General features: G+C 65.6%; 43 protein-coding genes and 1 riboswitch. Of the genes, 19 read left to right on the forward strand and 24 right to left on the reverse strand.

What is annotated here, in order from left to right; translation table 11 throughout:
* The 6 genes from VGK20_01395 to VGK20_01420 form a co-directional block, all read right to left on the reverse strand.
* Positions 1-244 (reverse strand): hypothetical protein (locus VGK20_01395; protein ID HEY2772683.1); only part of this gene is annotated, 244 nt, incomplete at its 3' end.
* Positions 245-336: 92 nt separating this feature from the next.
* The gene (locus tag VGK20_01400) at positions 337-723 is read right to left on the reverse strand and encodes a type II toxin-antitoxin system death-on-curing family toxin (GenBank protein ID HEY2772684.1); all 387 of its coding nucleotides are present in this window, start codon (positions 721-723) and stop codon (positions 337-339) included.
* Entirely contained in the window at positions 720-947 is a 228-nt protein-coding gene (locus tag VGK20_01405) for an AbrB/MazE/SpoVT family DNA-binding domain-containing protein (protein ID HEY2772685.1), read from the reverse strand. Before VGK20_01405 ends, VGK20_01400 begins: the two co-directional genes overlap by 4 nt.
* A gap of 193 nt (positions 948-1,140) precedes the next feature.
* A complete protein-coding gene (locus tag VGK20_01410; GenBank protein ID HEY2772686.1) occupies positions 1,141-1,458 on the reverse strand; it encodes an XRE family transcriptional regulator in 318 nt (105 codons plus the stop codon).
* An 8-nt stretch (positions 1,459-1,466) separates the two neighbouring features.
* Positions 1,467-1,742 carry a type II toxin-antitoxin system RelE/ParE family toxin gene (locus tag VGK20_01415; GenBank protein HEY2772687.1) on the reverse strand — a complete coding sequence of 92 codons (276 nt, stop codon included), beginning with the start codon at positions 1,740-1,742 and terminating at the stop codon, positions 1,467-1,469.
* 210 nt (positions 1,743-1,952) lie between these two features.
* Positions 1,953-2,666 carry a Crp/Fnr family transcriptional regulator gene (locus VGK20_01420; protein ID HEY2772688.1) on the reverse strand — a complete coding sequence of 238 codons (714 nt, stop codon included), beginning with the start codon at positions 2,664-2,666 and terminating at the stop codon, positions 1,953-1,955.
* A gap of 333 nt (positions 2,667-2,999) precedes the next feature.
* On the opposite strand from VGK20_01420, the gene VGK20_01425 reads away from it, so the two are divergent.
* The 6 genes from VGK20_01425 to VGK20_01450 are packed head-to-tail and all read left to right on the forward strand — an operon-like array spanning position 3,000 to position 8,973.
* Positions 3,000-4,226 (forward strand): acyl-CoA dehydrogenase, encoded by a 1,227-nt coding sequence (locus VGK20_01425; protein ID HEY2772689.1) that lies wholly within the window; start codon positions 3,000-3,002, stop codon positions 4,224-4,226.
* Between the two features lie 23 nt (positions 4,227-4,249).
* Positions 4,250-5,485, forward strand: a complete 1,236-nt coding sequence (locus VGK20_01430; protein HEY2772690.1) for a thiolase family protein — start codon at positions 4,250-4,252, stop codon at positions 5,483-5,485.
* Positions 5,486-5,498: 13 nt separating this feature from the next.
* Complete coding sequence (locus VGK20_01435) at positions 5,499-7,109, forward strand: AMP-binding protein (GenBank protein HEY2772691.1); 1,611 nt, start codon at positions 5,499-5,501, stop codon at positions 7,107-7,109.
* A gap of 2 nt (positions 7,110-7,111) precedes the next feature.
* On the forward strand, positions 7,112-7,819 hold the full coding sequence (locus VGK20_01440; protein ID HEY2772692.1) for a TetR/AcrR family transcriptional regulator: 708 nt from the start codon (positions 7,112-7,114) through the stop codon (positions 7,817-7,819).
* 2 nt (positions 7,820-7,821) lie between these two features.
* Entirely contained in the window at positions 7,822-8,613 is a 792-nt protein-coding gene (locus VGK20_01445; GenBank protein HEY2772693.1) for a nitroreductase family protein, read from the forward strand.
* Positions 8,614-8,631: 18 nt separating this feature from the next.
* A complete protein-coding gene (locus tag VGK20_01450; GenBank protein HEY2772694.1) occupies positions 8,632-8,973 on the forward strand; it encodes a 4Fe-4S dicluster domain-containing protein in 342 nt (113 codons plus the stop codon).
* A gap of 58 nt (positions 8,974-9,031) precedes the next feature.
* Here the strand turns inward: VGK20_01450 and arsB are convergent, their stop codons facing one another.
* Complete coding sequence (gene arsB, locus VGK20_01455; protein ID HEY2772695.1) at positions 9,032-10,144, reverse strand: ACR3 family arsenite efflux transporter; 1,113 nt, start codon at positions 10,142-10,144, stop codon at positions 9,032-9,034.
* Positions 10,145-10,291: 147 nt separating this feature from the next.
* A riboswitch (ZMP/ZTP riboswitch) is annotated at positions 10,292-10,376 on the forward strand.
* A gap of 32 nt (positions 10,377-10,408) precedes the next feature.
* Here arsB and glyA point away from each other — a divergent pair.
* Positions 10,409-11,671: a serine hydroxymethyltransferase gene (glyA, locus tag VGK20_01460; protein ID HEY2772696.1), complete on the forward strand. Its 1,263-nt coding sequence runs from the start codon at positions 10,409-10,411 to the stop codon at positions 11,669-11,671.
* A gap of 172 nt (positions 11,672-11,843) precedes the next feature.
* Positions 11,844-12,089 (forward strand): hypothetical protein, encoded by a 246-nt coding sequence (locus tag VGK20_01465; protein HEY2772697.1) that lies wholly within the window; start codon positions 11,844-11,846, stop codon positions 12,087-12,089.
* A gap of 311 nt (positions 12,090-12,400) precedes the next feature.
* Here VGK20_01465 and VGK20_01470 read toward each other — a convergent pair whose 3' ends face one another.
* The 7 genes from VGK20_01470 to VGK20_01500 all read right to left on the reverse strand — a co-directional run bounded on the left by VGK20_01470 (position 12,401) and on the right by VGK20_01500 (position 18,191).
* Positions 12,401-12,703 carry a HigA family addiction module antitoxin gene (locus VGK20_01470; protein HEY2772698.1) on the reverse strand — a complete coding sequence of 101 codons (303 nt, stop codon included), beginning with the start codon at positions 12,701-12,703 and terminating at the stop codon, positions 12,401-12,403.
* The gene (locus VGK20_01475; GenBank protein ID HEY2772699.1) at positions 12,703-12,993 is read right to left on the reverse strand and encodes a type II toxin-antitoxin system RelE/ParE family toxin; all 291 of its coding nucleotides are present in this window, start codon (positions 12,991-12,993) and stop codon (positions 12,703-12,705) included. The genes VGK20_01470 and VGK20_01475 overlap by 1 nt, the downstream gene beginning before the upstream one ends.
* Positions 12,994-13,138: 145 nt before the next feature.
* Complete coding sequence (locus VGK20_01480; protein ID HEY2772700.1) at positions 13,139-14,014, reverse strand: hypothetical protein; 876 nt, start codon at positions 14,012-14,014, stop codon at positions 13,139-13,141.
* Between the two features lie 286 nt (positions 14,015-14,300).
* Positions 14,301-15,356, reverse strand: a complete 1,056-nt coding sequence (locus VGK20_01485; protein HEY2772701.1) for a hypothetical protein — start codon at positions 15,354-15,356, stop codon at positions 14,301-14,303.
* A 127-nt stretch (positions 15,357-15,483) separates the two neighbouring features.
* Complete coding sequence (locus VGK20_01490) at positions 15,484-15,951, reverse strand: GFA family protein (protein HEY2772702.1); 468 nt, start codon at positions 15,949-15,951, stop codon at positions 15,484-15,486.
* 193 nt (positions 15,952-16,144) lie between these two features.
* Entirely contained in the window at positions 16,145-17,029 is an 885-nt protein-coding gene (locus tag VGK20_01495; GenBank protein ID HEY2772703.1) for a hypothetical protein, read from the reverse strand.
* Between the two features lie 37 nt (positions 17,030-17,066).
* Positions 17,067-18,191, reverse strand: coding sequence for an IPT/TIG domain-containing protein (locus tag VGK20_01500; protein ID HEY2772704.1), 1,125 nt, complete (start codon positions 18,189-18,191; stop codon positions 17,067-17,069).
* 487 nt (positions 18,192-18,678) lie between these two features.
* On the opposite strand from VGK20_01500, the gene VGK20_01505 reads away from it, so the two are divergent.
* From VGK20_01505 to VGK20_01525, 5 genes are all read left to right on the forward strand, one after another.
* A complete protein-coding gene (locus VGK20_01505; protein HEY2772705.1) occupies positions 18,679-19,797 on the forward strand; it encodes a DEAD/DEAH box helicase in 1,119 nt (372 codons plus the stop codon).
* Between the two features lie 119 nt (positions 19,798-19,916).
* Complete coding sequence (locus VGK20_01510) at positions 19,917-21,287, forward strand: FAD-binding oxidoreductase (GenBank protein HEY2772706.1); 1,371 nt, start codon at positions 19,917-19,919, stop codon at positions 21,285-21,287.
* Positions 21,288-21,339: 52 nt separating this feature from the next.
* Positions 21,340-22,422, forward strand: a complete 1,083-nt coding sequence (locus VGK20_01515; GenBank protein HEY2772707.1) for a hypothetical protein — start codon at positions 21,340-21,342, stop codon at positions 22,420-22,422.
* Complete coding sequence (locus VGK20_01520) at positions 22,416-23,186, forward strand: adenylate/guanylate cyclase domain-containing protein (GenBank protein HEY2772708.1); 771 nt, start codon at positions 22,416-22,418, stop codon at positions 23,184-23,186. Before VGK20_01515 ends, VGK20_01520 begins: the two co-directional genes overlap by 7 nt.
* A gap of 69 nt (positions 23,187-23,255) precedes the next feature.
* Positions 23,256-23,642: a cupin domain-containing protein gene (locus VGK20_01525; GenBank protein ID HEY2772709.1), complete on the forward strand. Its 387-nt coding sequence runs from the start codon at positions 23,256-23,258 to the stop codon at positions 23,640-23,642.
* A gap of 86 nt (positions 23,643-23,728) precedes the next feature.
* Here VGK20_01525 and VGK20_01530 read toward each other — a convergent pair whose 3' ends face one another.
* Positions 23,729-25,522, reverse strand: a complete 1,794-nt coding sequence (locus VGK20_01530) for a hypothetical protein (GenBank protein HEY2772710.1) — start codon at positions 25,520-25,522, stop codon at positions 23,729-23,731.
* A gap of 362 nt (positions 25,523-25,884) precedes the next feature.
* Here VGK20_01530 and VGK20_01535 point away from each other — a divergent pair, with 362 nt between their 5' ends.
* The 3 genes from VGK20_01535 to VGK20_01545 are packed head-to-tail and all read left to right on the forward strand — an operon-like array spanning position 25,885 to position 29,323.
* Positions 25,885-26,346, forward strand: a complete 462-nt coding sequence (locus tag VGK20_01535) for a Rieske (2Fe-2S) protein (GenBank protein ID HEY2772711.1) — start codon at positions 25,885-25,887, stop codon at positions 26,344-26,346.
* Positions 26,343-27,758 (forward strand): cytochrome bc complex cytochrome b subunit, encoded by a 1,416-nt coding sequence (locus VGK20_01540; protein ID HEY2772712.1) that lies wholly within the window; start codon positions 26,343-26,345, stop codon positions 27,756-27,758. Before VGK20_01535 ends, VGK20_01540 begins: the two co-directional genes overlap by 4 nt.
* Positions 27,755-29,323 (forward strand): cytochrome c3 family protein, encoded by a 1,569-nt coding sequence (locus VGK20_01545; protein HEY2772713.1) that lies wholly within the window; start codon positions 27,755-27,757, stop codon positions 29,321-29,323. Before VGK20_01540 ends, VGK20_01545 begins: the two co-directional genes overlap by 4 nt.
* 87 nt (positions 29,324-29,410) lie before the next feature.
* Here VGK20_01545 and VGK20_01550 read toward each other — a convergent pair whose 3' ends face one another.
* From VGK20_01550 to VGK20_01560, 3 genes are all read right to left on the reverse strand, one after another.
* Complete coding sequence (locus tag VGK20_01550; GenBank protein ID HEY2772714.1) at positions 29,411-29,902, reverse strand: cytochrome c; 492 nt, start codon at positions 29,900-29,902, stop codon at positions 29,411-29,413.
* Positions 29,899-31,626: a hypothetical protein gene (locus VGK20_01555; GenBank protein ID HEY2772715.1), complete on the reverse strand. Its 1,728-nt coding sequence runs from the start codon at positions 31,624-31,626 to the stop codon at positions 29,899-29,901. The genes VGK20_01550 and VGK20_01555 overlap by 4 nt, the downstream gene beginning before the upstream one ends.
* Before the next feature lie 179 nt (positions 31,627-31,805).
* Positions 31,806-33,791 carry a cytochrome b/b6 domain-containing protein gene (locus VGK20_01560; GenBank protein HEY2772716.1) on the reverse strand — a complete coding sequence of 662 codons (1,986 nt, stop codon included), beginning with the start codon at positions 33,789-33,791 and terminating at the stop codon, positions 31,806-31,808.
* A gap of 355 nt (positions 33,792-34,146) precedes the next feature.
* On the opposite strand from VGK20_01560, the gene VGK20_01565 reads away from it, so the two are divergent.
* Positions 34,147-35,013, forward strand: a complete 867-nt coding sequence (locus VGK20_01565) for a multiheme c-type cytochrome (protein HEY2772717.1) — start codon at positions 34,147-34,149, stop codon at positions 35,011-35,013.
* A gap of 12 nt (positions 35,014-35,025) precedes the next feature.
* On the opposite strand, the gene ald is transcribed toward VGK20_01565, so the two are convergent.
* From ald to VGK20_01590, 5 genes are all read right to left on the reverse strand, one after another.
* Positions 35,026-36,129 carry an alanine dehydrogenase gene (ald, locus tag VGK20_01570; protein HEY2772718.1) on the reverse strand — a complete coding sequence of 368 codons (1,104 nt, stop codon included), beginning with the start codon at positions 36,127-36,129 and terminating at the stop codon, positions 35,026-35,028.
* Positions 36,130-36,262: 133 nt separating this feature from the next.
* A complete protein-coding gene (locus VGK20_01575; GenBank protein HEY2772719.1) occupies positions 36,263-37,309 on the reverse strand; it encodes a hypothetical protein in 1,047 nt (348 codons plus the stop codon).
* Between the two features lie 358 nt (positions 37,310-37,667).
* Complete coding sequence (locus VGK20_01580; GenBank protein ID HEY2772720.1) at positions 37,668-38,012, reverse strand: hypothetical protein; 345 nt, start codon at positions 38,010-38,012, stop codon at positions 37,668-37,670.
* A gap of 293 nt (positions 38,013-38,305) precedes the next feature.
* Positions 38,306-39,814, reverse strand: a complete 1,509-nt coding sequence (locus tag VGK20_01585; GenBank protein HEY2772721.1) for a radical SAM protein — start codon at positions 39,812-39,814, stop codon at positions 38,306-38,308.
* Between the two features lie 123 nt (positions 39,815-39,937).
* A complete protein-coding gene (locus VGK20_01590; protein HEY2772722.1) occupies positions 39,938-40,531 on the reverse strand; it encodes a hypothetical protein in 594 nt (197 codons plus the stop codon).
* Positions 40,532-41,076: 545 nt separating this feature from the next.
* Here VGK20_01590 and VGK20_01595 point away from each other — a divergent pair.
* A complete protein-coding gene (locus tag VGK20_01595; protein ID HEY2772723.1) occupies positions 41,077-42,741 on the forward strand; it encodes a CAP domain-containing protein in 1,665 nt (554 codons plus the stop codon).
* Here VGK20_01595 and VGK20_01600 read toward each other — a convergent pair.
* Positions 42,735-44,789 (reverse strand): DUF3293 domain-containing protein, encoded by a 2,055-nt coding sequence (locus VGK20_01600; protein ID HEY2772724.1) that lies wholly within the window; start codon positions 44,787-44,789, stop codon positions 42,735-42,737. The genes VGK20_01595 and VGK20_01600 overlap by 7 nt on opposite strands.
* Before the next feature lie 81 nt (positions 44,790-44,870).
* Between VGK20_01600 and VGK20_01605 the strand changes: the two genes are divergently transcribed.
* Positions 44,871-45,497 (forward strand): hypothetical protein, encoded by a 627-nt coding sequence (locus tag VGK20_01605; GenBank protein ID HEY2772725.1) that lies wholly within the window; start codon positions 44,871-44,873, stop codon positions 45,495-45,497.
* The last annotated feature ends 65 nt before the right edge of the window (positions 45,498-45,562 follow it).

Below are 45,562 nucleotides of genomic sequence, written 5' to 3' on the forward strand. Positions count from 1 at the left end.
CATTCTGTGGGAAAAGGCTAAGTTCCCGACCTTTACCTGGGTTGTTGAGTAACGCGACAAATGACGTATCCAACTTGAGCCCACGCAGATTGATTCCTATTCGCCAAATACCTGGGACGAGGCGGTAGTCAGGGTTCCTTAGCATCGGATGGAGAGCCGTTTCGTTATTGTACGCATAGGCATCGGATTCATGGTTGAACTTAATGGCGATATCCAGGCGATGCGGTGCGCCGTTTGGAGCCAATGTGGGCAAAGTGGTAACTGTCGGGGCGTAAGCTTCCCCGTCCCGGACACATTCTATAAGTAGACTTTCCGCGGGCCGGAACTGAGATCCTCTCAGGCGACCCGCGAGTTGCCTTCGAGCCACGTCGCGAATTCCGCTTCGCTCATCTCCCCCGCGGCGAGCGCCAGGGTGCGGATGGTGGCATCGGCTTCGGAAGCAATGAAGTGCCTGCCGTTCAGTTCGAGAAACATGATCGCGGCCGCGAACCCCGACCGCTTGTTGCCGTCGACAAACGGGTGGTTCTTCACGATGCCGAACGCGTAGCTCGCGGCCAGCTCACAAAGCCTAGGAGCCTCGTAGGCATAGAGGTTCACCGGCCTGGCCAACGCGGACTCGAGCAGGCTGGTGTCGCGGATTCCTGCCGACCCGCCGAATCCGGCGAGCAGGCGTTCGTTGACGGCGAGCACGACCTCGTGAAGGAGCCAGACTGGCTCCTTCACTTCGCCAGTTCCCTCAGCGTATTCCGGTAACGACGGATAACGTCCTCTGCCACTTCCATTTGGCGGGTGAACTCGGCGCTCGCGGGGCTGACCCGAAGGCTGCCATCCGCAGCCTCGGAGACGCACACCGTGTCGCCTTCCTCCACCTTCAGATAGGAGAGAATTTCCTTGGGCAGAACGACGCCTACCGAGTTGCCGACCTTGCGGAGTTTAAGCTCGTGCAGCATAGGCCAAGTGTACCCACATTCGTTATAACGGACAAGAATGACATGCCCGTGCGTGCCTCCGGTGAGCCGGGGCAGATTGGCAAGGCGGCATGGGCTTCCCCGACGGAAGGGCCGGGGCAGCGTCGGGGACGAAACCCCGGCGAGCGCGCACACACGGGCGGACGCGTTGAACGCCACTTCCGAGTTTTCGTTACGCCGCTCGCCTGGATCGCGTCACCGTGAGCTTCACTCGCGAGCCAGCCGCGGCCAGTGCGCGGATGAGAGACTCGATGCTCGCCTGTGGATCGCCGCCTTCCATCTTGGCCACGCGCGCCTGACTCGACTGAATGAGCTTGGCGAGTTCCGCCTGCGTCATTCCCGCCTGAAGGCGGCGCTGCTTGACGGCCTTCGCAAGCGTGATTCGCGCTTCGATCACGGCCATGTCTTCCTCGCTGAGTCCGAGAAAGTCTTGAACAGTGGTCACGCGACCACCCATCTGTTTCAGTTTCCTTGTTTTCCTGGCATCCATGTTCGCCCTCATTCATCATCCCATCTTCGCAGCCGTTGCCTGCACGTGGAGATCACGTCCTTCGGCGTGGTGCGCGTGGTCTTCGAGAACAACTCCACGACGAGAATCTCGTCCTTGTCCAAGCGGTAGACGATGCGCCAGGTCTTGTTCGCGTCGTTGATGCGCAGCTCGTGACATCGCGGCCCGATGTTGGGCATCGGGCGAGAATGCGGCAAAGCCAACCGCTCACCTTGCTGCAACTGGCGGAGCAGGAAGCCCGCTTCGCGTCTTGCCTCGACGGACATGGGCGGCGTTTTGATTTCGCCGGAGAGAATGGCGAGCGATTTTTGGACGCCATCGCCCACGCTGCGTGTATGCCATATCCGGCATACACCGTCAACCGGGATGTTCAGCCGTCCGGTCTGCGGCTGCTGCGGCGTTCCTCACGTGCATTCGAAGAACGATTCGGTTGCCGCGCTTCGTGTACCGAAGCCTGTGCTGCCGCCGCTCCCGCCTCACCCTTCCACATCGCAATGATGCGCAATCCGCCTTAGCCGTTCCGGATCGTGAATCGTCAGCTCGCGAGCCTCGAGCGAGAGCAGGTGGCGATCGCGCAGCCCCCCGAACAGTCGTATCGCTGTCTCCGGCGACACCCCGATCATCTCGGCGATCTCGCGGCGCGAATACGCGAGCGTGAAATGCGCTGCGCCCTGTGACGCGCGAGTCGTTGCGCGCTCGGTCAGGCGCAGGACCAGCTCGGCAAGCCTTCCCTCGGCGCTCTTGAACGCGAAGTCGCGAGTCTTTCGGCGCGCGCCGGCCAGCGCTGCGCAGAGCGCCGTCACCAGACGCAGTCCCGCGCTCGGATGAAGCTGGAGGAAGCGCGCCAGGTGCTCGCGCGAAAGAAAGGTGGCCTGCGTCTCGACCGTGGCCTCGGCTGACGTGGAGCAGGTTGTTCCTTCTTCCGTGCCGATTTCGCCGAGCACGTCACCGGGGTGGGCGATGCCTGCGATGTAGTCGCGACCGAAACGGTCGGACTGGTAGACCTTCACTGCGCCGTGGCAGACGAGGTAGAGGCCGGTGGCCGGCGCGCCTTCGAAGAAGAGCGCCTGGCGAGGCTTGTAGATGGCCGTGGTCGTACAGGCGCGGAACTCATCGAGCAGCGACAGCGGCAGGCCGCCGCACACACTCGAACCGCGCACCGGGCATTGCTCGCAGGATATTCGGCGCATCGCCTTTTCCTCCTGAATCGCCTGAACCGCTCGAATCGCTCGAATCGCTCGACCTGCCGACCTCCCTGCAAGATCCGTGATGCGTGAGCACCGCGTCATTCTCTGGTCCGGAGCACATTTCTTCCCGCGTCTCGGAATACGAAGTCGCGCGCTTCGCGGGGCTGCGAATCCGGTCAGGGGCAGCTTTGCCATGACGGGTATCAGTATCCGGACTGACATCGGTCATACCCGAGCCATCCAAAATCGGTGATCAAGGCGTCATGGTTCTGGACGCCTGACCGCCCCGATGACCAGGAGGAACGCCCGGCGCGCCGAGTGCCGGAGGAGGCACACATGCAACTCATCGATCTGGACCTCGACCTCAGCGAAGAAGAACGATCCATCCGCGACACCGTCCACCGCTTCGCCGCCGCCGTCCTGCGACCCGCCGGCACTGCGCTGGACCGGCTGGCCGACCCCGCCGACGTGGTCACCCGTCGCTCGATCCTGTGGAACGTCTTCGAGCAGTACCGCGCGCTCGGCCTTCATGGCCTCGACAGTGACCTGGCGCTGGCCGGCACGGCACACCTCGCGCGCATCCACTACCTGATCCAGGAAGAGCTCGGCTGGGGCGACACGGGACTGGCGATCAGTCTCGGCGTCGCGGATTTTCCGGCGATGTTCGCGCGTCTCGTTGGCAGGGACGACCTCGTCGAGCGCTTCGCGAATCCGGCCAAGCCCGAGATCGGATGCTGGGCGGTCACCGAGCCGAACCACGGCAGCGACGAGCTCGCGTTCAACCAGCCGGTCTTCGACGACAGGAAAGTCCGCGCCGACTGCATCGCGACGCCCATGGGCGACGACTTCGTGATCAACGGCCAGAAGTCGGCGTGGGTCTCCAACGGAACGATCGCGACTACCGCGGCGCTGTTCTGCACGCTCGACAGCGGTCACGGACTGCGCGGCGGCGGCGTCGCGCTGGTGCCGCTCGACCTTCCGGGCGTTTCGCGCGGCACGCCGCTCGACAAGCTCGGGCAGCGCGCCCTCAACCAGGGCGAGATCTATTTCGACTCCGTGCGCATCCCTGCCGAGTGGATGATCATCGGCGAGGAGAACTACGCGATGGCCGTCGAGGCGGTGCTGACGATGGCCAACGCGCACATGGGCACGACGTTCGTCGGCCTGGCACGCGCAGCCTTCGAACATGCGATCGAGTACGCGCAGACGCGCGTTCAGGGCGGGCTGCCGATCGCACGCCACCAGAACGTGAAGCTGAAGCTCTTCGACATGTTCCGCAGGGTCGAAGCAGCGCGTGCGCTGGCTCGCCGCGTGTTCGTCTACAACGCGACGCAACAGCCCGCCCTGCTTCCCTACTCCATCGCGTCCAAGACGTTCTGTACCGACGCAGCCTACGAGTGCGCGCACCACGCCGTCCAGATCTTCGGCGGCAACGGGCTGAGCCGCGAATACCCGGTCGAAAAGCTGCTGCGCGATGCGCGCGCTGCGCTGATCGAAGACGGCTGCAACGACATGCTGAGCATCGTCGGCGCCGACCGGCTCGATGCCGCGATGTGCGCCTGACAGGCGAGCGAGGAGAGGACCCCATGAAGATGAACGCAGTCGTGGCCGGCGTCGGGATGACCCATTTCGGCAAGCACCTCGAGCAGGGTCTCAAGGCGATCGGCTCCGAGGCCGTCGAGCTCGCGCTGAAGGATGCGAACCTCACGTCCGAGGATCTCCAGGCAGCGTGGGTCGGAAACGCCGCCGCGGGCCTCGTGACGGGCCAGGAATGCATCCGCGGGGAAGTGGTCCTGCGCTCGATCGGAATCGGCAGGATTCCGGTCGTCAACGTCGAGAACGCGTGCGCGAGCGGCGCGACCGCCGTCAACCAGGCAGCCGCGATGGTCAGCGCCGGCCTCTACGACTGCGTGCTCGCCCTCGGAGTCGAGAAGCTCTACCACGAGGACAAGCGCAAGAGCTTCAGCGCGTTTTCGGGCGCGGTGGACGTCGAGCTCATGACGGTGCTGATGGCGGCGCTGCAGAAGAATGCCGAGGAAGGCGGCGCGCGGTCCGGATCCAGCGGCGCCGGCGAGAAGCGCTCGATGTTCATGGACATCTACGCGGCCGCGGCGCGGTCCCACATGCAGCGCTACGGCACCACTGCCGCGCAGCTCGCGATGGTCTCCGCCAAGAACTCCCTTCATGGCAGTCTCAATCCGCGCGCCCAGTTCCGCGAGCGCATGAGCGTCGAGGAGGTGCTGGCGGCTCCGATGATCGCCGAGCCGCTGACGCGCCCGATGTGCTCGCCGATCGGCGACGGCGCTGCCGCGGTGATCCTGGTCAGCGCGAGAAAGGCGCGCGAGCTCGGCATCACCAGGCCGGTTTCGATCGTCTCGAGCGTGCTGCGCTCGGGCTGGGACCACGATTACGACGATCCGTCCTCCGGCGACGTCTCCGCGAAGGAAGCCTACGAAGAGGCGTCGATCGGCCCCGACGACCTGAGTCTCGTCGAACTGCACGATGCATCTTCGTTCGGCGAGATCCTCGCCACCGAGTACCTCGGCCTGTGCCCGAAAGGCGGCGGTGGAAAGCTGGTCGCCGACGGTGTGACGACTCTTGGCGGGCGGCTTCCCGTCAATACCTCGGGCGGGCTGCTGCGAAAGGGACATCCGGTCGGCGCGACGGGCGCTGCCCAGATCGTCGAGATCACCGAACAGCTTCAGGGCCGCTCCGGAGCGCGGCAGGTGGCCGGAGCACGCATCGGCATGGCCCAGAACGGCGGCGGCAACATCGGTACCGACGTTGCCGCAATGTGCGTCACGATCCTTCAGGCTGCCTGACGGAGGAAGCGTCATGCGCGAACGGCATCCAGGAGTCCTCGTCGACTTGATCCATCGCAAGGCCGAGGAGCAGCCGGACCTTGCGGTTGTCACCTTCGAGCACCTGAGCCTCGACGGCTGCGCAACGCCCGATGAAATCCGCACCTACGCCGAGCTGCGCGAGCGTGCCAACAACGTCGCCGCGTGGCTGGTACGCGCAGGCGCGGAGCCCGGCACGCGTTTCGCGCTGATGATGCGCAACCATCCTGAGTTCGTCGAGACGATGATCGCGGCGTCGCAGACCGCGACCGTGTTCGTGCCGATCGATCCACGCACGCGCGGCGACAAGCTCGCCTTCATGCTGAAAAACGCCGGCTGCAAGGGCGTGGTCTGCGCCGACTACTGCCTGCCCGCGGTGCTCGAAGCGCGCTCGCGCGTGCCGCAAATCGCGTGGGTGCTCGCGCTCGACAGCAGGGAAGATGCGGCGGTCCAGGGGCTCGCGCCCGGCATTGCCTCCTTTGCCGAGGTTTTCGCGAGCCCCGCGCCGACCGTCGACGTGCGGCTCGAACGGCCGACCGACCCGCTGCAGATCATCTACACCTCCGGAACCACCGGCGATCCGAAAGGCGTCGTCTTTCCGAACGACAGATTCGGCGCGTACGCGATGCTCGGCATGATCGCCGGCTACGAGAGCGGCGACCGCCCGTATACGGGTTTATCGCTGACTCACGGCAACGCGCAGGCCGTCACGCTCGGGCCGTCGCTTTTCATGGGGCTCGGCGCGGTATTCAGCCGCCGCTTCACGAAGTCGAGGTTGTGGGACGTGTGCCGCCGCTACGGCTGCACCACCTTCTCGCTGCTCGGCGGGATGGCGATGGCGATCTACAGCGAGCCCGAACGCCCCGACGACGGCGACAACCCGGTGCGTCTCGTGACCAGCGCCGGCATGCCGGCGCCGATCTGGGAAGCCTTCGAGAAACGCTTCCACCTGAAGGTCCTCGAATGGTACGCCGCGATCGAAGGCGGCATGGCGTTCAAGCCGCCCGGAGTCGGACCGATCGGCACCTTCGGCAAACCGCCGGGCAATCTCGAGATGAAGATCCTCGACGACGACGACCGCGAGTGCCCGCCCGGAGTGCTCGGGGAGATCTGCTCGCGACCGACCGACGGCACACGCGCGAAAGTCGAGTATTTCGAGAACGCGGAAGCTTCCGAGAAAAAGACGGCCGGCGGCTGGCTTCGCAGCGGCGACATCGGTCACACGGACGCCGACGGATGGTTCTACTTCGACTATCGCAAGGGCGGCGGCATCCGCCACAACGGCGACTTCATCAATCCCGGGTTCGTCGAGAAGGCGATCGCCGAGCATCCCGAGGTCACCGACGTGTTCGTCTACGGCGTGCCGGCCGCGTCGGGCTCGCCCGGCGAGAAAGACGTCGTCGCGGCAGTCGTGCCAGCCAACGGCCGCCTGTCGGTGCCCGGCCTGTTCGCGATGTGCCGAGAGAAACTGGAGCCGAACTTCGTGCCGACCTGGATCCAGGTGGTCGACGAGATCCCGAAGACCGCTTCGGAGAAACCGCAGGAACGCTTCCTCCTGGAGCGTTTTGCGCCGGACGCGACGGGCGTCTTCCACGAAGCGAGATGACGATGGGAACGTCGAACACAGCATCGAGCCGCGACGCGGCACATCTTTCCACGCTGGCCGGCGCCGTCGGCAAGCGTGAGCGCAACAGCAAGCGCATCCGCGAGCAGATCGTCGCCGCTGCGCGCGAGAGTTTTTGCGAGCTCGGCTTCGGCGCTTCCACCGTGCGCGACATCATGCGCCGCGCCGGCCTCGCGTCGGGGACTTTCTACAATTACTTCCACGACAAGGAATCGGTGTTGAACGAGATCGTGGTGGAGTTCGCGGCAAGGGTCCGGGCACACGTTCACCTCGCACGCATGAAGGCGACCTCGCTAGAGGCGCTGATCCACGAGGCGTTCCGCGCGACATTCTCGCTCTACGCGCAGGATCGCCTGCTCGTCACGCTGGTCACGCGCAATTCGGGCGACGTGCGGCAGCTGCTGGCCGCCAGCGTGATGGACCTTGCGATCCGCGACCTCGCCGACGATCTGGAGGCGCGCTCCGGGGAGTTCGGCATCGCCGGGCTCGACCTCGAGAGCTTTGCGCTCGCGGGCGTCGCGCTGGCGGGCGAGTTCGGCTTCCGGATGATCCAGAAGCGCCCATTCGACATCGAGCACACGACCGAATTCGTCTCCGGGCTCATGCTCGCAGGCATCGAACGCATGTCCACGCTGGTGAAACGCGGCGCGGGTTCGCAACCCGAAGCGCCGGAAACCATGCAGGAGGTATGACCATGTCCACCGCAATCGCACGCGCCGAAGTGGAGCTCGAGATCGACGAACAGGACGACGGCAGCGCGGCCGGCTCGCGCATCCCGTGCGAGGAGGGCGCCGACTGGAACGTCATCGAGCGTGCCTTCCTCACCCGCCGCAGCATCCGCAAGTTCAAGAAGGCGCAGGTGCCCGCGCATCTCGTCCGCCGCATGCTCGAAATCGGCCGCTTCGCGCCGTCGCAGGGAAACTGCCAGCCCTGGCGCTTCGCGGTCGTGCGCGAGCCCGGGCTGCTGCGCGGCATGGAGGAGTTCTGCGTCGCCGAATGCAGGAAGCTCGCCGCCACCTGCGACTACACCGCGCATGAGAAGGGAAGCCTCAAACGCTACGCCGTCGAGGCGGTCGCGCGGCTGGCGACCGCCAACGATCCCAACGCGCTGCACCCCGTTCCGATGCAGGTGCTGCGCCAGATCGCTGCCGGCGAGTTCATGGTGTTCCATCGCGCACCGACCGTGATCCTGCTGCTGGTCGACAAGCACGGCGTCGGCGTCCCCGAGATCGACATCGGCATCGTCGGCACCAACATCGTGATGGCTGCCGAGAGCCAGGGCATCGGCACCTGCTGGGTCGGCTTCTCGAAGCTGCTGAACAACAGCAAGGAGTGGCGTGAGCGCCTCGGTCTCGACGACCGTTTCCAGATTTCCGAGGCGATCTGCGTGGGTTATGCCGTCGGCAAACCGTGGCGGCGCGTCATCGATCGCGCCACCCACGACATCCAGTGGTTCGAGAACGGCCAGAGCAGCGTCGTCTTCTGACGCGAGGAGGATGCCGGAATGAGCATGCTGCAGAATCTTCTCTACGAGAGCTTTCCGACCTGGGACGACCCCGAGCAGTGCCGCTTCCAGCGCGTCACGATCGACCACGACAAGTGCGACGGGTGCAAGATGTGCGTGATCGTCTGCCCCGCGCGCGTACTGGAGATGGTGCGCATCGACGGCAAGCGCAAGGCGAAAACCCTCGACGACATCACCGGCTGCATCAGCTGCAACAACTGCATGGCGATCTGCGAAAACGACGCGATCGGCGCGACCGGGCACTACCAGATGGGCGGCTACTACGAGAGCCGCGGGATCGGCAGCTTCAGCCCGCCGCGAACGTCGTTCTCGAAGGATTAAGAGGAGCGGCCCGAATCGTCGACGGTTCCATCTGCGATGCGCGCCGTGGTGCGCGCCGTCAGGCGGGGGTCGCTGCCGAAGACGGCAACGCTTGGCTTGCGTCGTCCGGGAAGTAGCGCTGCCGGGCCCACAGCGCGACGTTGACGAGGCCGATGAGTGCGGGGACCTCGACCAATGGCCCGATCACGGCGGCGAAAGCCGCGCCGCTATGGATGCCGAAGCTGGCAATGGCGACCGCGATCGCAAGCTCGAAATTGTTCGACGCAGCGGTAAACGAAAGGGTCGCCGATTCCTCGTAGCTGGCGCCAATGCGCTTGCTCAGGAAGAACGAGAGCCCGAACATCACCACGAAATAGACAAGCAGCGGAATCGAAATGCGCAGCACGTCGAAGGGAAGCTGTACGATGGTTTCCCCTTTGAGCGAAAACATCACGACGATCGTAAACAGGAGCGAGACGAGCGTCATCGGGCTGATGCGGGGGACAAACGTAGTTTCGTACCAATCGCGACCCTTCGTGTGGACGAGCACCCGCCGTGTAAGGAAGCCCGCTGCGAACGGCAGGCCGAGGTAGATCGCAACGCTCTGCGCAATCTGGCTGATATCGATGTGGACGGCGAAGCCCTGGAGGCCGAGCCATCCCGGCAGTAGCGTCGCGAAGATGTAGGCGTAGACCGAGAAGAACAGGACCTGAAAGATGGAGTTGAAGGCGACCAGGGCCGCGCAAAACTCGTGGTCGCCCTGGGCGAGGTCGTTCCAGACGATCACCATCGCGATGCAGCGGGCGAGCCCGATGATGATGAGGCCGAGCATGTACTCGGGCTTGTCGCGCAGAAACAGGACGGCGAGAGCGAACATCAGAAAGGGGCCGATCACCCAGTTCTGGACAAGCGAGAATGCAAGCAGTCGCTTGTGGCGAAAGATCTTTCCCAGCGCCTCGTAGCGGACCTTGGCGAGCGGAGGGTACATCATCAGGATGAGACCCACGGCGATCGGAACCGACGTCGTCCCGACGCTCATTCGGTCGAGCGCTGTCGTGAAGGCCGGCACGAAGAACCCGAGCAGCACGCCGAGTGCCATCGCAAGGAAGATCCAAAGCGTCAGATAGCGATCCAGAAAGGAAAGCCGCGCGACGACGCCGAGCTCGGCGCTGGTTTCATCGGAAACGCTCATCGCGGCTTCGCAGCTCGCAGGCTTCGCATGACCGGACATTGACACGTTTCAATATGCGGCACAACGTCGCGAAACTTCGATGTTTCGATGCTTTCCGAAAAGGTATGGTCGCTTCGTTGCGACGGATGCACTTCGGGCCTACGATGCCTCTCCCTCCGCGACTGGCGAATCCGTGGAATTGACCACGAGGAAACGGAGGGCTGTGAACCCGCCGCTCGCCTGGGCAACTTCAAAAACGTTCTCGACGTTTGTGTGGAGGTTGCCATGCAGGATTTCCGTCAGCTGCTCTCGAAGACCGATCCCGACGTGTATCGCGCGCTGCTCGGCGAGGAACGGCGCCAGCGCGAAGGCGTCGAGCTGATTCCTTCGGAGAACTACACGTACCCCGAAGTTCTCGCTGCGCTCGGCTCCGTCTTCACGAACAAGTACTCGGAAGGTTATCCGGGGCGCCGCTACTACGGCGGCCAGACCTACACCGACCAGATCGAAGAGCTCGCGCGCGGTCGTGCCAGGCGCCTGTTTCGCGCGGAGCATGCCAACGTCCAGCCGCTTTCCGGCTCGCCGATGAACCAGGCGGTGTACTTCGCGTACCTGAAACCCGGCGACACGGTGCTCGGAATGGATCTTTCGCACGGCGGGCATCTGACGCACGGAGCCCCGGTGTCGCACATGGGGAAGATCTTCAACTTCGTGCGCTACAAGACCCGTGTGGACCGGCAGGGTGCAATCGATTTCGACGAGCTGCTGCGTGTCGCAAAAGAGACTCGTCCGAAAATCGTACTGTGTGGCTACAGCTCCTATCCGCGCGACTACGATTATCGCGCGTTCAAGTCGGTCGCCGACGAGATCGGTGCGATGACGATGGCCGACATCGCGCACATCGGAGGCCTGGTCGCTGCCGATGTCATGCGAAACCCTCTCGATGTCGGCTTCGATTTCGTGACGACGACGACGCACAAATCGCTGCGCGGCCCGCGCGGCGGCATGATCCTGTGCCGCAAGGAGCACGCAGCCACGATCGATTCGTCCGTATTCCCCGGCCTGCAGGGCGGCCCGCACATGAACAATGTCGCCGCGGCGGCGATCACGTTCGAGAAAGCATTGCAGCCGGATTTCCGGGTCTACGCGGAACAGATCCTGAGAAACGCAAAGGAGCTGGCGAAAGTCTTCGTGGACGGGGGCGTCGAGCTGATTACCGGCGGCACCGACAACCATCTGCTCGTCATCGACACCATCAGGAGCTTCCACCTCGACGGCAGGCGTGCCGAGGAAGTGCTCGACCGCATCGGCATCACGACCAACAAGCAGGTGATCCCCGACGATCCGCGCCCGCCGCTGCGCCCGAGCGGCGTCCGGCTCGGAACTCCCGCGTGTACGACCCGCGGGATGAAAGAGCCGGAGATGGAGAAGATTGCCGCGTGGATGATCGACGCACTTCGCCACGCCGACGAGGAAACGCATCTCGAGCGGCTCGCCGGCGAGGTGATGGCGCTCTGTTTGACGTATCCGGTGCCGGGCCTGGAGTAATCGTCCGAGGGAATTTGGCATACGAATGCTGCCACTCACGCTGACCTTGTTGCCCCGACGATTCAGGGAGTTCCGAGCAGCTGCCGTCAGCCTCCTTCACTCAACCCGCGCGCTCTCCGAGCATCCCGCGCTCGCTGATCCCTATTCGCTTACCTGAAAGACGGAGGGGTCCATGTCGAAATTTTTCAAAATCGCGTGCGCTTGCGCGCTCGCCTCGACAGTCGTCTTTGCAACCACGGAGATCTGTCACGCGGGCAGCGTCTGCCTGCAGGCAGGGAGCGTTACCTACACTTGCAGCGGCATACCCAAAAAGGGCCTCAAGGTTTTCGCGTGCCACAATGACGTGAACATTCCGAGCGTCGCCAGCGGGTTCGTTGACGGCAGCGGCAACCGCATCATGGGCATCACCGAGACCTGATCGACAGGGGGCAGCCAGCCGGTCGGTACGATCATGATGTCGTTTCTGCCGGATACCACGACCGGAAGCTTCCAGCGTACGTTCTCGGGGCTCGCCGCTGGGCCCACCAACGACAGCGGGACCGTGGACATCGTCACCTGCCCGTAAGTCGATCGGGTGGCGAGCGGTGCCGGAGGAGCGGGGCGTCAGCCCACTCTCTGAGTCGTCCGGCTTCTCATACGACCGGCGCAGAGCCGCCAGGCATATCCCTGGCGGCTCTGCGCTGATCGATACGAACCTGGCCGCGCACCCGGCGGCTTTACTCGGAAGCGCTACGCTGCATCGCGCCGCCGGAGCGCCTGATCCAGATCCCACGTCGCCTGCAGGTTCATCCACAGCCTGGCGGACGTGCCGAGCACGTCTGCCAGGTCGAGTGCCGCGTCTGCCGTGATCCCTCGACGCCCCTTGATGACCTCGTTCAATCTGGCTCGGGTCCAGCCGATTCGTTCCGCAAACTCGGCCTGCGTGATCCCGCCGGGAATGAGGAACTCTTCGAGGAGAATTTCGCCGGGATGGAACGGGTTTTTTGGCAGACGCTTGCCGGGAGTCCCCCGCTTTGTCTTCTTCGCGACCATCAGTGGTAATCCTCGATGGAAACGTCGCGGGCGTTTCCGTCCTGCCAGCGGAAAATGACGCGCCACTGGTCGTTGATCCGGATCGAATGAAATCCGCGCCATTTCCCCCGAAGCGCCTCGAGTCGGTTACCCGGTGGGAGCCGGAGATCGTGCAGCCCGTCTGCGTCGTGCAAGTACGCGAGCTTTCGTCGCGCAACCCGCCGGAGCTCGGGCGGGAATGACCTTGTCGCTCGCGTCACGCGGTCGAGAAAGAGGTCCTCGGCCAGCGCGTTGCCGAAGCTCTCGATCACCAGGCATGGTTATCGATAATCGATAACCGTGTCAAGACGGGGGGATCGCGAAAAATCCGCCAGGCCGCGGCTGGGAAACCCGCGAGAGCCGCCCGGAATGCTCCCGGGCGGCTCTCGCAACCATGCGGCTCTCGTCAGGCCCGTTCTACGGACACGGAATCGAGCCAGGATTCCCCGACTCGTCCGTGAACGCGCACGCCCCGTTGACCGGCGACGTCCCTATCTGGGAACACAACGCCGACGGCAGCGCCTTGCACTGCACCGTCTCGACTTCCGTCGACATGCTGATGCTGCCGACACTCGTTCCGATGTCGTCCTCGTTGTCGTTTTCGCCGGTGACGCAGCAAGGGACAGGCGGAGGCAACATCACGTTGGCGCAAGGATCCGGAGTGACGTCGCAGGCATCGCTGCCATCCTCGTCACCCTGATTGTCGTCATCGCCCTGATCGTCGCCGGAGCCGGAGGGGACGTTCACCTGCACCAGCACTCCACCGTTTTGCGTGCAATTTTCGGTATCCTCTTCGCACTTGGCGACTCCGGTCGGAGGCTGGTCCTCGTTGTCGTCACCGAAGCTCGCGATGCAGCAGACCGTCGTGACCTGGCTGGGAAGCGTCGTCGTGGTTTCCCCAGACGGCTGTGTCGTCGTCGTGAGCTCGCCCAGAATGGTCGTCGTGGTCTGACCGGGCATCGTGGTGGTCGTGGGAGGAACGCAGCCGGGCGCGCAACTCATGTGCATCGGAAATCCGACCGACGAACGCAGGACCACCAGCGCATCACCCGAGGTGACGCGGCCGGAATCGTCAACGTCGCAGTCGCAATCCGTGTTGGTGTCTCCGCACTGGCCGGCGCCGACGGAAACCTTCAGCACGACGAGGGCGTCGCTCGCTGCGGGCCGGTTTCCCATCGAAACGGGTTGGCCGCAGTCACCATGGTGGGCACTCGCGGTCACAGCCGGGACGGTGATCGCGAGCGCAAGCGCAGGGGCGAATATCCATACTCGTGAATTCAGGAAACGTTTCATCATCGAGTTCCTCCGATGCAGGGTTCTTGTGCAGGCTTCCTCGGCAGACCCAGTCGTGATTGCGTTGCCGCACAGCGCCAACTCGGCGACGACACTTACACCGGTGTCGGCCGTGTGGAACCCTGAAACGATGGTTGTTTCCCAGTTGGAGGAGCCCGGATGGGTAGAAAGTCGCGCCTTCCCCACGCGAGGTAAATCCGCGATGCCGTCTTCGACCGATCAGGTAACGGATTGCCGGCGTTCGCCTGCTATCGAGTAACGAGCGCTGGCATGCTGCCGTTCGCTTCTATCGGGAATATTGCTGCTGCTGTTCCCAGAGCTGGCGGTTGTATTCTTCGTCGCGGTCTGCCGCAGTCCTTGGGGGAGCAAGGACGGGCGGTGGCGGTGCTGCAACGAGAGCGGCGCGATCCGGTTGCGCACTCGCCTGAGCCGGGCTGCCTGGGTTTGGAGTCGGCATGGCAGCGTGCGGAACGGCTTGTGCGGCCGCTTTTGCGGAAAGTGGGCCGGCCCCGCTGCTCGCGATCGGAGCGGCCTCCGGAGGCGCATCGGCCTGAATGGCAGGCAGATCGTCGATGCGGCGCATCTGGAACCGGAAAGGGAAATCTTCTCCGTTCCAGTGAATCAGCATCCCGATCTCAGGAGGGTACTTTCCTCCTGCTCTTTGCACGAGGACGCGGCCACCCACGGACTCTCCGGGATTGACTGTCGTCGTCTGGAGCATGGCGTCACCAATGTGCGCGATCGTTTCGTTGAGCGCCTGGTGGACGCCGTAGATTCCCTCCGAGGTGGCGGCGGCCGATGCGGAAATGCCTGCAGCGGCCTGCCCGGCGTCGTAGTAGCTGGCTTTGTAATGATACGTGCCATGGGGAGTATAGAAGGTACTCCTGTAGGTCTGGTGTGCGCCCGCCTCCGACGCGGCCGCGGCGACGGCGCCGAGCAGCACGATCGCGACGTCAGCGGCGATGGCCTTGTTGCGCGCCTCTCGCGCGAGATCGTCGACCGTATAGATGTGCAGCGCCTTGTTGAGCGCCGTAGTTGCCTGGATGTTCTCGGTGCCAAAGTTCGCCGGATAGCCGGACGCGTTGTACGCAGCTACTGCAAAGACCAGCTTGCCCTCCGCGTCGAACTGCAGGGGCGTGACCTGAACGCCGCCGCCTCGCTGTTCGAGGCTGGTCGTGGGCGAACCGTGTTCATAGCGGACAGTTGCCGGCGGGTTCGCGACGGGAACCACGCGATAGGCGGTAGAACAACTCGTCGCCGCCAGGACAAGGAGCAGGCATGCGAGGAATCGCATCGTGGGGGCACGATGGTGCACCTGCGCAAGTGAGGCAAGCGCCGCCATGATGCAGCTCAGGAATCGTCGCGAAATCCGCCATTTGGACTGCTGTCTCCGGTGTAGCCGAACGCAAATGATGGGCTCTGCGGATCGATCCGGGCAGTCGTTTTGTCGCTCTGCGCGGCCTGCCAGCTTAGCGTTCGAACTTCCCCTGCGCCCGGAATCGCTCGAAGAACGGAGCGTAATCCGTCGGCTGCTGCTCGACCTGGATGCGATCGCTCGGCACGAGCGCCCACGACAGCGCGCTGCGTGTCCAGATGTCGCCCACCGGCTCTACCCAGCTCGTGTCGTCGAGAGTGCCCGCACGCAGGCTGAGGACTCCGACGGACGGAACCTGCGCGTGCGCGATGCGGCTGCCGCAGTCGCCGCAGAACCATCCGACGCGCCGGTTGCCGGCATCCGACGTCCACTCGTACGCGCGAGGCCCGCCGGTGGTGAAACGGAACGACGCCTCGAGAATCGTCGCCGGTGTTCCGAATGCTCCGCCCCCGATCGTCTGGCAGTTGGTGCAGTGGCAGTTGTAGACCATGAGCGGCGGCTGCGTGACTTCGTAGCGGAGCGCACCGCAGTGGCAGCCGCCGATGAGAGGGAGCGTGACCATCGGATCCTCCTTTGCCTCGCCGATGTTTCGCGCGATCGCGGTCGACAGGCAAGAGCCACTTTGCGGCGCGCGTCAGGGACCGAAGCGCGGTTCGCGAAAGCCAGAGTGGGCCAGTTGCGGCAGAGGCTGGTGTCCGGATCTGCCCGCCAGGACGGAAAACGCGCCGGCCGGCTGCGATTCGATCGCCCGGACTTCAGTCTCGCATCAGGTCCGCAATCGTCGTCAGATATCGATTCGTCGATGACGGGTACATCTCGCTCGCTACCGCCAACTCCCCGGCAAGCGACAGGTCGCTGATCGCCGCCCGCACTCCAGGCAGCAAGCTCGGGAACATCGATGCAAGTTTTCCGTTATCGATTGCCAGCGCTGCGATTTTTTCGATCTCCATCCTCTTCCAGTGCAGCACCGGGCAGGTACCCGGCGACTCGAGTTTCCACACCTGCGCGCCGAGCAGCGAGTCGAGATCGGGCTTCTCGATGCGAAGCCCGACGATCGTCACCGGCCGGTACCACGCTAGGAAGTCGAAGACGAGGCCGCACGCGACGATGACCGCGGCTCCCCAGCCGTCCTGCACGAACGGCTGCCCGCCGTAGGACATCCTGTTGCGAAAATACGGACTGGGCGGATGCGCGAGCGACGTCGGATACACGAGCACGTCGCCCACCTGCATGATCAGAGGCTGCGGCTTCGTGATCACCTTGCGCGGCGAAGGCGACCGCATCGGGCCGACGAGGCGGCCGCGCAGCTCCTCGAGCATCCGGCGCCGCTTGCCGATGTCGGCAGGAGTTGCACTGAGTCGCTGCAGCATCTCGATGCTCTGGTCGCGATCGATGATCTCCAGCGCTTTGTCGCGCGCACGATCGCAGACGATCCCGCGACGCGCGAGCTGGTCGGCGACGACCAGCCAGAACGTCGCGTAGTCCTCGTCGGATTCGTTGTCGGCGACGCCCTTTTCCTGCTCGCAGAGGACCTCGAGCAGGCGGTCGGTCTCAAACGGCAATCGCAATGCGGCGGAGACGGCAGCGCGCACGTCGACCGCGTAGTCGCCGGCGTAAAGCCCCATTCCCCAGACGCCCATCGGGCAGCCTGCCGGCCCAGCCTTCTTCGCTACCGCCTCAGAGGTGGTTGGACGTGCACTGCACGCACACCATCTTCGGCTGCGAAACGTCGATGCTTCGCGAGGCGTCCTGGTCGTCGGTCGCGAGCGCTACCGGAACGCTGAGCTTGGTGCCCTTGGCCTGGTAGCAGCACTGGTGCACGTCCGGCGGCGGCACTCCGGTGGCCGATAGACTGGCCGCGGTGCAGTACATCGCCACCTTCTTCAGATCGACCGTGCCGCTCGGCGCGATGTCATCGCTGATGGCCTGCCCGAGCACCGGTGTGAACTTGGTGTCGCTCACGTCCTTGGCCTGCCAGCACTGCACCACGCTGGTGCCCGAGCAAGAAGACGCACTGTCTGCGGATACGGTTCCGGCGGGGCAGGTGTCGCAGGTGGGCGCGTCGAGCGTCGACGAGAACGTGCCGGCGCTGCACGCACTGCACTGGCCGCCGCCGGTCAGCGTCGTGCCGGCCGGACACTGGGCGTACGACAGCGTGTACGAAACGCCAACGCTCAGCTGGTTTGCCGTCACCACGAGCACGCGCTTGGCGGTTCCCGATCCCGGCGGCAGCGTGCAGACGATCGAGCTGTCGTCGCTGCTCGTCGACGGGCAGAGCCGGCCTCCGATCAGTGCCGTCGCGCCCGATGGCCCGAAATTGTCTCCGTGGATCGTGATGTGGTCTCCACCGGCCCTTGCGCACTCGCTCGTGTTTCCGCCCAGGTCGTCGGTGCAGCCCTGGACGCTCGTGATCGATGGCGGCGAATAGCTGAGCAGGCGCTGCGGGAAGCTCGACAGGCCCGTCGAATCGGTGACGACGAGATCGACGTTGCTTCCGGCTCCCGGCGGAAGCGTGCACTCGACCGTCGTGTCGTCCGCCTGCGTGACGGGGCAATCGTGGCCGCCGACGAACGCCTGAGGTGCCGCTCCTGCGCTGCCGAACGACTGGCCGACAATCGTGATGACGTCTCCGCCCGCCGCGTGGCACTGCGCGGTTGCGCCCGCTCCGTCATCCGAGCAGCCTTTCACCGACGTGATGACAGGCGAGGCCTGCGCGCAGATCGCGACCAGGCACCCGGCCAGCGTTGCGGCGGCGGTCGCGAATACACGACGACGATTGCGACGAGCGAAATGAATAGACATGTCGGGCCCCCGGAGGACGGATTCGATGCGAGGAGCGTGCACTCCCTGTGATCGCGGGTGGGAGTATGGCGGTCCGGAGGAGGCCGTGGCAAGGGCTGGCGAGGGCTTGGCAAGGGCCCTTGGCCGGTGGCGGGGATCACTCGATCGAGGCTTTGACATCCGAGCCGGACATCCGTAAGGTACTGGTCCACAAGGCAGCACGGGGCTGCCGCGAGTTCCCGCCCACCGGTTCTACCAAGCCCACGCGGCGTCGTTCTCTCCTCTCCCATATCGATTTTCCGGTTCTGCGCCCCGCAACATCCCGCAGTCCCATCGATGATCGCTTCCAGTCCGCCCGGCATCAGCTGCGGCGACAAAGGTTCCCAGAATGAGTTTTTCTTCGCTCGGGCTTCACCCGAGCCTTCTCCGTTCGCTTGAGCAGAGGGGCTTCACCGTCCCGACCCCGATCCAGTCCGACGCCATTGCACCTGCCCTCCAAGGGCGTGACGTGCTTGGCTGCGCCGCGACCGGCAGCGGCAAGACGGCCGCTTTCCTGCTGCCGATCCTGCACCAGCTTCTCGAAAACCCGCGACGCGGCACCCGCGTCCTCATTCTCGCTCCGACTCGCGAGCTGGCCTCGCAGATCGTCGACGAGGTGAAGAGTTTCGCCACGGGCACACCGCTGCGTGCCATCGCCGTCGTCGGCGGCATGGGCATGCGTCCGCAGGAGCAGGCGCTGCGCGCCGGCGCCGACATCGTCGTCGCTACTCCGGGTCGTCTTCTCGATCACCTGCGCCAGCGAAATGCGCGCCTCGAGCGCGTCGAGCATCTCGTGCTCGATGAAGCCGACCGCATGCTCGACATGGGTTTCCTGCCCGACGTTCGTCGCATTCTCTCCGAGATTCCGCGCCAGCGGCAGACGCTGTTTTTCAGCGCCACCGTGCCGGCCGAGATCGCCAAGCTTGCCGGCGAGATGCTGCACGAGCCGGTGCGCATCGGCGCCGAGCGCAAGGCCGCGCCGGCGGCCGGCGTCACCCAGCACGTCTATGCAGTCTCGGCGACGAAGAAGTCGTCGCTGCTGGTCGCGCTGCTCGAACAGAACGTCGTCGCCGAAGCGCTTGCATTCACGCGCACCAAGCACCGCGCAGACCGGCTCGCGCAATTCCTGCGCCAGAACGGCATCCTGGCCGATCGCATCCACGGCAACCGATCGCAGAACCAGCGCACCGCGGCGCTCAGCGACTTCAAGGCCGGCCGCCTTCGCGTGCTCGTGGCGACCGACATCGCCGCGCGCGGGATCGACGTGAGCGATCTCAGCCACGTCATCAATTTCGATCTTCCAGGCGGTCCCGAGGACTACATCCACCGCGTCGGCCGCACCGGCAGGGCGGCGGCCAGCGGCGATGCTCTGACGTTCGTGGCGCCCGAAGACGAAAGCGAGATGAAGCGCATCGAGCGCGCGCTCGGCCACGGCCCGATCGCAAGGCGCAAGCTCGACGGATTCGACTATTCCGCGCAGGCGGGCAATTCCCACCCCATGGGGGAGGCCAGACCGCAGCGGTATCCGCGGCCGAGCGGCCAGCGCAACGGCCAGCGTCCGTCTTTCGGGCGCGCCCGAAGTTACTGACCCTCGCGCCCGCAATTGCCTTCGCAGCGGCGCAGGCAATTGCGGGCGCGCAATGACCTCCGCTTTTCCCTCCGCAAAAAGGCTACGATAACCCCCGTCGTCATGACGAGCTTCACGCGATGAACGCCCTTCTCTCGACCTTCGCAGAGATCGTCGGCAGCGAGCATGTCGTGACCGGCGAAGCGCTCTCCGACTACGCGCACGATGAAGCGTTGCACGGCACGCCGTGCCTTCCGCTTGCGGTGCTGAGGCCCGCCGATGCCGAACAGGTTTCGCGGCTGCTGCGCCTGGCTACCGAGCACAAGCTGCCCGTGACCGCGCGCGGCGCCGGCACCGGGCTTTCGGGCGCCTGCGTGCCGCATGCCGATGGAATCGTCGTCAGCTTCGAGCGCATGAAGGCGATTGTCGAGATCGACGACGAGAACCACATGGCGGTGGTCGAGGCGGGCGTGACGCTGGACGAGCTCAACACGGCGCTCGCTTCGCACGGGCTCGTCTACCCGGTGTTCCCCGGTGAGAACAGCGCGACTCTCGGCGGCAACGTCGGCACCAACGCCGGCGGCATGCGCGCCGTGCGCTACGGCGTCACGCGCCACCACGTGCTCGGGCTGGAGGCCGTGCTCGCGACGGGCGAGGTGATCCAGACCGGCGGCAAAGTCGTCAAGACTTCTACCGGCTACGATCTCACGCAGCTCGTCATCGGCTCCGAGGGAACGCTGGCGCTGGTCACCCGCGTGACGGTGAAGCTCATGCCGCTGCTCGAACACGGCGCGACGCTGCTGGCGCCGTTCCGCTCGCTGGCAGAAGCGACGCAATCGATTCCGGTGCTGGTCGCAAGCGGCGTGGCGCCCCTGATGGTCGAGTACATCGACCAGATGACGATGATGGCGATCACCGCGCAGAGCAACATCGAGCTCGGGATTGCCGAGTCCGTGCGCGACGAGACGCAGGCCTATCTCCTCGTCGCAATCGAGGGACGTACCAGCACGCGTGTCGACGAGGACATGGAAACGGCCGGAATGATCCTGGCCGAGCACGGTGCGATCGACGTGTTCGTACTGCAGCCGGGCGCGGCCGTCGAGCTCGTCGGCGCCCGGGAAAAGAGCTTCTGGGCCGCCAAGCGCGCTTCGGCCAGCGAGGTCATCGACGTCGTCGTCCCGCGCGCGTCGCTGCCGCAGTACATGGAGGCGGTGCGCGAGATCGCGATGCGTTACCAGACGATGATCCCGGGCTGCGGGCACGCCGGCGACGGCAACGTGCACATGGCCATTTTCGAGCAGGACGAAGAGCGCCGCGCGGCGCTGCTGCGCGACCTGTTCGCCGCCGGTTACGCTCTTGGAGGCGTCATCTCCGGCGAGCACGGAATCGGATCGCTCAAGAAACACTTCTTCATGGAGCTCGAGGATCCGGTGAAGATCGCGCTGATGCGAAGGATCAAGCAGGCCTTCGATCCGGCGGGAATTCTCAACCCCGGCACGATCTTCGACTGACGGCCGCCGGCATCTGGACCCTCGCCATCGTCACTGGCAATCTCCGGGGCGCATGAGTTACGAGTCCCTCGACTCCCAATGGGGTGAGAGCTGGCTGGAGCCTCACCCCGTTCCGCAGGACCTTGCCGCGGCGATCAGGCAGGTCACCGGCGGCGGCATGCCGGTATGGGCTTCGCTGCTGACGCCGGTGCCGTGGGTGATCCGCACGTTCCTGCGCACGATCGACAAGAAGCTCGCGCACATGCCGCTGCCGCTTTTCGACCTGATCGCGCTCGTCGTCGCCCAGGACAACTCCTGCCGCTACTGCTACGGCGCCACGCGCGCCATCCTGAAGATCCAGGGCTTCGGCGACGAACGCATCGAGATGCTCGAGCGAGATCTTCAGCTCGCCAAGCTCACGCCTGCCGAGGACGCCGCGATCCGCTACGCGCGGCGCGTCTCGCAGGCCAACCCGATGCCGGGCCCGCAGGATCTCCAGGATCTCGCAGCGGCGGGCTTTACACCGCCGATGATCGCCGAGATCGTCTACATGGCGGCGTTCGCCGGTTACGGAAACCGCGTCGCGACATTGTTCGCACTGCCGCCCGACCAGATCGAGCACTTGCTCGACAAGCCGCTGATGCGGCTGATGCGCCCGCTGATCGCGCGAAAGATGCGCGGCAGACCCCAGCCCGCGGTAAAACTGCCGACGCCGAACGAGCCGCCCTTTGCCGAGCTGGTCGCGACGCTCGACGGATCGCCGACGGCCTACTTCGTGCGCGCCGACATCGACGATGCGATGGCGTCGCCGGTGCTGACGCGACGAACCAAGCTGCTGATGTGCGCCGTAGTCGGCCACGCCCTTTCGTGCGACGCCGTGACGCGCGAGACGCGGCGCACGCTGGCCGCCGAAGGCTTGTCCGGCGCCGAGATCGACGAAATCGTCACCAACCTCGGCTCGCCGCGCCTGGACGAGCGCGAGCAGCTGCTGATTCCGTTTGCGCGCGAGACGGTTCGCTATCGCAACATTCCGATCCAGCAGCGCACGCGCGAGCTTGGCTCACGGCTCGGCCTGGACGTCGCGATCGAAGCCGTCGGCATGGCCGCGCTCGCCAATTCCCTGGCGCGCCTTTCCGTTCTCGTTTCTCCGTGCTGACCGCATTCCTCGTCGCAGCTCTGGTGGCCGCCGCGTGCGCGTTGACTGCGTGGCGTCGCAGCCGGGAGGCCAGCGAGCTTTCGCGCCGTCTGGAAACGTCGCTTGCCGAGCTCGAATCGCTGCAGCAGGCTTTCGTGCGGTTTGCTCCGCACGAAGTGGTCGAGCGCATCATCGCCGGCGGCGTCTCCGCCGAAGCCGAGACGAAGGAGCTGACCATCCTGTTCGCCGATCTCAAGAACTTCACGCCGATGGCCGAAACGCTCGAGCCGACGCGGCTCGTCGTGCTCCTCAACGGCTACTTCGAGAGGATGGACACGGCGATCGCGAGCCATCGCGGGCACCTGGCCAAGTTCATCGGCGACGGCCTGCTTGCGCTGTTCGGCGCGCTGGAAGCCAACCCGTGGCAGACCAACGATGCGCTTCACGCGGCACTCGCGATGCGCGCAGCGCTCGAGGAATACAACGCGGAGCTCGGCGCGAAGGGACTGCCGACGCTCGCGTTCGGCATCGGCATTCATCGCGGCACCGTCGTCTCCGGAATTCTCGGGACATCGTCGTTCCGCGAGTACGGCGTCATCGGCCGCGCAGTCAATCTCGCCTCCCGCGTCGAGCACCTGACGCGGGTACACGGCGCCGACATCCTCGTCACCGACGAAGTGCGCTCCGGCTGCGACCCCCGCTTCCGCCTGCGCGAGCTGCCCCCAGCCGAGCTCAAAGGAATCCACGCCCCAGTCACCACCTACGCCCTCGAAAGCTTCGAATAGGGCTATGCCATTGGTGTAATGGGGTCAGGCACCAGAGGAATGGGGTCAGGCACCAGAGGAACAGAGCGCATGCCGAACATCACGGCCAATCCCGTTCACCTCGGCCTCGGCGCCACCGCCGTCGTCGAGCCGCAGTTCACCGGCATGGCGTGGTACGACGCCTACACCGAGCGCCACGCCTCCGATGGCATCGAGGGACGCCTGGTCAGCATGTATACGTTCGAGAAGTCGTGGGACGTCTGGGAAATGCACCCGCACGGCAGCGAAGTCGTGCTCTGCACGAGCGGAGAGATGACGCTGACGCAGGAAAGGGACGGCAAGGCATCCAGCGTGCTGCTGCGCGCGGGCGACTACGCGATCAACGAGCCGAGGACGTGGCACACCGTCGATGTCGAGCGCTCGGCCACCGCGGTGTTCATCACCGCAGGCGTCGGCACCCTGCATCGGCCGCGCTGACGGTCGCGCAACTGCCGGACACCCATCACACCTTCGTGCGCTACGATTTTCGTAACGCAGCAAAAATCGCAGCAGTCGCCAGCCAGCTACTGGATCGGCGCAATCCAGGCAATGACACCCTTCTGATCGTCGGAGACATACAGGCGCCCGTCCGGTGCGAACGTGATGTCCGTCGGCCTTCCGTGAGATCTCGTGTTGTCGTCCCAACCGGTTGCGAAGTCCGTCATCGCGCCCGTGTCGTTACCGTTGAGGTCCTGACCGGGCATCGGCAGGCCGGTGCTCTGGTCCATGGCGATGGCGACCATGCGCGCGCCGGACCACGAGCCGGCCGCGCCGTGCAACGCCACGATCGCAGTGCCCGAATACATTCCGGGCCAAGAACCGGGTGCGAAATCCAGCCCGAAAGGAGTGTCGCCGATCAGGAAGGACGCATTCTCCGGCGCAACGCCGGAACAGTCGGGAGTCGGCGAGACGCTGGTATACGGCGTGTCCTTGGTAGCGCAGCAGGGAAAACCCCAGTCATCGCCTGCGTGGATCGGCAGCAGCTTTTCGCGGCCGGCGCTGCTGGCGCTGAAGTCGAGAGCCAACTCGAGCGCGAAACAACGATTGTGACCATGAGCGCAGCGTACGAGGATCGGGTTGCGCATTCCTTTTGCAACCTGCGTCCCATGGAGCGTGTCAAGCTTGAGGATGCCGCCGTGAAACGGTGGAGGCTGCTGGCAGGTTTCATTGTTGTCGCCCCCATTGCCGACGTAGATCGTGCCGTCGTCGGCGACGTCGAGAGTCTTCGGCCAATGCAACGGCGACATGTAGACGTCGATCGTGCCGACCGTATCGGCGCCCGCCGACGGCGCGCGTTCACCAGCGGCGTACGGGACGCGCATGATGTGGATGTCGTCCTGGTAGTAGAAATAGCCGTTGTAGAACATGAGGCCCTGGGTAGCCGTAAGCGCGTCCTTGAACGTCACCGGCTTGTCGGCCACGCCGTCTCGATCGTCATCGGGAAGAACGATGACGGCCGCATGCCCATTCGCGCCGCCGGAAGTGGTCAGTCGCGTCGGCGACGCGACGAACAACTCGCCACCCGGTGCGAATCGAACCTGCCGCGCATTGCCAACCGTCCCAAAGTAGTGCGCGCAAAAGCCGTTCGGAAGATGAAGGAATGTGAGATCCGGCCAAGACGGATCCCCGCCGGCAACCGTCGTAGTCCCCATCGCCGTAAACTGGATCGAGCCGGGAAGCGTGCAGGGATTGGTGATCGGTGGCGGCATGCCGTCGATCGCAGCGCTCACGAAACCGGTGATCTGGGTATCCACCGTCGCGGAGTCACCCGTGGTGTGGCAGTCCGGCTTCTTCTCTGCGGATCCGAAGCTAGAGATCATCTTGTTCGAGCACGACGCGCGGCAATCAGCGAGGCTCGCGGAGTTGACGCCGTTTCCGCTCAGTGCGGCCTTCTGCGCGCAACGCAGACCGCAATAGATCGCCTTGCCGGACGACTTCAGCTTCCCCGACGTGCAGGAGCTGGCGCCGCCGGCGACCATCAGCAGCGAACGCAGGTTGTTCATTTCGTCGTGGACCGCGGACGTCATGATCGTGACGTCGCCGGTGTTCACGCACGCGCTCGCGACTGGAGTGCCTTCGACGTCGGTCCAGCCTGCCTGCAGCTTGGCGGCCGCGTTCGTCTCGCAGGCAGGATCGAGCGATGCGCCGGTTTTCACGGCCTTCGCGTCGCACTTGGTGATGGAGAAAGCATCCCTGCCGACCAGGCCGCGCTTGCCGCCGATGCATCCCTGGCGCTGCGTCGAGTCGGCGCCGGCATCCACGGCCGCAATCAGAAGAAGACAGGCAACGACAGGAACCAAGACCCCCGAGGTTTTCACGACGCGAGGCGTAGTCGGTTTTCCGCACATATTCAATGGGGAAAAATTGGCCGCAGCGGCAGCAGAAAACGCAGCAGCCGCGGCGCCTTGACCGCACGAGCTCGCTCGGCACGGCGTTGTTCGTCGCACCGGGAGTCGCACTTCTGCGAATCGCGAACACCTGTTGTCCTCAATCCTGGGAAGCGTCGCCGCAGTTTTCCCAGTGAGAAAACTGCAAAATCGCGCACGTCGGTGCTGGCTCGGATATTGCTCTGCCGGGGGTGCCGGCCGCGGGCCGGTGACGGCAAGGAGGGACTTCCTGCCGAGCATTGAAAGCTGCAGCAGCCGTGTCGCGGATCTGGTCCGCGCGCGAGAGGTGAGCCATGCCCCAACCGATCGAAGGGCCGATGCAGACGCGCCGGGGGTTTCTCGATCTCCTCCTCGGACTCGGCGTCGTCGGATGGGCAGGCAGCGTCTTCTATCCGATCATTCGCTACCTGACGCCGCTTCCGTTGGCCGGTCCCGGAGGACCGGTCAAGCTGAGCGCAGAGCAGCTTGCGAGCCTGGCGAAGGATCGCTTCGTCATCGTTCCGGCGGCGGGCAAGCGGTTGCTGGTGTTCCAGGACCCCGCGCAGAAAGTTCGCGCGCTCGATGCGCGCTGCACGCACGAAGGCTGCACGGTCAAGTTCGTTCCCGGCGAATCGGTGATCTGGTGCGCGTGCCATAACGGCCGCTTCGATCTCGATGGCCGAGTGATCTCGGGCCCGCCGCCGCGACCTCTCGGCCAGTACGTCGCGCAGCAGGACGCCGACGGCGGCGTCACGGTCATGCCGCAGGCCACATGAGCGACGGCGCGAAAGCTACCCCGGCGGTCACGCACGAAACGGCGCACAGCGGCCTGCTCGGCTGGCTCGACCGACGCTACGGCCTGACCCCTCTCATCGTATACATGCGGCACAAGGAAGTGCCGGTCGGCGCGCACCCGATGGTCTGGTACTACCTCGGCGGCGCGACGCTGTTCTTCTTCCTCGTCCAGATCGCCACCGGCGTGCTGCTGCTGATGTACTACCAGCCGGGCCAGGCCACCTCGTACGAGAGCATCCGCTACATCGCGACCAAGGTTCCCTTTGGATGGCTGATCCGCGCGATCCACTGCTGGAGCGCGCACCTGATGATCATCTGTCTCGTGCTGCACATGTTCAGCACGATGCTGCTCAAGGCCTACCGTCCGCCGCGCGAGCTGACGTGGCTCAGCGGTTTCGCGCTTTTCGCGATAGCCCTCGCGTTCGGATTCTCGGGCTACCTGCTGCCGTGGAACAAGCTGAGCTTCTTTGCGACTGCGGTCGGCACCGATTCCGTCAAGTCGGTGCCGGTCATCGGTCACTGGTTGCTGCTGGTGATGCGCGGAGGCGAGGACGTCACGATCAACACGCTGTACCGGTTCTTCGCCGGTCACGTCGTGATTCTTCCGCTCGTCTGTTTCGCGCTCGTCGGGCTACACCTGCTGCTGATCCAGCGCCAGGGCATGGCGCCGCCGATTCACGGGCCGAGCGGCAGGAAGGGAATGCCGTTCTTCCCGAACTTCGCTCTGCGCGACCTGCTGCTGTGGCTCGTGTGCCTGACTGCTCTTGCGGGCCTGGCCGTGCTGCTTCCGTACGGACCGAAGCTGCCGGGAATGGAGTGGGATCTCGGCACCAAGGCCGACCCGCTGGCTCCCGCTTACCCCGGTATCAAGCCGGAGTGGTACTTCCTTTGGATCTACCAGCTCTTGAAGGAGTTCCCTCCGCACCTGTTCGGGCTCGAGGGCCCTCAGGTCTGCCTGCTCGTCGTCGGGCTTCTGATGGGCGGCTGGGCGCTGATTCCGTGGCTCGACCGCTCGGCACGTCGCGGCAAGTCGTCGATCGCATTCACCGACATGGGGTTCGCCGCCATCGTGTTCCTGACGTTCCTTACGCTGAAGGCAGCCGATCTCGGTGCCGACACGATACCGACGACGCCGGCGGAGACCGCGGTGGTCGCGCGCTATTGCGCCATCGTCGTCATCGCCCTTGCTGCTGCGACGACGGTGCTTCGCATCGGGCTTTACGAGCACCGCTGGTTCCTGCTGAGCGCAGCCGCCGTCGTCCACATTGCGCTGCACGGGCTGCTCGGCTGGGACTATCTCTTCGCCGGCGCCGTCGTCGGAACGGCCACTGTCACGATGCTGGTCGCCGGCTCGCTGCGAACGCGCGGCCGAGCCGCCGAGGTCGTGCCGTGAACGCGCGCGCTCTTGCCGCCGTGCTGCTGCTCGTCGCACTGCCGCGCCTCGGCGTCGCCGACGACAACGCGGCGCCGCCGGAAGAGTTCAAGATGACCACTGCGCTGCAGGAGATGCTCGACTCCCACGACGACAAAGACGCCGTAGTGCTCGACCAGGCGCAGCGAAAAGTTTTCGATGCGCTGCCGGCGCATGCGCGGCAGCTTTTCGCCGACGCGGTGGACAACGAGTACATCGGATCGGCTACGCAAATCCGCGAGATCCTGTCGCTCGACCTCGACACGACCAAGCTCGAGCTGGTGCTGACCAACAACTGCCTGCTCTGCCACAGCAACGACAAGTACCAGGACCCGCCGACGCTGTTCTCGCTCGATCCGGTCGCGGCGGGCTCGCCGCCGTACATGAACCTGCGCAACTTCGTCAGCGACGCGCACTTTCGCCACAACCTGGCCTGCGCAGGCTGCCACGGCGGCGATCCGACCGGCAACATGGCGCACGACCATCCCGACCAGTGGCCGACCGACCGCGACGAGCGCATCGCCAATCCGAAATGGATCCCCGAGTTCTGCGGTCGCTGCCACAGCGATCCAAAGTACATGGGCACCTTCAATCCGTCGCTGCCCACCGACCAGCTCGCCAAGTACAAGACGAGCCATCACGGCAAGGCGCTGCTCGAAGGCGGCAATCCGCGCGCGGCCCAGTGCGTGAGCTGCCACGGCGTGCACGGCATCCAACCCGCCAAGAGCCCGGCGTCCAGCGTTTTTTCGAAAAACGTTCCCGAGACCTGCGGCAAGTGCCACTCGGATCCGAAGGTCATGGAAGGAGTCAAGCTTCCTGACGGCTCACCGATCCCCACCGACCAGCTCGCCAAGTACAAGACGAGCGTTCACGGGCGCGCACTTCTCGAGAAGGGCGACACCGGTGCGCCGGCCTGTAACGATTGCCACGGCAATCACGCGGCGGCGCCGGCCGAAGTGTCGAGCGTCGCGCAGATCTGCCGTACCTGCCATGCGCGCAACGGCACGCTGTTCGAAGGAAGCCCGCACAAGGCGGCGTTCGAAAAGCACGGCTGGCCCGAATGCCAGCGCTGCCACGGCAGCCACGCGATCGACAAGCCGACCGACGCGATGCTCACGACCACCAAGGGCTCGCTTTGCGCCGACTGCCACGACCAGAACGCGAAGGACAAGCCGGAGTGCAAGCAGACAGCCGCGCACTTCCACGACACGATCGTCGGCATGGTCGACGCGTCCACCAGGTTCGGCGTGCTGTCGGCCGAGCTTGCCGAGAAAGGCCTCGACGTCGACCCGCTCGACGACGAGCGTCGCAGTCTCGACGACGCGCTCAAGCAGTCGCGCTCGGAAATCCACTCCTTCGATCGCAGTGACTTCGATGAAGTGGCCGGCAAGGGCCTCGAGACGGTCACGAAGATGCAGACACTCGTCAAGGGAGTCGATGACGAGTATCGCGACCGCCGCAGCGGGCTGCTGGTCGCCATCGCTTCTCTCGTCGTCGTCGTGCTCGCGCTCTGGATGAAGATCCGCAGCATCGAGCGCGGAAAGTGAGCGGACGCCAGCCGCCGCAATAAAAAAGGCGCCGGCCGTCTTTCGATGGCCGGCGCCTTTTTCCATAGGCCCGTTGCAGAGAATGGCTCAGTGCTTGAGCGCGAGCACCCAGTCGACCAGTGCGTTGATCTCCGGGTCGCTCAGCTTTTCACCGAACGCCTTCATCCGCTCTTTTCCGGTCTTGTCGTCCTTGACGCCCTCCTTGATCTTCTTGATCATCTCCGGCTTTTTCAGCTCGGCCTGCACTTTCGGGTCGGTCAGGTCCTTGATGTTCCTTTCCTTGCCGACTTTGGTGTCGCCCTTGGCGTCCTTGCCGTGACAGATCGAGCAGTTCTTGCTCCACAGTGCGTTCGCGTCGACATCGGCGGCACTCGCCGCGGAGGCCACCAGCAGGGTGGCCGCCCAAACGGCGCCGACGACGAGACTGACTCGCGCTTTGCTGACCATGGTCGTGTCTTCTCCTTTGTGGTTGCATGCAATCGAGAGCCGGCCACGGCCCGCGCCGTCGAGCTCCGGCAGGAACGATCCCGCCGCGGCAGGATCGATGCGAAGGCTTCCCGTGGTGCCGGGCGGGTTCATTGCTCCTGCCTCAGCAACCGGGAAGTCATGGTGAGCGCGCCGCCGTAGAAAACCAGCGCGAGAAAAAGGTTCATCGGTCCGCCGAGCGAGACGTCTTCCCACGCCAGGCGCGCGCCGCCGGCAATCAGCATCGGAAAGACGAGCCAGCGAAGGTCCGGCAGGTCCCAGCGGCGGCCGCTCCATGCGAGCGCGATTGCCAGCACCGAGACGACGATCGTGCGGACCGATGCGAGATACGCTGCCCGCTCCAGGTGCGGAGCGACGGAGATCAGCGCGGACGTGAGCAGCGGCGCCGCGACGCCCGCGATACCCCAGCTTGCCAGCGCCGCCACGAGCAGGCGCGGCACGGCGTCCGACCAGTGAACGTCGGGCGCAATTCGCGCCGCAAGCACCGCATAAGCTGCAATGGCGGCGGTGAGCACGAGAGCCGCCGGCGCGTCGAAGTCGACTGCGAAGTCTTCGGGGGTTCCGATCAACCCGCGAAGCCCGAGGCTCGCAAGGCCGGACGGCAGCGCCGCCGCGGCAAGATACAGCGCCCCGTGTAGTCGCAGCGTATTGCGCCGGCGCACCACGCCCGTCGCAATCGCGACTGCGGCAAGCGTGAGCCAGGTTTCGGCGAGCGCAGCGGGGGCCAGCAGCATCGCGGTGCCGGCGCCGACGAGCAGCCCGGCGAACGTGCTGTACGCGTAGAAATTTCGCGGCGGATTTTCCTCGGCATCGATCGAAAGGAACGCTGCCGCGTAGCAGGCAGCGCCGATCAGCGCGATCGACACCGCGATGCCGGTCGAGCTTCCACCATGGAACTGGATCGTGACCATCGCGGTGCCGATCCCCGCAACGAGCGACGCCGAAACCTGCACCAGCTCGAACAGGGAAATCGGCCGGCGCCGCGCCAGCGTGGCCGTGGCAACGCTGGCAAGCCAGATCACCGGCGCCACAAGGGCGAGCACGATGACGTCGCCGGGCGGCGTCGATGAGTAGAATTCCGCAGAGGGCCGCGGCTGGGAGACCAGCAGCGCAAGCAGGACGAGAACGAGATCGACGGCGCCGGCCAGCAGCCAGCGCAGCTCGGGCCAGCGCTCAATGGACTCGATCGTCTCGACGGCTGCGGCCGCAACCAGCAGAGTCGCGGCGTACAGCATGAAAGTGCTGGTTCCGGAGAGCAGCGCGACGATCGTGGCGACTGCCCCGGCAGCCACGATCCACGCGAGCACACGCAGGTCGCGCCGGCGCGCGACGACCAGGCCGAGCACGAAGAAGACGATGATCGACGGTGCAACGACGGCGCCCGGCAGCAGGCCGAAACGCACCGTGGTCTCCCACAACAACGGGTACGCGATGACGATTCCGCCAATCCCGTAGAACGCCGCGCTCGTCTTCTGCGCCGGATCGCGCGTGCGGTCCGCCTGGACGAGCCACCAGGCCGCGTACAGCAATCCGAGCACCGGCCCGCTGAAATCGGGCAGCAAGGATGCGGCGCTGATCGCACGGAGCAGGAAGGCTCCGCCGAGGATGACCAGGGTTCGACCAGCCAGGCCGACGATTTCGGCCGGCGCCCACGCGTGCACCGGGCCGGCAATGGACGCCGGTGCGATGGTAGAAACGCTTCTGGTCAGCAGGGAAACGGCACCGAGCTCGAGCGCCTGGATGCGCGAACGCAGATCCGCGACTTCTCGCGCCAACGACTCGACCCTGGTCTCGATCTCGTCCCGGCCTGGCGGCATGCACGGCACCTCGGTGCGAAAAACGACAGATCCGGGCAATGCAATGCAATGCGCATGCCGCTCGCAATGCGCAGATCGTTGGTGCGAGGAGCCGGAAACGCTGCGGAATGCCCGTCAGTCGGCGTTAGGTCGCGGCGCCATCCGCAAGACTTTCCCAGCTTCGGAAAAGGATCCCCGCATCATTCCCGATTGCCGGAATCCTCGCGCGCGGCAACGGCAGCTTCGGCGACCGGTGATGCGGGCGGTGCTGCTTCCGCGTCGTCGATGCGTTCGGCGTTGCGCGCCGCCGGCGCGCGTCCGTGCCACCAGCTCATGTCCATCGGGTAGACGTCGGGATCGAACACGACCCAGTACATGTGCCACACCAGGATCGCCAGGGTCGCCAGCACTGCTTCGTAGAAATGGAGCGAGGTCGCCACGTCGGTGAGCCACTTCGGCAGGTAGCGCAGCGTGATGTCCTTGAACCACAGCGGCAGGCCGGTGACCGCCATGAGCACGATGCCCCACAGGAACGCCCAGTACTCCGCCTTTTCGATATAGCTGAAGCGCCCGGAGACGGGGTGCTCGCGGCGAAGGCCTACGTACCAGCCGAGCATCGCGAAGAAGTGGCGCGCGTCGGACAGTTTCCACCAGATCCCGCGCATCCATTCGCGCTGGCGGCTGGCCTTCGAGAAATAGTTGCCGACGTGCCAGATGACGGCAACGAGGAGCACGATCGCTGCGATGCGGTGCGTGATTCCTCGCGTCGCGTGGGCAGTCTCCCAATGCAGCAGCGGTGCGGCCCACCAGCTCTCGGGCGTGGTCAGTGCAAATCCGCTGTACGCCAGCAGCGGGAAGCTCAGCATCACCAGGCCGTGCTGGAGCCTCAGGCGAAGCGGCATGCGCAGGCGCGCAGGGCCGCGCGCTTCGGCGTGAGTCGCCGGTTGCATCGCAGCCTTTCGCACGAAGTCGGCGGCCGTGTGCAGCACCATCCCACCGATCACGACGGCGATGATCCACAGGTAGATGAGCCGGATCCAGTGCTGCGCGCCGTCCTTGGAGATCGTCGCCGAGACGTGGACCGGGCCCACTGCGAAACGCTGTCCCGCGCCGGGATGACAGCGCGCGCAGGTCTTTGCGATGTTGTCCGGGTGTACCGAGGAGCGCGGATCGCTCGCCGGAAGCACGTCATGGACGCCGTGGCAGCTCGAGCAGTTGGCCGCCGAGACTTCCCCGGCACGGATGGCCAGGCCGTGAAAGCTGTCCTGGAACGCCGAGAAGTTGGTGTCACTCAGGCCATGGCGTTCGACGAGACGCGTGTCGCCGTGGCAGCGACCGCAAGTGTCGCGCGACACGTTGCCCGCGAACACCGGCGATCCCGAATCGGTGTGTGACAGGATGCGGTGCTCGCCGTGGCAGTCGGTACACGTCGGCGCATCTCGCATCCCGCGGGCAAGAGCCTGCCCGTGGACGCTCTGCTGGAAGGTGTCGACGACATCCTTGTGGCACTTGCCGCAGGTCTGCGGGACCGTCGCTCTCCAGATCGTCGACTTCGGATCGTCCGGCGGAAGGGTGCGGTGCGAATCGTGGCAGTCCGAGCAGACGGCGCCGCGTTTTCCTTCGCGGATCGCGCGCGCGTGGGCGCTCTCGAGGTACGCTTCGACCGGCTGCACGACCGACAGGTTGCGTTCGCGGGCAAGATTCGGATCGGCGTGGCAGCGGGCGCAGACCTGAGCCAGTGCGATCCAGTGCTCCGGCGATTTGTCGTCGCTGCGGTCGACCACCTTGTGCAGGTCGCCGTGGCAACCGTCGCACCTTGGCGCCGCGGTGACGCCGGCCGCCCTTGCCCTTGCGTGGTCACCCTCGCGGTAGGCCTTCACCTCGTCATCGTGGCAATCCGTGCAGGTCTCGAGGTCGACTTCCTTCAGCTTGCCGTGAGGGAGCGACGTCGCGTCCGCATGGCAGGTCGTGCACTGGAGGTCGGAATGCGCCGACGCCGAAAATGCGCCGCCGGCGATGTTGGCCGGATGCTTCTCGTCCTTGCTGACGCTGTCGCCGTGACACGACAGGCAGTCTTCGTTGCCCAGGTCGGCGGCGATCGCCGGGACGACAGCGGCCGCGAGGCATGCAAGAACGCCCGCGGCCACCGCGGAGAGGATCCGCGTGCCATCGCGAGCTGCCAGCATCCTGTCCACGACAGCACGGACGTAGCACTTTCGGTGCCGAGCCGGCGGCGATCTGCCGTCGATGCGTCAAGAGGCCGAGTCCACTGGCGGAATGGACAAGACGCGGGCACGTTCCTTACTTCTCGAGCGTGACGAAGCCACGGGCAGCTTCAGCTGTGGGAATTCTCGCACGACGGGTTTCCCACTTCTGGAGAAGAAACGGCAAGCAGTCGGCTCGAGGCGTTTCCCCTGCTGCGGTGCTTTGCATATCATTCGCTGCGGCGGGGACGCGTCGCGGGGTGCAAGGCTGGCTTGCGTGCCGGTCCGAATGGCACGCGATCATCGTGCCGGCTCCCGCATCGGCGAGGGAGTAACGATGAAGCTCGAATCCAGGTCCCTCGACCGTCTCGTGACAGCCCGGCGCTCCTGGTTGCGGCTCCCGCATGCTGCCGTCCCGGTCGCAGCCATGGCGGCAGTGCTCGTCGGGCCTTATTCTGGATTTGCGGCACAGGGCACCGATGCGAAGGCCAACCAGTGCATCGCCTGCCACGAGATCGAGCAGCTTCCGATCACGCTCGGCCACAGCTTCGGTGAATGGAAAGCTTCCGAGCACGCCCGCAGCGGCGTTGCCTGCGAGAAGTGCCACGGTGGAGATCCTTCGGCGACGCAGATGGAAGCCGCCCACAAAGGCATCCTGCCGTCATCCGATCCGGCCAGCAGGACCAGTTCCCGCAACGTCGCGGCAACCTGCGGCACCTGCCACAAGGACCAGTTCCACGCTTACGAGGGAACGACTCACGCCAAAGAATTCCGCCAGGACACGGTCGCGGCCACCTGCGTGACCTGCCATGGCGCGATGGCAACGAGCCTGCCGTCTCCGGCGGAGATCACGTCGCGATGCATCGTCTGCCACGACAAGCCCGTCGAGGCGCGCGCGGCGCTTTCCTGGCTGGTTGCGGCCAAGATCCAGCTCTACAAGACCAAGCAGTCGCTCGACGCTGCGCAGGCTGCCGTGCCCGACTGGCATGCCGACGCGATCAAGCGCTTCCATGACATGGAGCAGAGCTACCACAAGGTCACGGTCGACTGGCACAGCTTCGACCTGCAGCGCTCGCTGCACGAAAGCCAGGACATCCTCAACCTTGCCAAGCTGCTGGACGGAGAAGCGCGCCTGAAGCTCAAAATGAAGAAGGGCGCCAACACCGACGGCGCCCACGACGACGCCGACCACAAGGACCACTGACCGCAGGCGCGTTCAGCGCAGTGGTTCCCACGCGATCCCGAAAGCCTCGGCCACCGGCCGGCTCGTCAGGCGTCCGCGCGAGCACGATACGCCGCGCGCGAGCGATGCATCGTCTGCCGCGGCCTTGCGCCAGCCGTGCGCCGCGATTTCGAGCGCATAGCTCATCGTGACGTTCGTGAGTGCGTACGTGGAAGTTTGCGGTACCGCGCCCGGCATGTTCGCCACCGCATAGTGCACGATTCCCTCTTCGATGTAGCGCGGATCATGGTGCGTCGTCGCGCGCGTCGTCTCGGCGCAGCCACCCTGGTCCACTGCGATGTCGACGAGCGCCGAGCGCGGCTCCATGCGCCTCAGCAGCTCGCGCGTGACGAGGCGCGGAGCCTTCGCACCGGGAATCAGCACCGCGCCGATCACGAGATCGGCCTCGGCGACCGAAGCTTCGATGTTCGCGAGGTTGGACATCAGGCTCGTGACGTTGCCGCGCACGACGTCGCTCACGTACGCGAGGCGGCGCGGATTGACGTCGACGATCGTCACGTCGGCACCGAGCCCGACCGCGACGACGCAGGCGTTGAAGCCGGCCACTCCCGCGCCGAGGATCGTCACGCGTCCGCGCCGGACGCCGGAAACGCCGGGCAGCAGGATTCCCTTGCCGCCGTGGGCCATCTCGAGGGACGCGGCTCCGGCCTGGACGGCCAGGCGACCGGCCACTTCGGACATCGGCACGAGCAGCGGCAGGCTTGCGTCGTCGAGCTGCACCGTCTCGTACGCGATCGCGGTGCAGTTGCTGCGCAGAAGCTCGCGCGTGAGCGTCTCGTTGGCGGCCAGGTGCAGGTACGTGAAGAGCACGAGGTCTTCGTGCAGGAAGCCGTATTCGGCTGGAAGCGGCTCCTTGACCTTGAGCACGAGGTCGGAGTCGCGCCACACGTCGGCCGCCGTCGCGGCGATCGTCGCACCGGCACGGTCGTACATCTCGTCGCTGAGACCGCTGCCGCGCCCGGCGCCGCTTTCGATGAGCACGCGGTGCCCGTTCGACGCCAGTGCCGTTACGCCCGCCGGAGTAATCGCGACGCGGTTTTCGTCGTCCTTGATTTCCCTTGGAACGCCGATGCGCATGCCAGCGGAGTCTGCGCCGTTTCCGGGCGCAATGCGACGCCCGGATATCCGGAACAGGCACGAACTACGCGCCGGCACTCACTCGCGTAGTCTGTCCCTGTTCCGGATTTGCAGAGCGCCTGCCATCCGGGTGTCACTGCAGCGTCGGGGCCGGCGGTGCTGCAAAATTCGTCGGATCTCCGTCTCCCGCGGCATTCGCGTTGCCGTGCACCTCATTGCCCACCGTGACCTGCAACGCATTCCACGACGGAACGATCGCCCACAACGTGCGTGTCTCTTCGCAGCGTTCGACCCCGTGTTCGCCGACGGTCCCCCGCGCGAGATCGCGACGCACGACCGCGTACACCGAGCGGCCGAGCCGGTCGCAGAGCCTCAGCACTTCCCATACGTGCTCGTCCTCGAGCGCCGTGATTTCCTCGACGGCAACCGTGCTCGTGCTGCCGCGAGCCAGCGCTTGCACCTCGTCGATCAGGGCGAGCTGGTCCTGGCGCGACGACGCGAGCAGCGCGTTGCGTGCGAAGATGTCCACCGGCGCGCGCAGCGCACGCGCGACAAGCACGTCCAGGCGACGGGCAGCCACCGGGGCACTTGCATCCGGCGGCGGAGGAGGACTCCACGCAACGCCAAGCTCGTGCCGGATCGCGGTTACTCTGCGCACCAGGCGCCGGTATCCACGTTGCACTGCGTGCGGATCGGCGAGCGCGCTCTCGTCGAGCCATCGCTCGTCCTCGAGGATCGCGTCCAGGCGCAGCAGGTCCTCGCGCGTCGCGCAGAAGCGATCGACGAATCGCCGGCGCGCGTTGATCGCGAGTGCGCCGACAAGACGGCCGGGATGAACGGATCGTGCGCACCCGGCGCAGATCTCGCCGACGAGCTCGATCGGTTCGGTATCGCTGTCGCGCCCGCACAGCTCACAGAAGCGCCGACCGGCAGCGACGTTTCCGCTTGCACGGCACGATTGGCAGGTATCGCGCCGCACGCCGCCCGCGTGCGCCTCTTCGCGGAGATCGACGACGACGAGATCGCCGCAGCACTGGCAGATCGAGTTGCCGAGGCTGCCGACGAAACGGCCCGTCGATGTGCGTTTGGCGGCGATTCGCGTCGCCAGGATACGATGGACGCGATCGCGGCGACTGCGACGCCGCCGCGCGGGAGATTGGTAAGGCCTTGGCTCGGACACGATGCACCTCCGTGCAGCCGCCGAGCGCGCCTGGTACCGATGCAACCTTGAGGGAGGCAGGCTTGCGCCTGGACGTTTTGCCCGTGGAGCCGCGAAGCTCGAGCCACATCATCCCGTCAGGGTTGCCTTGGCACCGTGGCCGCTCGTGCGGCTCGGTTGTCGGACGGGCTCTCAAAGGCAGCCCGTCTCTCTGGATGTTGGAAGCAAGCTAACGCAGCAGTGCCGCGCGCGCAACCTGGAGAAGCCGGTTGCAAAGGAAACAGGCGATGCAGACGTTTTGCGTGCTGACGATGCCGGAGCTCACTTGCGAGAGCTCCGGCATCGCGGCGACCAGCTCGCGTCCGCGCCCGACTCTGCCTCAAATCGCAGGCGTGGCGCCGTGCTGATCGTGTTCCTGCTGCCCTTCGATGGCCGGCCGCGCCGGTTGGTTCTGCGCAGGGCCGCCTTTCCCCGCCGCACTCGCTGCACTCGACGTGGAGGCGACGCTTTGTCGCAGCGCGGGATACTGCAGCGCGAGCACACCGCGCAGCACCGATACGTCGGCCGCGGACGGAACCGGTGGTTGCTCGTCCGTTGCGGAAGCGGCGGCGGGCGTAGCCAGTGCCGCGATGCCGACTGCGGTCGCGACCGCGAGAAGCAGCGCGGCCGTTCGTGCGTTGGCGCGGGCGGGAGATGCGAGCTTCCTTCTACGATGCAGTTCCATTGCGTGCCGCCCCCATCCTCGGATCAACATGGGCTGATCCAGCCACGGTCCCGAAGGTCCCGTGCATCGTCCTCACGTGAGGCAGTGCGCGCAGGATCGAAGGGAAATCCTGCCGCGGGCCGCCTGAAAGCAGTAAGGACGCCAATTGCGGCGGCCGTCAAACGTTGGCGATGGGTTTGTACGCCGCGATGCGTGCTTTGTGTGGGCGTGCCCACACAAAATGCGCCACTCGTGGGAGGTTTCGCGGGACGCGAAGCGCGCGTGCGCGTCGCAGCGCGATCTCTACGTCGATGTCAGCCGGTCGGCCTGAGCTCGGCAGGCACATCGCGACGGAAGAAGTTCCTGGCCGCGCCGCTCCTGTTGCGCAGATAGACGAACGCGTTCGAGGCGAGGCGAGCCAGGAAGCGGGGCTCTCTCGCCATGAGCAGGGCCAGGCCGCGCAGCACGTCGGGGCGCGAGTAGAACGTGCGGTAGCACTGGTCGAAATACGTCTCGAGGATCTTCGTCGTCAGACCGTTCGGCACGAACACGAAGTTCATCGCGTTCATCTCCTCCCAGTTCTCGACGAAGCTGCCGTGGCTGTGGATCGTCGGGTAGGCCGGAGTGCCGGGGTACGGCGTGAACTTGGTGATCTGGCAGAGGTCGAGCTCGACGGTGCGCAGGAACTCGAGCGTCTCGGCGAGGCTGTCGAGTCCCTCTGTCGGGTGACCGAGCATGACGTAGCCCTTGGCACGGATTCCAGCCTGGCGCGTGAGCCTCAGCGTCTCGCGCATGCGCGGAATCTTCACCTCGTGCTTGACGACGTCGAGGATGCGAGGGGATCCCGACTCGATGCCGTAGGCGATCTGCCAGCACCCGGCCTTCTTCATAAGCTTCATCGTCTCGAGGTCGAGAAGGTTCGGATGGCTGGTGCAGCTCCACGTGAAGCGGAAGCCTGCCTCGAGAAAGGATTCGCAAAGCTGCACGACGCGGTCGCGGCGCACCGTGAACAGGTCGTCGACGAAAAGGACGTGACGCACGCCGAGGCCCTCGAGGTGGCGACACAACCCGACGACGTACTCGACGCTGTGCATGCGGCCTTTGCGTCCCGACGTCGAGCGGTCGCAGAAGCTGCACGAGAACGGGCAGCCCCGCGACGTGATCAGCGAGGCGACCGGCGTTTTCGGATAGCTGAACAGGGTCGGCTGGAAGCGGTGCGGGAAGTCCGGCAGCAGGTCCCAGGCCGGCGGCGGCAGCTCGTCGAGATCGTCGATGTACGGGGCGCGCGGATTGGCAACGACGTTGCCGTCGCGGCGCCACGCAAGGCCCGCAACGCCGTCGATCGGCTGCTGCGTTTCGAGCCTTTGGAGAAGATCGAACAGCGAGTGCTCGCCTTCGCCGACGATGCCGTAGTCGATTTCCGGGAAGGCCTCCAGGGTGCGCTCGGGAATCGCGCTGACGTGGGGCCCGCCGATGATCGTCACGACTCCCGGTACCAGCTCCTTGACGCGAGCCGCGATGCGCGCCGCGTTGGTGACCGAGATCGTCGTCGCCGAAAGACCGAGCACGTCGGGACGAAGCGCCGCGATCTCGCGGCTCACTTCCTCGAGGCCACGGCCCTGCTCCTTCGCGTCGACGAGGTGGACCCGGTAGCCGCGCTCGCGCGCGACGGCGGCAAGCACGAGCACGCCGACGCCCGGTATCGTCTCTTCGCCTTTTCGAAGCCCGTCCATCGAGCGGTCCCAGAACACGTAGGGCGGCTCGCAGAAAACGATGGTGCGCCCGCGCTCAGGCGCAGACGCCCGTGTCGGCAATTCGCTCACAACGCCGCTATACCACGGCCCCGGGAAATGGGATTCCGAAATGTAATAGGGTCAGGCACCAGAGGAATGGGGTCAGGCACCAGGGGAATGGGGTCAGGCACCAGGGTGAGGCACCACGGCGTTTCAGAAGTGGCGCGTGACCGTCAGCGCAAACAGCATCGTCGCGCTGGTGGAACCCTGCGACGGAAAGTAACCCTCGTAGCCGGGCACCCGGGCGGCCCCGGCCGGAATGAATGAGAATGAGCCGCCGAGCCCCCAGTCCCCGACCGTCCACGCCAGCCCGCTGCTGACGCGGAGCCGCTCGTAACCCGTCGGCGAAAAACCGTCGCCCTTGCCGAGGAATCCTCCGGACCTGGCGATGCCTCCGAGCAGGCTGACGTTGTCGATCGGAGAGTACGAAAATCCGAGGAACTGGCGCCAATTATCGCGCGTCGCACCGTCCGGACTCGTTCCGAACGCCAGAGTCTGGTCGTAGCGGACGATGTCGTTCCACGTCTGCTCCGGATCGGAGAGGAACCCGAACGAAGCTCTCCAGCGCGGCGCGAACGCCCGCGTGACCTCGCGGGTCAGCGCGGGCGTCGCACCGGCCCCGGCGAATGCGGACGGCACAGCCGTCACGATGTCGTCCGCTTTCGCCGTAGGCAGCAACTGTGCGTGGGCCGTCGCGGCCGCAAGGCCGAGACAGAGCAGGAACGCGAACAGCCGGACGGCGGCCAAACCACCACTCGCCCGATGTATTTTTTCTGCTCGCATGACCGGCCCTGTCGCAACACGAGAGGTATTCCTCGTTGCACGGGTCAGCAATCGGGTTTTCCCGCGCAAGTGTGGATTTTTCCTCTTCGTTTGCACAAAGGAACTAACGCGTTGCAGCGGATGCGGCGCAGCATCCGGGGCCGGCGGCTCCCGCTTGCGTGCGTTGCTCGCACTCGAGTCCGATGCCGCGTCGCCGCAGCGGCCGATGTGGATCGCGCCACTGCGCGCATCACCATGGCCGGTAGAAGACAGGCGCAGTTGCTCGCAAAAAAGCCGGCCACAGCATCCGTCGGAACGGGATCAGCTGCCCCACCGCGTCCGCCGGTCTCGGGACCGGCCGGACACCACGTTCACCGGAACGGCGCGGACTGGCCGCTGCTGCGGCCGCACCCGGTTGCGCTGAACGCGTCGTAAAAGAAAATCTTGCAATTTCGCGATGATGGCCTGCCGGAACCGTTTTTCTTGCCCCCGTATGCGCGCCAAAATTGCTGCGTATGTGGGGGACGAAAATGCGGGGCTTCTCCGTTGCGGGACGGACGGCGGCGCTGTCAGGCGCATCGCTGCTTTGCGTGCTCGCCAACGGAATGCTCGACAGCGCAGCGTTCGCGGCGAGTCGCGACGAAGAGCCGGTGTCGCTCGACCGCCTTCAGAAGATTCCGCTGACGCCACTTCCGCCTTCGAACGAATCTCCGCGCCCGAGCGCTGCGTCGCGCGACGACGCGGCACGTTTCGTTCACCGCAGCGTCGCACCGCATGACACGACGCGCGGACACACCGCAAGCGAAGGGCAACATCGCTCGACGGTTGCCGCGCAGCGAAGCGGACACCCGGTGCCGCCTGCCGCCGCGCATGCGAGCGCCGCGACGAAACTCGCAAAGAGCGCACCCGATGCTTCGCGAAGTGCCTCGCGCAAGCCCACCGCGCACGCCGCCGCCAGCCACGAATCCACGCATGCGAAGCTCGCCAATCGTGCCGAGGTCGACTCCGCAAGAGCCGGCAGCGACCAGGATGCGTCGGCGGCTTCCGTCGCTGTCCATGGGTCCTCGGGCGAAGTGTTCGGCCAATCCGATCCACCGCTGGACCAGAGGCCTGCCGGACTGCAGTACGTCCCGATGCTCATGCCGATGCATCCCGACGTGGTGCCGGCTCCGCGTCGCGACGCCACCGGTGTCAGCGCCGCCCCGCATTCTGCGGCGACTCCTGCCAAAGCGCCCGCTCGCGAGGACGATGCACCTGCCGGACGGGAATCGGCAAAGGCGCAGGACGAGCGGCTGCTGGCGAGCCGCGTCGATCCCGTCGAGGCCGGTGTCGAGGCCCGCGCCGAGTCCGCCGAACCCATCCGTGACGCGCCCAGCGACCTGCGCGGGCGGCAGCCGCAGCGCGATGCATTCACGCTCGCGAGGCTCGGCCCGGCTCCTGTCGCGGCGGGAAGCCTGGCGCCGAGCGACGACGAAAAACTGCTGCTCGACCTCGTCAACGTCGAGCGCACGTCGCGCAACCTGAAGCCGCTGGTGTGGGATGCGCATCTCACGCGCATGGCCCGGCTTCACGACAGTGACATGAAGGCATCGCACCGCATCTCGCATTATTCGTCGCGAGACAGCGCCGACCTGACGACGCGCCTGACGAGGATTTCCTACAGCGCGCGCGAAGCCGCCGAGAACGTCGCGTTCGACGCGAACGTCGTCAAGGCGCATCGCGCGCTGATGCAGTCGCCGGGGCACCGCCGCAACATCCTCGATCCCGGCCTCGAGAACGTCGGCCTGGCGATCATGACTCGCCAGGACCGTTGGATCTACGTCGTCGAGGATTTCGCGACGCCGATGGAGCACTTCAGCGACCGCGAAGCGGCAAATCGAATGTCTTCCGCGGTGGCACGGGCCAAGGGGTGGCTGCGGCCGCCGCTCGCCGAGGATCACGACTTGTCGGTGCGACTGGACGGTCTGCTCGAGCAGATGATCGCGTCGGACACCACCGAGGATGCGGTCGGAGGCGGAGTAGGCGAGGGCGCGACGATCGCGTTCACGTCGGCCGATCCGTCGATGCCTCCGCACGACATTCTCGCGAAAGCCTCGAAGTCCGACGGGTATGCGCTTGCGGTCTCGTTCCGCAAGACCGAGCGTTATCCGCTCGGCACCTGGTGGGCCATCGTCTACCTGAAAGACGTCTACTGAGGCTTTTCGCGCACGATCCGTGCGCTCCAACGGCCGATTTTCCACGCTTTCCCGCTCGCCGTGACGCAGGCGGACAGCGCTCCGTCCTCGATCCAGAAGAGCCCTTGCTGGCCGAAGTGCCTCGCGACGCGCAATGCCTCGGCCGGCGTCGCGCACGCAAAGGCGCGGCCCGGCTCACGATGCGAAAGATCCGGTGAAGCGCCCGTCGCTTCGAACGACGCGATGCTTTCGCGGGCGAGCAAGGCATCCAGCTCGGCGCTGGCGCGAAGGTTCTGTCGCTCCGGCGCCGGCCGGCCGCCGGGATTGTATGCCGTCACGATTGCAAAACGGCGGGGCCATCGCGGCGGCGGCTGAGGCACGAGGAAGACGGTATCGAGCCAGGCGCGCGGAAACGGCGGCGCTTTTTCACTTGCCGAAAACAGCGCCGAAGGTCCGCCGTCGCGACCCAGCCACACGGCGGATTGCGGCCCCAGTATTCCGTCGAAGCGCTCGCCTTCGCGACGGTGTTCCGAGGCCACCTCGATGCGACCGCCCGACGGTACGCGCGCATCCGCGTCGCCGAAGTTCACGATGACGATTCTCTCGTCGCCGGTTGCGCCGTCGTGGCGCCTGATCGCGAGCACGCTGGAATCGAGTTCGTCGCCAAGCGGAATCAGCTCTTCGTCGCCGCTTCTGAGTGCCGTCGATGCGCGACGTACGGCGAGCAGGCGACGGTAGAGGCACAGCATCGATGCCGGGTCTTCGGCCTGCGTCGAAGCGGCGCCGCCTTCGGGTCGCGGCGGCCACGGCAACCAGTTGTCCTCGCGAGGCCAGCCGTGTCGCGGGCTGTCGTCCCACGGGATGGGCGCGCGGCAGCCGTCGCGCAGGCCCGGGTCGACGCGACGGTCGGGCGGAATCTCCGCATCGGAAAGGCCCAGCTCTTCTCCCGCATAGAGGAACGGCGTGCCGCGCAGCCCGAGCAGCAGGAACGCTGCTGCACGCGCCGCTTCTTCGCTGCCGTACCGGGTGCGGTGACGCTGGTTGTCGTGGTTCGACAATACCCACGTCGGCCATGCATCGCGGGGCGCGAGCTCGCTGTGAATCTTCTCGATCTGTTCGCGCCACGCCTCGGCGTCCGGCGGCGTGAACAGCGGAAGGAAGTTGAAACAAAGGTGCAGCTCGTCGCCGCGGCCGTAGTACTCGGCGATCGCGGCGCTGTCGAGGAGGAACACCTCTCCGATCGATACGCGCTCACCGTCGTACGAGTCGAGAAGGACGCGGATATCGCGCAGCAGCGGATGGGTTTCTTCGCGATGATGCAGCGGAACGTGCGTGAGGTCCTTCAGGTAATCGGGATCGTCGGCGAGGGCTTCGTCCTTGCCGATGAGGTGTACGACGTCCATGCGAAAACCGTCGACTCCGCGGTCGAGCCAGAAGCGCAGCGTCGCGTGCATCGCGCGCACCACCTGCGGCTCGCGCCAGTTGAGGTCCGGCTGCTCGGGCAAAAAGCAGTGCAGCCAGTACTGGCCCGTCGCCTCGTCGAAGGTCCATGCAGGCCCGTGCGAAAACTGGCCGACCCAATTGTTCGGAGGACCGCCGCCGGGAGCAGGGTCGCGCCAAACGTACCAGTTGCGCTTGCCGCTCGTGCGGCTGCTGCGCGAGTCGATGAACCACGCATGAAGATCGGAGGTGTGATTGGGGACCCAGTCGATCACGACGCGAAGGCCGCGCTCGTGCGCGTCGGCGACCAGCCGGTCGAACACCTCGAGGCTTCCGAACAGCGCGTCGACGTTGCAATAATCGCGGACGTCGTAGCCGAAATCCTTCATCGGCGACGGGAAAAAAGGGCTGATCCAGATTGCGTCGATGCCGAGCGAACACAGGTAGTCGAGGCGCAGCCGGATGCCTTCGAGGTCGCCTATCCCGTCGCCGTCGCTGTCGAGGAAACTGCGCGGGTAGATCTGGTAGAAAACCGCGCTTTTCCACCAAGGCTTGCGCGGCTCCTGCCGAAGATCGCCGGCCACCGACGCCATCGACGCCACCGACGCCATCGACGCCATCAATGCCATCGATGGAGGATAAGCGGTCGGCGTCGAAGGTGGAACCCGGCCGGTTGGGTGCGGGGCCGGAAAAGGCTAGGTTCCCGCCCCATGAACCGTTCTACAGGCCTCGTCGTTGCCCTCGTTCTTCTCGGTGGCGCCGGAATCATGATCACGCGCCTGATGCTCGACAACTACGCGCTCAGGGTCGACATCGCCAATGTGAAATCCCATCAGAGCGCCGCCGCCAGCATCCCGAAGCCGGCGCCCGCCGCCGCGGCCGTCGTTCCCGCTGCGAGTGCGTCGGGGGGTCGCGAGGTGATCGAGAGCGCGCGACAGATGATGATCGACGCGCTGGCCCAGGAAGGCGGCTCCGAAAAGAAGCTGTGGATGCGCGTCGATCCGAAAGACCGCGAAGCGTCGACGTTTGCCAACCAGATTGCCACCGTGTTCCGTGACCAGGGCTGGGAAGTCTCGGTGCTCGACAACGAAGGCATGCGCTTCAAGGCGGGCCTGCTGATGTTGGTGGGACCCGAGGACGATCCGCCGTCGTACGTGGTGAACGCCCAGGCAGCCATCGACGCGATCGGCCAGGATGTCACCAAGGCACGCGGCTACAGCGCGTACTACGAGTCCCAGAAGAGGGACCATCCCGACTGGCAGGGCACCAAGTTCCTGCCCGATCAGACCTATGTTCTGCTGGTCGGCCGCAAGCCGGAAGCGAAACCCGCCGAATAATCCGGGGTCAGGCACCAGCGCGCATCAACTGGACGGTGCTGCGTGCTTGATGCGCGCTGGTGCCT

The organism is Candidatus Binatia bacterium, assembly GCA_036493895.1.
Taxonomy (GTDB): Bacteria; Desulfobacterota; Binatia; order UBA1149; family CAITLU01; genus DATNBU01.

What these genes read in the sequence shown, in the direction of transcription:
- VGK20_01535 (HEY2772711.1), top strand. Translation starts at nt 25,885, where the DNA reads ATGCCCCAACCGATCGAAGGGCCGATGCAGACGCGCCGGGGGTTTCTC.
- VGK20_01410 (HEY2772686.1), bottom strand. Translation starts at nt 1,458, where the DNA reads ATGGATGCCAGGAAAACAAGGAAACTGAAACAGATGGGTGGTCGCGTG.
- VGK20_01415 (HEY2772687.1), bottom strand. Translation starts at nt 1,742, where the DNA reads ATGTCCGTCGAGGCAAGACGCGAAGCGGGCTTCCTGCTCCGCCAGTTG.
- VGK20_01480 (HEY2772700.1), bottom strand. Translation starts at nt 14,014, where the DNA reads ATGAAACGTTTCCTGAATTCACGAGTATGGATATTCGCCCCTGCGCTT.
- VGK20_01540 (HEY2772712.1), top strand. Translation starts at nt 26,343, where the DNA reads ATGAGCGACGGCGCGAAAGCTACCCCGGCGGTCACGCACGAAACGGCG.
- VGK20_01420 (HEY2772688.1), bottom strand. Translation starts at nt 2,666, where the DNA reads ATGCGCCGAATATCCTGCGAGCAATGCCCGGTGCGCGGTTCGAGTGTG.
- VGK20_01500 (HEY2772704.1), bottom strand. Translation starts at nt 18,191, where the DNA reads ATGTCTATTCATTTCGCTCGTCGCAATCGTCGTCGTGTATTCGCGACC.
- VGK20_01430 (HEY2772690.1), top strand. Translation starts at nt 4,250, where the DNA reads ATGAAGATGAACGCAGTCGTGGCCGGCGTCGGGATGACCCATTTCGGC.
- VGK20_01510 (HEY2772706.1), top strand. Translation starts at nt 19,917, where the DNA reads ATGAACGCCCTTCTCTCGACCTTCGCAGAGATCGTCGGCAGCGAGCAT.
- VGK20_01595 (HEY2772723.1), top strand. Translation starts at nt 41,077, where the DNA reads ATGCGGGGCTTCTCCGTTGCGGGACGGACGGCGGCGCTGTCAGGCGCA.
- glyA (HEY2772696.1), top strand. Translation starts at nt 10,409, where the DNA reads ATGCAGGATTTCCGTCAGCTGCTCTCGAAGACCGATCCCGACGTGTAT.
- arsB (HEY2772695.1), bottom strand. Translation starts at nt 10,144, where the DNA reads ATGAGCGTTTCCGATGAAACCAGCGCCGAGCTCGGCGTCGTCGCGCGG.
- VGK20_01525 (HEY2772709.1), top strand. Translation starts at nt 23,256, where the DNA reads ATGCCGAACATCACGGCCAATCCCGTTCACCTCGGCCTCGGCGCCACC.
- VGK20_01580 (HEY2772720.1), bottom strand. Translation starts at nt 38,012, where the DNA reads ATGGAACTGCATCGTAGAAGGAAGCTCGCATCTCCCGCCCGCGCCAAC.
- VGK20_01600 (HEY2772724.1), bottom strand. Translation starts at nt 44,789, where the DNA reads ATGGCATTGATGGCGTCGATGGCGTCGGTGGCGTCGATGGCGTCGGTG.
- VGK20_01465 (HEY2772697.1), top strand. Translation starts at nt 11,844, where the DNA reads ATGTCGAAATTTTTCAAAATCGCGTGCGCTTGCGCGCTCGCCTCGACA.
- VGK20_01440 (HEY2772692.1), top strand. Translation starts at nt 7,112, where the DNA reads ATGGGAACGTCGAACACAGCATCGAGCCGCGACGCGGCACATCTTTCC.
- VGK20_01445 (HEY2772693.1), top strand. Translation starts at nt 7,822, where the DNA reads ATGTCCACCGCAATCGCACGCGCCGAAGTGGAGCTCGAGATCGACGAA.
- VGK20_01450 (HEY2772694.1), top strand. Translation starts at nt 8,632, where the DNA reads ATGAGCATGCTGCAGAATCTTCTCTACGAGAGCTTTCCGACCTGGGAC.
- VGK20_01495 (HEY2772703.1), bottom strand. Translation starts at nt 17,029, where the DNA reads ATGGGCGTCTGGGGAATGGGGCTTTACGCCGGCGACTACGCGGTCGAC.
- VGK20_01550 (HEY2772714.1), bottom strand. Translation starts at nt 29,902, where the DNA reads ATGAACCCGCCCGGCACCACGGGAAGCCTTCGCATCGATCCTGCCGCG.
- VGK20_01605 (HEY2772725.1), top strand. Translation starts at nt 44,871, where the DNA reads ATGAACCGTTCTACAGGCCTCGTCGTTGCCCTCGTTCTTCTCGGTGGC.
- VGK20_01565 (HEY2772717.1), top strand. Translation starts at nt 34,147, where the DNA reads ATGAAGCTCGAATCCAGGTCCCTCGACCGTCTCGTGACAGCCCGGCGC.
- VGK20_01425 (HEY2772689.1), top strand. Translation starts at nt 3,000, where the DNA reads ATGCAACTCATCGATCTGGACCTCGACCTCAGCGAAGAAGAACGATCC.
- VGK20_01555 (HEY2772715.1), bottom strand. Translation starts at nt 31,626, where the DNA reads ATGCCGCCAGGCCGGGACGAGATCGAGACCAGGGTCGAGTCGTTGGCG.
- VGK20_01490 (HEY2772702.1), bottom strand. Translation starts at nt 15,951, where the DNA reads ATGGTCACGCTCCCTCTCATCGGCGGCTGCCACTGCGGTGCGCTCCGC.
- VGK20_01470 (HEY2772698.1), bottom strand. Translation starts at nt 12,703, where the DNA reads ATGGTCGCGAAGAAGACAAAGCGGGGGACTCCCGGCAAGCGTCTGCCA.
- VGK20_01515 (HEY2772707.1), top strand. Translation starts at nt 21,340, where the DNA reads ATGAGTTACGAGTCCCTCGACTCCCAATGGGGTGAGAGCTGGCTGGAG.
- VGK20_01485 (HEY2772701.1), bottom strand. Translation starts at nt 15,356, where the DNA reads ATGGCGGCGCTTGCCTCACTTGCGCAGGTGCACCATCGTGCCCCCACG.
- VGK20_01435 (HEY2772691.1), top strand. Translation starts at nt 5,499, where the DNA reads ATGCGCGAACGGCATCCAGGAGTCCTCGTCGACTTGATCCATCGCAAG.
- ald (HEY2772718.1), bottom strand. Translation starts at nt 36,129, where the DNA reads ATGCGCATCGGCGTTCCAAGGGAAATCAAGGACGACGAAAACCGCGTC.
- VGK20_01560 (HEY2772716.1), bottom strand. Translation starts at nt 33,791, where the DNA reads ATGCTGGCAGCTCGCGATGGCACGCGGATCCTCTCCGCGGTGGCCGCG.